We start from the raw sequence: 55403 nt of genomic DNA on the forward strand, positions 1-55403 counted from the left end.
GCGACGGCCTTGCTGCGGCAACGCGCCACCTGCGCCATGGCCGCCCAAAAGACGATGATCCAAAACAGCTTCATTCTGCATTCGTGATCTTCTCGCGCGGCAAGGGGTGGGCGACGTGTCAATCCGATTTCATCAAGGTATCGATTCTAGAAGAGTTGAGGTTTCAAGCAATCACGAAAAAGGGGGGTAAATGACGGCCCGAAGCCGGCTTTTTTCTTTGTTTACCCATGGGCCAGAAAGAAATCCCTGGTTTGGGCGTCGGCGGGAAAAAACTTTCGGGGGACGGCAAACCGGACGGGCATGGGCCTTTCGTCCGGTTCAGCTGGATCTTGCGCTTTCCGGCCACGCGGTCTGGGGGAGTTCAGAATTCCTCCAGAAACCGCATCCGGAACCGCCGCCCCTTGATATTGCCATTGGAAATCCGCGCAAATGCCTGTTTGGCAATTTGCCGGTCCAGCGCTACATAAGAACTGAATTCGGTGATATTGATTTTCCCGACCTGCTCGAAAGCCAGGCCGCCATCGCCGGTCAGTGCGCCCAGCAGGTCCCCGGGCCGCAGTTTGTCCTTTTTTCCCCCCTGGATGCACAAGGTGATCATGCGCGCCCGCAGCGGGCGATCGGCCTTGGCGCGCAGCGATTTGAGATCGCCCCATTTCAACGGCGAGCCCTGGTATTGCTCGATCAGATTGGCCCAGCGCATTTCCTCGGGCGAACACAGGCTCAGCGCCAGCCCTTTCTGGTCGCCGCGCCCGCTGCGGCCGATGCGGTGCACGTGGACCTCGGTGTCCTTGGTTACGTCCACGTTGATCACGGCGCCCAGGTTCTGGATGTCCAGGCCGCGAGCGGCGACGTCGGTGGCTACCAGGACGGCGCAGCTCTGGTTGGCGAACTGGATCAGGATCTCGTCGCGATCGCGCTGTTCCAGGTCGCCGTTCAGCGCCTGGGCGCTGATCCCCTCCGACCGCAGGCGTTCGACCAGCTCGCTGCTGCGGATCTTGGTGTTGCAGAAGGCCAGCGTGGAGACGGGGCGGAAGTGCGCCAGCAGGGCGACGACCGCGTCCAGTCTTTCGCCTTCGTCGATTTCGTAGAAAATTTGTTCGATGCGGCTGGCGTCATGCTGGGCCTCGACCTTGACCTCGGCCGGGTTGCGCAGGAAGCGGGCGCTGAGCTTGCGGATGTTGTCGGGGTAGGTGGCCGAGAACAGCAGCGTCTGGCGCTTGGCGGGGCAGTGCGAGGCGATGGCGACGATGTCGTCGTAGAAACCCATGTCCACCATGCGGTCGGCCTCGTCCAGCACCAGGGTGTTCAGGGCGGACAGGTCCAGGCTGCCGCGTTCCAGGTGGTCCTGGATGCGTCCGGGCGTGCCCACGACCAGGTGGGCGCCGCGCGCCAGCGATTCGGTCTGGGGCCGGGCAGCGGTGCCGCCGCACAGGGTCAGGGCCTTGACGTTGGGGATGAGGCGGGCGAGCCGGCGCAGTTCCTGGGCGACCTGGTCGGCCAATTCGCGGGTGGGGCAGACGACCAGCGCTTGTGGAACCAGGCGGTCGACGTCCAGCTTCTGCAGTACGCCCAGGCCGAAGGCCGCGGTCTTGCCGCTGCCGGTCTTGGCCTGCGCGATCAGGTCGCGGCCTTCCAGGATGAGCGGCAGGCCCTGCGCCTGGATGGGCGTCATCTGTTGGAAGCCCAGGCCTTGCAGGTTGTCCAGCAAGGCGGGCAAAAGAGGCAGGGAGGTAAAGGACGTGTCGGTCACGGTAGGGCGGGCGCGGAAAGCGCTGGTAGCTTGGTCGACCGACAGTGTATGCCGCGCGGCTGCCGTTGCGGCCTGCATTCCCGTCGCCGGCCCCCGCCGCCATCGGGCGAGCGTTCAACGGCGGTAAGGGTGGGGATCATGGCGAGGTTCTCCAGGGATACTCGAGTTGCAGGGCGACGGCGCTCGCGGTAGGCGCGCCGTAGCGTCCGGCTATGGCGTGCAGCGTCTGGTCCAGCGCTTGCGCCGGCCGCCGGTCGGTGAAGGCGGCCATGGGCGCTGCCGAGGGGCGGTCGGCCGGCGATGCGTCAGGAATGACGCGAACCTTGTTGCGGGTTTCGACGGCCTGCGGTGTCCTGGCGAACGATAACGCCCGCGAGCGGTAGGTCCGGGACCACGCGTCGGCGACCAGGGCCAGCGACACCTCGTCCATGCCCGGCTGGAGTTCCACGCCTATCCGCTCCCGGTTCCAGAACGCGAGCACGTTGCCGAGCACCGTCGTCGCGAAGGGCCGGCTCAGCACGAAGGCCTGGCTGGCATGGCGCAGGTCCCACGAGGGCAGGCCCAGGTCGCGGGCCACGGCTTCGGCTTTCTGCCGTCCGGCCATGGCCTCGATCAGGGTCAGCATCATCGGCATGGATGCGGAAATGCCCGTGCTGGTCGCGACCCCCCGGTCCGCCACCACGCGCCGGTTGGCGACATAGGTGATGGAAGGATGCTTGTCCAGCATGTCCTGCAGATAGTACCAATGCGTGGTCGCGCGCTTGCCGTCCAGCAGGCCGGCCGCGGCCACGACCTTGGCGCCGGCGCACACGCCCAGGACGATCGCGCCCTTGCCGGACTGCTCCCGCAGCCACGCCAGCACCGCCGGATCGTCGTCGCGGCTCATGGCGGGCACGATGACGTAGTCGGCTCCCGCCGGATGCCGGGCGTCGAATTGCGCGATGGTGGCATCGGCCTGGACGGTCAGCGCCGGAAAAAGCTTGACCGGGCCTTGCCCGGCCGCCAGCGTCACGACTTCGGCCACGTCGGCGCGCCGCAGGATGCCGGTGGGCATCAGGTAATCGGTGGTTTCGGTGGCATCGTTCAGGCCGACCACGGCGACCAGCGGGCGTTTGTGCCCGGGCGGCTGCAGGGAGGCCAGCATGGCGTCCACGTCGCCTGCCGCGACCGGCTGGGCTTGGGCGGGCGCGGACGCCGGCGGGAGGCTGGACAGCCACGCGCCGAAGCCCGCCAGGCCCAGCAGAACGAGCGCCAGTCCACCCCGGACGATATGGCGGTTGAGCATGATCGGCATTCTCCAAGCGAAGGCATCGGCCGTTGGTCTTAGCTTAGCTGCTCGATGGTCTGGCGGAAATGTCAAAAATATACGTGCGCCGCCCGGGAGATAAACCCCGGTTCAGTCCGATGCTGCAGGCCTTGCGCCTCAAGGTCCGCCGCGTATCTGCAGCATGGCCAGTTTCCTTGCTTGCTCGACATACCATGCGTCCGCGCTGGCCTGGCCGTCCGCTTTTGCGCGCTGCAGGTACTCGGGCGCGAGATTCCTGACCCCGGCGCCCACCGCCTGCCCCATGGCGCGCATCCATGCGATGGTTGCCGCTTGACCGTCGCGCTTGCTGCGGCGGTCGAGCTCCGGCTCGAATACGGCAAAGGTCGCGTCTTCCGCGCGCTGGCGCGTCGCGGCCGGAATCCCGCCCACCAGGGCGTCTTGGGCGTTGCCGCCATGGACATATTGCGTGGCGATCCGGGTTGCGCTGTCGACATACCACTTGTCGGCGCTGGTGCTGCCGTCCGTGTCCACGCGGCGCCGATACTCGGCGTTCAGCGCGGCGACCTGGCGGCCGGTGTCGCCCGCGGCCTTGTTCAGCCATTGATTGGCGTGCGCGGCTCCCTGAGCCTGCGCCCGGCGCCTGTGCTCGGTCTTGAGCACGGCCAGCACGGCATTTTCCGCCTGGCTGGCGGCGTTGGGGGCGATGCCCGTCGGCCTGGCCGTCGTCGCCTTGCCGCGGCATCCTTCAAAGCTGCGGTTGGCGTCGTAGCAGGTGCCGTTCCTGGCGTCGCGGCTGCGGGTCTGGTCGATCTGATCCTGGTTGATGTTGTACCAGATGTTGGTCGTCAGGGTGGCCTGGAACATCTGCTGCGCGCATTCCACGCATTGTGCCGGGGCGGGGCCGGACAGGCCGGCGGCGGACATGGCCAGCAGGAGGGAAACAAGGCGACGCGTTTTCATATCGGACCTTCCTCGGCAAGGGCGGGAGCGCAGTGCCAGGGAATTATGCCGCAACCATATCCTGCATCTGCGCCGCATTCTGGATGGCGAAGCCCTGTGCCGTGTTGTCGAATATCACCCAGGGGGCGTCGCCCTGGCCGCGTTCCCGGACGACGCGCTCGGCCAGGGCCCGCAGCGCGTCGCGATCGTACTCGCTGTAGTAGATCCGGGGCGCGCCATGCCAGCGCCAGTAGCTGTGCGAGCGGTCCGCGCCGGGATGGGCCGCGTCGGGAACGGGCGCGGGATCCACCGCGGCGCGGCCGATGCCGTGGCGCTCGAGCATGCCGGTGGCGTCGTCGGTGAACCAGCTGGCGTGCCGTGGCTCGCATACGATGGCGACGTCGGTCCGGCGGCGGAGCATGCGCAGGAAGGTGGAGGCCGTGCGCGCATCGTAGGCCAGGGAGGGCGGCAGTTGCAGCAGGAGTCTTCCCAGTTTTTCGCCCAGCTCGCGAACTTGGCTGAAAAAGGCGTCGAGCGCGGCGCCCGTGTCCTGCAGCCGGCGTTCATGCGACACGCTGCGCGGCAGCTTGACGCAGAACCGGAAGCCTTCGGGAACGGTTGCGGCCCAGCGCGCGTAGGTCTCGGGCTGGTGCGGCCGATAGAACGAAGAATTGATCTCGACCACGGGGAAGCGCGTCGCATAGCGTGCCAGGGCGCTATCGCCCGGGCCGAACAAATGGGCATGGCGGCTGGGAATGGACCAGCCGGCGCATCCGACCTTGATCCGGGCGTGGCGCCAGGCTGGCGTCATTGTCGGCATGGCTGTCGTTCATGCGTGGAAGTCACGGCCTTACCTTGGCTCAGGCGCCTGGCGAAGTCAAGCCGCTCCGCACATCGGATCGATCGCCGGTTGCTCGTCGATCACACCTTCACGGCAAGCGGGATGCAATGCAGGAGGAGCACGGTGCCGTCCCGCCGCAGCCGATCCAGTTCCGAGGCCTCCTTGAGCAGGTTCGGGTTCACGGCAATAAACGAACGTTCACGCCGCCACAGCTTCCTCTTCTTTTTCCCGCGCCGCCTTCCGGTCCATCAGCAGACTATGCAGCATCTCCGTCGACAACCCGTGCAGCACCAGCCGGTACCCCGCCCGCAGGGTGGACATCGGCACCAGCGGATGCTTGTTGTTGACCAGGATGAGGTGCTCCGGCGCGCCCATCAGCTTGGCCGCGTAGATGCCTATGGTCTCGTCCAGCTGCAGCGAGTTGGCGGCGCGCCAGAAGTCGTTGTCGGTCAGCATGAGCTGGTACAGCGGTGTGAACAGCTCGATGGCGCTTTGCAGGTCCAGGAAGTTCAGCCGCGTGCGGGGCATGTCCTCCAGGCGCAGGCCGGGATCGCGGATCATGGAGAAATCCACGCGGGCCGGCGGGTGCATCTCGATGCCCGCGTCGCGCAAGGCCTGGTTCAGGCGGATGACGAAGTTGAAGAGATTCAGGTCGTGCTTGACGAACAGATCGTCCTTCAGGTCGTCGATGTTGCGCGGCTCCAGCGGCGTGGTCGTGATCGGCACCGGCGAGTTGGCCGCGATGAAGGCCAGGATCTGCGCCCCCAGATGGAAGTGCCGCAGGATCAGCCAATTGGCCTCGGGCGAGACGAAGCGCGTCAGTCCCCACGCCAGCACGCGGTGCAGCAGCCGGGAGTGCGACCAGTTGCGCGGCAGGAAGATCTTCAGCAGCTGGATCAGGATGATGAAGCCGCGCGCGATGGGGCGCAGCAGGGGCAGCAGGTACTGGCGCGAGTTGCTGCTGGAGTCGGTCAGCCAGCTTTTCTTGACCGCGTCGGGCAGGGGCGTGCTGCGGTCCAGGTACAGGGCCAGCCAGGGGTTGGGGTCGGCGGGGTCGTGCTTCTGGGCCAGGAAGTCGGGCGGGGATTTTTTCATGGGGCCTCGTTCTCCATGACGTGGTGGAATTGCATCAGGTACAGGGCCGCGGTGTGGCGGGCGGTGTCGATGATGCGTCGGGTGGCGCGGCCCGTCGGGTCGCAGTCCAGGGCCAGTTCGACGGCGGCCAGCCAGCGGGCCAGGTGGTTCTCGTCGTTGTGGCCGTGGTATTCCAGGAAGCGGTAGGTGTCCGGCGGCAGCGACAGGCTGGCCTTCAGCAGGGGCAGCAGGGCGGGAATGATGCGCTGGCCGGTACCTTCGATGATGTAGATGGCGCCCAGCAGGCCGATCGGGTCGCGGGTGGCGGCCAGGCCATGCAGGTAGGCGTTCAGGGCTTCGCCACCAGGGTTGCGGCGCAGGGCATCGAGATCGGCGATGGGCCCGCCGGCGTTCCGGTAGTCCTGGAACAGGATCCTGAAGTCATTCTGCTCTTCGCCCGCATGGGTCTCGATCAAGGCCGCCAGGGGCTGGTAGTCGGGGCCCAGCGAGGCCACGCCCTCGCGCATCCATTTGCTGCCTTCGCGGACCTGGGGGATCCAGTTTTCCATCCAGTTCAGGTAGTCGCCTGTCTGGAAGCGGCGGGTGCGCAGCTTGTGCACGAGGGGAGTGCGCCAGACGCGCGAGCGGTAGTCGTGCCAGATGGAGGCCAGTTCGGTCAGCAGCGGCCCCAGTTCGGGCGACGCGGTGGCCGGGTCATGGGGCGGGGCGATGAGATCGTTGCCGGCCGTGTCGGCCACGCGCGCCGCGGGCGGGGCGGCGGCCGCGGCGGGCGCGGCATCCAGGCTTTCGACTTCCCACAGCATGTAGGCGGTGGTGAAGCGCCCGGACTCGGGGATGTAGCAAAGGATCTGCTGGCCGGGCTCGACGGCGCGCGTCTCCAGGAATTCGGCCAGCATGATCAGGATGGACGCGGCGCCGGTATTGCCGCGCCAGGCCAGGTTGCTGTACCAGCGTTCCTGCGGGATCTCCAGGCCGGCCTTCTCCAGCAGGTCTTTGACGACGGGGATGAATTTCTCGGACGAGTAGTGGCACAGGAAATGGTCGATCCGGTCGGACCGGACCCAGCCGTCCCGTGCGAGCCCGGCGTATTCGTGGATGCCGATGTCGAACAGGTGGGGCAGCAGGCGGATGTCCTGGCGCAGCGCCAGCGCGCCGTCGGCTTCCGCGTCGGTCCAGGAAGGATAGTCCAGGTGCACGCGCTCGCGGTCCGCGGACAGGCCCAGTTGCATGCACACCGGATAGTCGCCCGAGAACGAGCGCTGGTGCACCCATTTCAGTTTCAGGCGCACGCCTTGCGAGGCGCCGGGCAGCGCCGATCCCGCATTGCCCAGCAGCAACGCGCCGGCGCCGTCGGACAGCATCCACCGCAGGAAGTGGGAATCGAAGTCGGCATCGTAGCCGTGCGCGGTGAAGCGCGACCGCTTGAACAGCCGCGAGGGCAGTTCGCTGGCCACGGCCAGGGCGCGGTCGTGGCCGCCCATTTCCACGGCCTGGGCCGCGGCCTGGATGGCCGAGACGCCGGCGGCGCAGATGCCGTGCACCGACAGGGTCTCCATGGGGTGGGCGGCCAGTTCGCCCTGGATCATGTTGGCGAAACCGGGCATCAGGGCGTCGCCGCCCGAACTGCCGCTGGCCAGCAGCGATACGTCGTCCAGCCGGGCGTCGGCACGCCGCAGGCAGTCCCGGATGGCATGGGCGGCCATCCTGGCGTTGCTGTACACGGTGCCGCCTTCGGCGTCGATGGCGTAGTAGCGCTGCTTGATGCCGTTCTCGGCCAGGATGCGCTGCTTGATGCGTCCGGAGATGCGGTTCAAGGGCGCGATGTAGCGGTCCAGTTCGTCGTTGGACACCGGCTGGCCAGGCATGAAGTAGCCGGCGCTTTGCAGGTAGACGCGGTCGAAGGCGATGGGCATGGGGTTCTCTCGAGGGAGCTCGGCGGCCTAGCGTGGGGCGGTCCGGGTCGTCAGGGAGCGCGTGCGAAAGCGCGCGCTGAAGCTTCCCAGGACGAAGACGCGGAACATGTAGGGCACGAGGCCGGGTTCGTTCAGCGCGGCCGGCACGCGATGCCGGTAGCGCCGGTAGTGCAGGCGGGTCAGTTCGGACCAGTGGGCGCGCGAGTGCTCGTGGTGGGCGGTGTGCAGGCCGATGTTGAACAGCAGCGGGTTGACCAGCCCTTCGAAATTGCGGGCATAGCCCAATGTATGGCTGCGCGTGGGGCCGCCGTCGGCGTGGGCATGTTGCAGATAGTTGGTGGCCAGCAGCCAGTGCAGGCCGTGCAACTGCGGCACGATCACGAACAACAATGCCTTGGCCGGGTTCAGCGCCAGCAGCCCGGCCCACAAGCCCAGCCACGCGGCGTACTGGGCCATGCAGTAGCGCCAGGCGCCGGGCCAGTGCCGGTACAGGCGGCGCAGCCAGCGGACGAAGGCGGGGTAGAGGACCCATGCCGCCTGCACCGGATGGATCAGGTAGCCCCACAGGTGGTTGGTATCGCCCCCGAAGCGGTAGGTGCGAGCGATGTCCCGCGGACCGTGCCGGTGGCGATGATGGTTGGCGACGTGCGCGGGATAGAACACGAACGTGGGGTGCCCCTGCAGCAGGGTGATCCAGAAATCGGTGGCGCGGTTGGCCCAGCGGCCGCGCCACATCCGCACGTGGGTGTGGTTGTGGTGGATGACGCCTATGCCCAGGGTCAGGAACAGCATCAGCGCGTAGAGGGGCAGCGAAAAGCCGTGGTGCCACTGCCACGCGGCAAGTGCCGGCAAGGCGGCCAGATACAGCAGGCTCTGCCAGTCGCGGCGGTTGCGCAGCGTGGGCAGGAAAGTGCGCCCGCTATTCATGGCCCGCCGCGGTCCTGCGGTCGTGGGCCTGCAACAGGAGCGCCGCAGTGTCCGCCTGCAGGCGCGTGCGGAACAGCCGGTCCATGAAGGTGAACTGGAACCCGTAGTTTCCGTTGAAACAGGCATGGTGCAGGTGATGCCGGCGGCTGGCGGCGAACCAGTGGGCGTAGGACACGCGCGGAAAGAAGTCGTAGTTGGCGTGGCCGATGCAGTTGAAGAACAGGCTGAACAGCGGCACCGAGGCCAGCGACCAGAAGCTGAAGTCGTGCACCACCATGGGCAGCAGGATCACGTTGCCCAGCATCAGGGCCTCGACCGGGTGGAAGCTGTAGGTCGAGAACGGCGTGGTGACGATGGAGCGGTGGTGGGGCAGGTGGAAGCGGCGCAGCGGCTTCGTGTGCAGCAGGCGGTGATTGATCCAGAAGTGCACGTCGTTCCAGGCCACCAGGGACAGGATTTCCAGCGCGATCTTCCAGCCGCCTGCGGCCGGATCCAGCCTGGCCCATCCGAGCTGCAGCAGGCCCCACGGAAAGATCATGCCGGTGCCGAACAGCAGGATGGACATGCCCGACTGGAGGAGTTCGCGGCGCAACTGGCCCGGCGCGAGCGGACGGGGGTCCAGCGGGCGCCCCACGCCCAGTGCGGGCAGGACGTGGCGGGTAAGCAGCCAGGTCGCGGCGCCGAACAGCAGGTAGATACCACCGAAAAACAGCAGGCCTGCCAGCATGACCTGCGATGTGGAAAGCTCCTGGAATGCTTGGCCCATGAGTTGTTGTCGTTGTGATGCCGAGAACGGCCTCTATGATAAGCAATGGGCCGGAATGGACGCGGTGCCTGGACGGGATGTCGATTGCACAACGCGGACGAATTCATTACAAAATGTTCGCTCCGGTGGCAGGCGTCGCGGTGCGCCATGCCTAGGTCACGATTCCGAGCAGCTTCTTGCCGATGCCCCGGTCCTCGTAGCCGGGCAGCAAGGCCAGGACGACGATAGGGGCGTCGTCCGGCGTGGCGAGCGCAAGTTCAGGTGAGGCATGGATGTGCGTTCCGGGCGACCGGCGGCGCGGGCAGGGATTTCAACGGGATATATTAAAATCCCAAGACTCGCCGCACGTCTTCGCGCCGTGAATATTCCATTGCGCGGCACCTTCCGGGCAACACAAGGAGCGCCCGGGGCTCTTGTCGTATACGGGTACGTGGAGCATTCCCACCATGTCAGCTGCAATCAGGATCCTGCAAGGCAAGTTCGGGCGTGTCGCGCTGCTCGACATGAACATGCTCCTGGTGTCGCATGCGCATCACCATTGCCACGTGCTGATCAAGGCCTTCGGCGCCGATACGTATTTTTCGGTGCGCGGCCAGCCGCAGCCGCTGACGGACGACAGCGCGGTCCTGGTCAATGCCTGGGAGCCCCATTCCTACAGCCATAACGGCGCGGAAGTGCAGCGCACGGTGATCCTGGCCCTGTACATCGAGCCCGGCTGGCTGGCCGGCATCCAGCAGGCCCTGACGGTCAGCGCGCACCCCCATTTCTTCCAGCAGCCCTGCGTCGCGTTGTCGCCGGCGGCGCGCAAGCTGGCCGATGCGCTGGCGCGGGACATGCTGCTGACGGCGGAACTGCCCGCCGGCCAATTGGAAGAGCGTCTTTTCCAGCTGATGATCGCCACGATCGAGCACCATTCCGAGTGGCGCAGCTACCAGTCGCTGCTGGGCAGTCTGCGGCAGCACCATGGCGACGTGCGCATCCGCAGGGCCATCGGCCGCATGCGCGAGAACATCGGGCAGTCGCTGGACATGGATGTACTGGCGGCCGAATGCGGGCTGTCGCGCGCGCATTTCTTCGAGCTTTTCCGCAAGACCACCAAGCTGACGCCGCGCGTGTACGCCAACGTGCTGCGCATGGAAGCGGCCATCACCGCGTTGACCGCGGGCCAGACGCCGGTCGCCGACCTGGCCTACGACATGGGTTTTTCCGCCCCGGGCCATTTCACCCGTTTCTTCCGCGAGCACCTGGGCACCACGCCCACCGAGTACCGCCGCGTGGTGGACGTGTTCGACGCCGGCCACGGCGGGCGCTGACCTCCGGCCCGTGGACCGATTTCCCGCCGGAAAACAGAAAAATCAGACTCTATGGTAAGTGAGCCGATGCGGCGGTAACGGCCGCGGGCAGGGCGCCGCTTATCTTTCTCCTCGCGCAGACCGCCTGAAGGCGGCATGCAGGGAACAGGAGGAAGAGACATGGGGTGCTTGCATGAGTGACGCGAGCGTTCTGGCCACGGCCGATGCGCCGTTCGTCGGGCGCCGGCAGGAACGGGTCGAGGACGCGGCGCTGCTGTCGGGGCGCGGCGCCTATGGCGACGATCTCCCGGTCAAGCCGGGCACGCTGCACGCGGCCATCCTGAGATCCCCCCACGCCCATGCCCGGGTGCTTGGCATGGACACGGGGGCCGCCGAAGCCCATCCGGGCGTCAGGGCGGTACTGACGGGCGCCGACGTGAAGCGCTGGTCGCAGCCCTTCGTCGTGGGCGTGAAGTCGCCCATGGAGCATTGGTCGCTGGCCCAGGACCGCGTGCGCTATGTTGGCGAGCCGGTCGCCGTCGTGGTGGCCGAGGACCGCTATGTCGCCGAGGATGCGCTGGAACTGATCCGCGTCGACTACGAGGTGCTGCCGGTGGCCGTGGAGATCGAGGCGGCCATCGCCGGGGATGCGCCGGTGCTGCATCCGGCGGTGGGCAGCAACATCGTCAGCGACCGCAGTTTCAGCTATGGCGAGCCGGACGCCGCCTTCGCCTCGGCCGAGCACCGCGTCCAGCTGACCGTCCACTACCCTCGCAATTCGTGTACGCCCATCGAAGGGGCGGTGGTGATCGCCGAGCACCTGGCGGGCGACGATGGCTACGAGGTCAGCTCCAACTTCATGGGGCCGTATTCGCTGCATTCGGTCATGGCGCTGGCGCTGAAGATCCCGGGCACGCGCCTGCGCCACAAGCTGCCTCGTGATTCGGGCGGCAGCTTCGGCGTCAAGCAAAGCGTGTTTCCCTACGTGGTGCTGATGTGCCTGGCGTCGCGCAAGGCGGGCGCGCCGGTGAAGTGGGTGGAGGACCGCCTGGAGCACCTGGTGGCCGCGACGTCCGCGACCTCCCGCCTGTGCACGATCGAGGCCGCCGTGGATGGCGAGGGGCGGATCAGCGCGCTGTCCTACGACCAGTTCGACGACGTGGGCGGTTATCTGCGCGCCCCCGAGCCAGCCACGTTCTATCGCATGCACGGCTGCCTGACGGGTGCCTATGCCATCCCCAACCTGAAGGTGCGCAACCGCGTGGTGCTGACCAACCGCACGCCCGCCGGGCTGGTGCGCGGCTTCGGCGGCCCCCAGGTGTATTTCGCGCTGGAGCGGCTGATGCAGCGCATCGCGCAGCAACTGGGAATCGATCCGCTGACGGTGTACCGGCGCAACTTCGTGCCGCCCGAGGCGTTTCCGTACCGCGCCGCGGCCGGCGCCTTGCTGGATTCCGGCAACTATCCGCTGGCCCTGGAGATGGCCGAACGGCAAGGCGGGCTGGAGGAACTCCTGCGGCGGCGCGACGTGGCCAGGGCCGAGGGGCGGCTGTATGGCATCGGCTATGCCGCGATCGTGGAGCCGTCCATTTCCAACATGGGCTACATCAGCACGGTCATGACGGCGGAGCAGCGCGCCAAGGCCGGACCCAAGAACGGCGCCATCGCCAGCGCCACCGTCGGCATCGATCCGCTGGGCGGGGTGACGGTGGTCGTGGCTTCGTCGCCTGCCGGGCAAGGGCACATGACCGTATGCGCCCAGGTCGTCGCGGACGTGTTCGGCCTCTTGCCGCAGCAGGTGGCCGTGAATGTGGATGTCGATACGCAGAAGGATGCCTGGTCGGTCGCCGCGGGCAATTACTCCAGCCGCTTTGCCGGCGCGGTGGCAGGCACCGTGCACCTGGCGGCCAGCCGGCTGCGCGACAAGGTGGCGCGCATCGTGGCGCATCAGCTCCGATGCGATCCGGCCGACGTGGTGTTCGCGGGAGGCAAGGTGGGGCTGCCGGACGCGCCGGGCAAGATGCTGCCATTCGCACGCGCGGCCAGCACCGCGCATTGGGCGCCGGGACAGTTGCCGGAAGGGGAGTCGCCCAGCCTGCGGGTGACCGAATTCTGGACCCCGCCCGAGTTGACCGCCCCGGACGAGCAGGACCGCGTCAATACGTCGGCGGCCTACGGGTTCGCCTTCGACATCTGCGCGGTCGAGATCGACCGCGATACCGGACGCGTACGCATCGACCGCTACGTCACCACGCACGATGCGGGCAAGCTGCTCAACCCGGCGCTGGCGGACGGCCAGATCCGCGGAGCCTTCGCCCAGGGGCTGGGCGCTGCGCTGATGGAGGAGTTCCGCTATGCGGGCGACGGCAGCTTCCAGTCCGGCACCTTCGCCGACTATCTGGTGCCGACGACCTGCGAGGTGCCCGACCCGGTCATCGTCCACCTGGAGACGCCGTCGCCGTTCACGCCGCTGGGGGCCAAGGGCCTGGGCGAGGGCAACAACATGAGTACGCCGGTATGCGTGGCCAATGCCGTCGCCGATGCCCTGGCGCCCATCCGGGGCGCCTGCGACGTCAGGCTGCCGCTGACACCGCTCAAGATCATGGAACTGATCGGGTTCGACGATCCGCCGCCCAGCGCCGGCGCGCAAGCGGCTTCGGCGCCGCCCGCGAGCGCCGCGGCGCCGGGCGGCGGATCGGGCAAGGCCTTGTCCGCCACGGGCAGCGTGCAGATCGCCGCGGCGCCCGAGGTCGTCTTCAACGTGCTGCTTGATCCGCAGGCATTGGCCAAGGTGGTACCCGGCTGCCATTCGCTGGAAGCGGTGGGCGAGAACCGCTATCGCGCCGACGTGACGGTGGGCGTGGGCATGATCAAGGCCCGCTACGCGGCACACATCGAGCTGTCGGAGCTGGATCCGCCGCATTCACTGCGCCTGGCCGGTTCGGGCAGTTCGTCGCTGGGCGCCGCGCGTGGCAGTGGCAAGGTTCGGCTCGAGCCCAGCGAAGGCGGCACGCGCCTGGTCTACGACTACAGCGCCGAGGTCAGCGGCAAGGTGGCCGCGGTCGGCAGCCGCATGCTGGAAGGGGCGGCCAAGATCGTCCTGGCGCAATTGTTTGAACAACTCGGCCGGCAGGCCAGCGGGCAGCCTACGCCCGCCGCGCCGCGCCGCTGGTGGCGCAAGCTGCTGGCGCTGTTTGGATGGAAGGGGGCGGCATGAAGTCCGCGGCTTTCGATTACGTGCGCCTGGAGGACGAGGCGCAGGCCTGCGAGCTGCTCGCTCGCCATGGCGAGGAGGCCCGCATCCTGGCGGGAGGGCAGTCGCTGATCACGGTGCTGAACATGCGCCTGGCGCAGCCATCGGTGCTATTGGATGTCTCGCGCTGCGAGGCGCTGGACTACGTGAAGGTGGCGGGCGGAATGCTGGAAGTGGGGGCCGCGGCCACCCAGGCCAGCGTGGAGTGGCGGCCGGGCCTGGCCGGCGAAGTGCCTCTGCTGGCCTGTGCGTTTCCCTATATCTCGCATTTCCAGGTGCGCAACCGGGGCACCGTGTGCGGCTCGGTGGCGCACGCCGACCCCAGTGCGGAGCTGCCGCTGTGCCTGGCGCTGCTGGGTGGCGAAGTGGTGCTGTCATCCAGGCGCGGCCGCCGCACCTTGCCGGCGCGGGATTTCTTCCAGGGCATGTTGACGACGGCCCGCGCCAGCGACGAATTGATTGCCTGCGTGCGCTATCCGCTGCGTGCGGCGGGCACGGGCTACGCGTTCGAGGAGTTTTCGCTGCGCCATGGGGATTTCGCCATCGCCGCCTGCGCGGCCGCCGTCGGCAAGGATGCGATACGGCTGGGCGTGGGCGGCGTGGCGGACCGGCCGACCGTCGTGCAATGGCCGCGCCTGCCGCAGCGGGAACTGGAAACCGCCATCAATGACTTTGCCTGGACGCTGGGCGCGCAGGACGACGCGCACGCCAGTGCCGCGTACCGCCGGCGGCTGGTGCGGCAACTGGCGGCCCGGGCCATCGCCACGGCCGCTGCCCGGGCGCAAGGAGACACCGCATGAGCACGGAAAAGACCCATCGCATCCGCTGCACCTTGAACGGCCGGCGGCGCGAGGGCACGGCCGAGAGCCGCATGCTGCTGTCGGACTTCCTGCGGCACGAGCTGGGCGCCACCGGCACCCACGTGGGATGCGAGCACGGGGTGTGCGGCGCCTGCACCGTGCGCATCGACGGGGTGGCCAGCCGCTCCTGCCTGACGCTGGCGGTCCAGGTGGACGGCCGCGGAGTGGAGACGGTCGAAGGCCTGGCGCGGGACGGCGAACTGGGCGATCTGCAACAGGCCTTCCGGCGGCACCACGCGCTGCAATGCGGTTTCTGTACGGCGGGAATCCTGATGTCGTGCGCCGATTTCCTGGAGCGCGTGCCCGATCCGACCGAGCAGCAGGTGCGGGACATGCTTTCGGGGCACCTGTGCCGGTGCACGGGCTACACCCCCATCGTGCAGGCCGTCCTGGACGTGGCCGCCTCGCGCAACAAGAACACATAGAAGGAGGCATCTGATGCTGGATTTGGGACGTACATTCTTGCAGAGCGTGGAGCGCAACCCGGAGGCGATCGCGGCCGTGGAAGGCGAGATCCGCCTGACCTACGCCGAGTGGCTGGGGCAGATCCTGCGCGTGGCGCAAGGGCTGGATGACCTGGGGCTCGGGCATGGCGACCATCTGCTCGTGGTCCTGCAGAACCGCCTGGAAATGGCGACGCTGCACTGGGCCTGCCAGTTCCTCGGGGTGATCGTCACGCCCCTGAACTGGCGCGCCAAGCCCGAGGAAATCGACTACTGCCTGGTCGACGCCTCGGCCAGGGCCATCGTCTACGAAGAGGCCAGCGCGCAAGCCGTGGCGCAGGCCGCCGAGGCCGCCGGCGTGCCGCGCATCGTGGTCGGCGCGGACGCCCACGCGACCCATGCATACGACGGCCTGCTTGCCGCCCGGCCCTGGACGGCTGGCCCGCGCGCCACGGCGGACGACATCTCGCTGATGCTCTACACGTCGGGGACGACCGGCAAGCCCAAGGGCGTGCCGCGCCGGCATCGCCAGGAGCGCGCGGCCGCGCTGGGCCACGTGGCGCAGAACCAGTACGGGATAGGCGAGCGCACGCTGGGCGTGATGCCGCTCTATCACACCATGGGAGTGCGGTCGTTGCTGGCCATGGCGCTGGTGGACGGGTGTTTCGTGTGCCTGCCGCGCTTCTCGCCGGCAACCGCGCTGGCGCTGATCCAGCGTGAGCGGGTCAGCAACCTGTACCTGGTGCCGACGCTCTACCACGACCTGCTGGCGCACGCCGATTTCGCAAGCACCGACATCTCCAGCGTCCGCAAGCTCGGCTTCGCCGGCGCGCCCATGCACGACGCGCTGCTGCTGCGCCTGGACGAGGCGTTCCGGCCCGAGCTGTTCGTCAATCACTACGGCAGCTCCGAGGTCTACACCATGGCGGTCAACCCCGATGCGCGCAGCAAGCCCGGCAGCGCCGGACGCGCGGGCATCAACACGCGCCTGCGCCTGGTGCGGCTGGAGACGACCGATCCCGACGATCTCGCGCCGCGTGGAACGGAGGGGCAGATCATCGCCGACCTGGCCGGGGACGAGGCGTTCGAAGGCTATTGGAACCGGCCCGACGCCAACGCCAAGTCGCTGCACGGCGGCTGGTATTTCACCGGCGACACGGGCTATCTGGACGAGGACGGCGAACTGCACGTGACCGGGCGGGTGGACGACATGATCATCAGCGGCGGCGAGAACATCTCGCCGGTCGACATCGAGTCGGTGTTGTCCCTGCATCCCGGCGTGGACGAGGTCGCCGTCGCGGGTCTGCGCGACGAGCGCTGGGGCCAACGCGTCGTCGCCTTCGTCAAGCGCAAGGAGGCCGTCGACGGCGAGACGCTGGATGCCTATTGCCGCGGCACCGATCTCGCCAATTTCAAGCGTCCGCGGGAATACGTCTTCGTCAGCGAGATTCCCAAGTCCCCCGTGGGGAAGATCCTGCGCCGCAAGCTGACGGCCGGCGAATTCGAGCCGGACCGTTCCTGATTCCGAAATCCCGTGCATGACCCAATGAAGGATATCTCCATGCCCAAGCTCAATCATCCGGCCCACGGCCTGCTCGAACAACTCGATGGCTTCGACGTCATCGTCGACGCGGAGCGCGAGCGCGCCGACATTGTCCTGAAGCGTCCTCCGTTCAACATCATCACCATGCACGAGCGCGAACAACTGCGCCTGGTGTTCGAGGCGCTGGACGAGGACCCGCGCGTGCGCGTGATCGTGCTGCGCGCCGAAGGCGAGCACTTCTCCAGCGGCGGCGACATCCGCGGCTTCCTGGAGGCCAGCCCCGAACACGTTTCCAAGCTGGCCTGGAACATCGCCGCGCCGGCCCGCTGCTCCAAGCCGGTGATCGCCGCCAACCGGGGCTACTGCTTCGGCGTGGGATTCGAGATCTCGCTTGCCTGCGATTTCCGTATCGCCAGCGTCACGGCGCAGTACGCGCTGCCCGAGCAGAAGCTGGGGCAGATTCCCGGATCGGGGGGATCGGCGCGCCTGCAAAGCATGATCGGCATCGCCCGCACCAAGGACGTCGTGATGCGCTCGCGCCGCATTCCGGGCCAGCAGGCCTACGACTGGGGCTTCGTGGTCGAGTGCGTGGCCGATGACCAGCTCGAGGCCGCCACCGACAGACTGGTGGACGAACTGCGTGGTTTCTCGCCGCTGGCCCAGCGCACGGTCAAGAAGCTGCTGAACGATTCGGAGGACTCGCCGGTGTCCATCGCCATCGAGCTCGAGGGGCACTGCTACAGCCGCCTGCGCACATCCGAGGATTTCCGCGAAGGCGTCGAGGCATTCCACGCCAAGCGTAAACCGCAGTGGACGGGCCGCTAAGCCGGAACGCTGCACGATTCCAATAACGGAGACATCATGAATACGACCACGGATACCGTTCCGGGCGCGGGACCGCGCGACTCGGCCGCCGACCCCGCGCAGTCGCGCAAGGCCTTCATGGCGGGCCTGGCGTCCACCTTCGGATGGGCGCTGGACCTGTTCGACCTGTTCATCCTGCTGTATGTGGCGCCCATCATCGGGCGGCTGTTCTTTCCTTCGGACAAGCCCACCCTGTCGCTGGCCGCGGTCTATGCCTCGTTCGCGGTGGCGCTGCTGGTGCGGCCCCTGGGGTCGGCCGTGTTCGGCGCCTATGCCGACAAGCACGGCCGCAAGCGTGCGCTGATGATCTCGATGGTGGGCGTGGGGCTGAGCACGGCGGCATTCGGCCTGCTGCCGACCATCCACCAGGCCGGGGTGATCGCTCCCATCGTCTTCCTGGTATTGCGCATCGTGCAGGGTTTGTTCGTGGGCGGTATCGTGGCCTCGACGCATACGATAGGCACGGAGTCGATCGCGCCGCGCCACCGTGGCCTGATGTCGGGACTGGTCGGCAGCGGCGGCGCAGGCATGGGCGCCCTGATGGCCTCCATCGTGTACTTCGCGCTGTCCTACGTCTTCCCCGGCGACCGTTTCGACCAGATCGGCTGGCGCGTCATGTTCTTCTCGGGCCTGATCAGCACCGTCTTCGGCCTGGTGATGTACAGGCTGCTGGACGAGACGCCTTCCTTCAAGAAGATCCAGGCCGAGCGGGCCAGGCAGAAGGACGGGGCGGCCAGGCAGGCTTCGCCGCTCAAGACGCTGTTCGCGGGCGAGTATCGCAACGTGCTGCTGGTCAACCTGCTGATCACCTTCGGCGGCGGCGCGACCTACTACATCACCGCAGGCTATCTGCCGACGCTGCTGAAGCTGGTGGCGAACGTGCCGCACGAGAGCTCGGCGCTGATCCTGATGATCAGCTCGGTGGGAACGATCGTCGGCGCGCTGGCCTTCGGCGCCCTGAGCGACGTCATCGGCCGCAAGAAGACGTTCTATGCGCTGGGCGTCTTCTGCCTGGTACTGCTGCCGTACCTGTTCCTGCTCATCGCCAAGCCCGCGTCCCTGCTACAGATCACGATGATCGCCTCGGCCATCGCCCTGCTTGGCGGGGCCATCATCGCGCCGGTCATGATCTTCCTGAACGAACGCTTCCCGGCCAAGATGCGCGCCAGCGGCACGGGGTTGTCCTGGAACATCGGCTTCGCCGTCGGCGGCATGATGCCCACGGTGGTCTCGCTGCTGAGCGGCTCGCCGCAGGACATTCCCCACGTCCTGGCCATCACCTCGGCCTTGCTGGCGGTGGTCTACCTGGTGGGCGCCAAGGTCTCGCCCGAGACCCAGGGCCAGTTCGACTAGGCCCGGAGGCGCAGGAAGGGTGACGGGTTGCTGCGGGGCGGTGGTCATGGCGGAGATTCCTTCGGGTTGGAACCGGCATGGCTGTGTCCGGTACTCCCAAGACGAATCGGACAGGGGAAACGGATCGGTGGCGGAAAAAAATTCCGGCCCGGGTTCAGCGGGGTGTTTCCGTCATGAGCCTGGCCGCCGCATCTACCGCCGCCCGCAGGTCCAGCAGGTGACAGGACGCGGAGCCGACCTGTCCAGTCCTGGCCAGGCCCAGCCGGACGAGCGTCTCGCCCAGGGCCGGGAAACGGTCCGCATCGCCGGCGGGCAGGTCGAAGGCCACCCAGCGCCGCTGGCCGTCCACCCATAGCGGGGCGCCTTCGGCGATCCTGGGCGGCGGGGGCGAGGCCAGGGTCTCGGCCATGTGGAAGGCCGTGCATGCACCGAAGCCGGCGCCCAGCAGCAGGATGCCGGCGCGTTCCCGGTACAGGCGCCCCAGCGGCCCGCCGTGGCCGAAAGGATCTTCCAGGGCGTGGGTGGCGGTGATCGATCCGGCCAGCGGGCCCAGCGCGGCGAAGGAGCACAGGGGGTGGGGGCTGCGGCGGGCACCGGGCCAGTTCCGGAACAGTTCCGCCACCGCGCCCATGCCGCGCGTCGGGGTGGTACGCGGGTCGAACGGCGGCAGCGTGGCCCGGATCGTGGCTATCCAGGCGGGCGGGACGGCGGGCGCCCGCCAGTTGGCGGGATCGCTCAACTGCGATGACTGCGCGGGCATCACCAGCGTGCCGGCCGGGCCCACGGCATCGAGCAGGGCACGCACGACGGTCTCGGCTCCCCCCGAGACCCAGCCGAGCCGGCTCATGGCGCAATGTACGAGCAGGGTCATGCCGGGGGCGACACCCAGCCGTGACAGGTCGGCGGCCAGGGTTTCCCGGGTGCGTGGCTGGGGCGTGGCGATGATGGCGGCGTGCTCGGTCATGGGAAGGACAATCGGGAAATATTTGAAATCCGGATAATTGACATATACCTGTACCGCAAATATTATGAATTTATTCGGATTTCAGGTATTTGCCATGTCCATGTCACCTCAAGTCCTGGCGACCGCCACGCAACTGGGCACGGTGCTGCAGGCCGCGCGCAAATCCCAGGGGATGACCCAGTCTGCCCTGGCCGGCCGCATCGGCCTGAGCCAGTCGCGGGTGTCCCACCTGGAACTGCACGCCCATGAGCTGAGCCTGGAGCAACTGTTGGCCTGGTGTGCCGCGCTCGGGCTGGAATTGACCCTGGGGCCGCGCGGCGGCCAGGCGCCACCGTCCACTGTACACGCGGACTGGTGACATGGGTCGTCGATCGCATGGCCGCAGCCTGTTCATCTGGGCCAACGGCATCCGCGTCGGCCGCTGGACGATCCCCGCGAGGGGAGAAATGGAACTGCATTACGACCCGGATTGGACGGGGGCCGACATCGGCCGGCCGCTTTCGCTGTCGCTGCCGTTCAACCTGCACGGCCTGCCCCTGAAGGGCGAGAGGGTCGCCAACTATTTCGACAACCTCCTGCCCGACAGCGACGTGATCCGCAGGCGCGTGGCCGAGCGCTTCCGGACCGGTTCGACGGATCCCTTCGATCTCCTGAAGGCAGTCGGCAGCGACTGCGTGGGAGCGGTGCAGATACTGGACGAGCACGAGACGCCGGACGGCCACGACCGCATTGAAGGCGTGCCCTTGTCCGACGAGGACATCGAGCGGCATCTGATCGAGACGGTGTCGCCGCGCGCCTTCGGCGCCCAGGGGGATCCGGATGCCGACTTCCGCATTTCACTGGCGGGCGCGCAGGAGAAGACCGCTTTCCTGTGGTGGGACGGCCGATGGCACGCGCCGCGCGGCGCCACTCCCACCACCCACATCTTCAAGCTGCCGCTGGGACTGATGGGCGGCCGGCGGGCGGATTTCACCACCTCGGTCGACAACGAATGGCTGTGCCTGCGGCTGCTCAAGGCCTATGGGCTGGATGCCGCCCATGCCGACATCGCGACCTTCGGCAGGCAGCGCGTGCTGGTCGTCGAGCGTTTCGACCGGCGCGTCGCGCCGGACGGCCGGTGGATCATGCGGCTGCCGCAGGAGGATTTCTGCCAGGTGGCCGGATGCCCGCCGCTGCGCAAGTACGAAAACGAGGGCGGGCCGGGGCTCAAGACCCTGTTCGCCACGCTGCGGCAGTCGGTGAGCCCCGATGCCGACATGAAGACATTGATGGCCGCGCAAGTGCTGTTCTGGCTGTTGCGCGCGCCCGACGGCCACGCCAAGAATTTCAGCATTCATCTCCTGCCGCGCGGTCGCTTCCGGCTGACCAGGCTGTACGACGTGATGTCGGCCTACCCGGTGCTGGGCGAGGGGGCCAATCAATGGTCCAGCCGCGAAATCAAGCTGGCGATGGCGTTGCTGGGCAAGAACCGGCACTATGAGATGCACGGCATCCAGCGCCGGCATTTCGACAGTACGGCACGGAAGGTTGGCTATGCGCCGACGGCCGGGCCGATCATCGAAGAAATCCTGTCGCGTACCCCCGCGGCCATCGCCGAGGCCCACGCGGCGCTACCCCGGGATTTTTCGCCGCGTGTCGCGGACACCATCCTGGGCGGGCTGCAACGGGCCGCCGATGCGCTGGCGGCAATGGTGTCCTGATTCCCATAGGAGCTGGCAATGTCTCGAATCTTCATCACGGGCTCGGCCGACGGGCTGGGCAAGGCCGCGGCCGGCACGCTGCTCGCGGACGGCCACGAGGTCGTGCTTCACGTGCGCGGCCGGCAGCGGCTCGATGCGGTGCAGGACCTGGTGAGCCGGGGCGCCCGGGTGGTGGCCGGCGATCTGTCGGACCCGGGGCAGGCCGAGGACGTCGCCGGCCAGGTCAACCGCCTGGGGCGGATGGATGCGGTCATCCACAACGCCGGGGTCTATACCGGGCGGCACATACTGCCGGTCAATGTGGTCGCGCCCTATGTGTTGACGGCGCTCATTGCCCGGCCGGATCGCCTGGTGTACCTGAGCAGCGGCATGCATTTCGACGGCCGTCCCCAACTGGACGGCCTGGATTGGCGCGGGCATGGCGAGTCGGCGTCCTACTCGGACAGCAAGCTGTTCGTGACGGCGCTGGCGATGGCGGTGGCCCGGCTGTGGCCGGGCATCGTCAGCAGCGCGGTCGATCCGGGGTGGGTGCCGACCAAGATGGGAGGCCCCAATGCGCCCGGCGACCTGCGCCTGGGCCACCTGACCCAGGAGTGGCTGGCTGCCGGCACGGACCCGCGCGCCGGCGCGAGCGGCGGATACTGGCACCACCAGCAGCGGCTCGATCCGCATCCCGCCGCGCTCGACGCGGCTTTCCAGGACGAATTGCTGCGCGAGCTGGAACGGGCGACGGGCATCGCGCTGCCCGAGGCCTGACGATGGCGGAAAGCACGATGCGGCAACAATTGATCGATGCCAAGAAGCGCCTGTATCGATGGATGAAGTACCGCCTGACCCGGCCCGCGCCGCCGCCTTTGCCTTTCGACATCACGGGTCCGGTGGTCGTGGTCGGCTCCGCGCCGCAGGCCAACCGGCCGGAGGGCCTGGATGGGCGCTATACCGTCATCACCGTGAACGGATCCCAGTCCGTGGCCGCGCGCTGGGGCATCGAGGTGCCCGACATCACGATGATGATGTTCAACCAGATCGAGGGCACGACGCACAATGCGCGGGAGGTCCGGCGGGTCCTGAGCGGGCGGCGGACGCGCGCGCTCTACGTGCTGCTATGGCGCAAGAACGAACGCGAGCGGCTGGAGCGCGGGCTGGCGTCGTTCGATTACCGCTACGACCACCTCTACATCGTCGACCGCTATGAGCGCATGGCGCTGCTCGACAGGGTCGCGGGCCTGCATTCCCTGGAGATCGACGCCGAGTCGAAGTGCTCGAACGGCATCAACGCCGTGCTGTATGCGCTGCATCACGGCGCTCCTGCCGTCATCATCGCCGGCATCGATCCGGGTTCGGCCGGACACGCCTACAACGATGCGGGCCTGGCGCGGCTGCACGTGCGCATGGACCGGATCATCCTGCAACGCCTGCTCGATGCGGGGCGGCCGGTATTCACCGCCGATCCGCAGGTGTCGCGCGCCACGGGAATTCCCTTGTGGAACGCGGAGCGCGCGGCGTGCGTCACCGGCCGCGCTGCCTGACGTGCAGGAGACGCTCGCGGGTGGAGAACCACTCGTCCGCGTAGTCGTCGTTCCTGTGTTCGTCGAAGTAAGGGCCGCCGGTGGTGAAATGCACCAGTTTGGCGTCGGAACGGTAGTCGTATTCGGCGACCAGCCAGTTCCATGCGGCGGGGAGGTCGCCGATGAGGTCTTCCGACTCGAGCCACTTGAACTGGTGCAGGTCCAGCCCGGTCGCCGTGTTCACATAGTAGGGATCGAGCCTGCGGCATTTCGCATTGTTGAAGAGCAGGACGCTGGACCAGTTCTTCTTCTCGTACCTGGACTGGACCTGTCCCAGGAACTTGGTTTCGCTTCTGGGACGGTAGTCGTGCTTGACGCACATCGCGGCAAAGCGCTCGTCCCGCAAGGCCCAGAGTTCCGCGATGTCCGTGCGCACCAGCGTGTCGCAATCGATGAACAGGGACCAGCCCTGGAAACCGCTCAGGTAAGGCACCAGGAAGCGAGAGAACGAGAACTCGGTCGACTGGAGCGGATTGCGTTCCCGGGCGAAGACGCCTTCCAGGTGATCCAGGGCGACCGGGGTGACGGAAACGGGGATGGAGCTCTTTTCCAGGATGCTCTGACACAGCACGTGATAGGCGGCGACTTCCTTGCTGTCGAAACCTATGTAGATGCGGGCAGTTTCTATCATGGCCGGCCGGGTCGAGTTCTGCGGAACCCATGTTGTACCGGGCCGCGGCTCGGCCGGGCGTATCACAACGTTTCATAAGAAACAGACGCCGGCTCGACATTCGTGCGCGATGGGCAAACAATTGGCCGCATGCCCGTCGCCCGCCGATTCGCCAATACCGCGCTGAAGCTGCTGTACCGCTACACCCACGGTCCCGGCCAGCGCCACAACGAGCGCCTGTGGCCGCACGTGGCGGTGGAACGCGACGCCGACGGCCATGTGGTCGGCTATTCGTACCGGCGCCGGCCACTGCCATTGGCCAATGCGAGCGTGGCCCGGGCAAGCGCGTCCGGAACGGGGCACATCATCGCCAGCGGCCCGTCGATCAATGACATCGACTACGGCCGCCTGTCCTTGTCCGGCGTGATGGGGGTGAACGGCGCCATCGCGCTGCTCGACCGTCATGCCGTACGCTTCGATTACTACTGCTTCAACGACACGGGCTTCGTGCGGGCCCGTCCCGAACTGGTCCGCCGGGTCGTGGAGCAGGAGCTGCTGCTGTTCACCACGCCTTTGTGCCTGTGGCATGTCCTGCAACGGATGCCTCCCGAGGCGTTGCGCTGCCGGCTGTTCCTGGTCGAGAATCCCCAGCGGCGCGCGCTGTTGCCGGCGCGGACCATGGCGCAGGTACGGCGCGAACATCCGGAGCACGAACTGGCTATTTTCGATCTCGACCGCGCGCTGGGATTCAGCCGCGACATCCGCAAGGGCGTGTTCGACGTCGGCACCGTGGCCTACACCGCTCTCCAGATCATGGCCTGGCTGGGGTACGCCGAAATCGTGCTGCATGGCGTGGACCTGCGCAACGCGGCCGCCGCGGGCCGCTTCTACGAATCGCTCGCCGACCGCCTTCCCACCACGCTCGACCAGTACCTGTCCGGCCACATCCTGCCGTCGTTCAACAGGGCGGCGTCGCTGCTGCGCGAATCGGGCGTGCGCATCGTCAACCTGTCTCCGGATGGCGCGCTGTCGGGTGACCCGTTCCAGCAACGGGACTGGCGCGCGCTGGCCGGGAGTTGATGCCGAGGACCATATGGAAGACAGGATCAGGCTTTTCGTCGGATGCGATCCGAACGACTGCGATCTCGAGCAGATGATGGTGCTGGAATACAGCGCGCGCAAGCACTGCTCGCTGCCCATCGACATCGAGTGGATGCGGCTGTCGAGGGATCCGGCCAGTTTCTGGCATGCCGATCCCGGGCAGGGGCGGGGCTGGCGCACGCAGGCGTGGGCCACGCCGTTCTCGGGTTTCCGCTGGGGCGTGCCGGCGTTCTGCGGCTACGAGGGCCGGGCCATCTACCTGGACACCGACATGGTGGTGCTGTGCGACCTGGCCGAACTCTGGCGGATGCCGCTGGACGCCGGCAAGGTGCTTACCGGCAAGGGGCGCAAGACATCGTGGCGTTTTTGCGTGACGGTGTGGGATTGCGCCGCCGCGCGGCCCCACCTGCCATCCATCGAGCGCCTGCGCGCCGAGCCCGATTCGCACCAGCGCATGATGCGCTATTTCTCCGGACATCCCGAGTTGATCGAGTCGATGCACTCGGACTACAACAATATCGATGGCGAGGGAAAGCCGCTTCATGCGATTCGCATCCTGCACTATTCGGACATGGGGACGCAGTTCAGCCACAAATACGCATTCCCCAGGCTGGAGCGGGAAGGCCGCCGGCACTGGTTCGACGGCCGGGTGCTGCCGCACCCCAGGGCCGACCTGGCCGAGCTTTTCGATGCCTGCTATCGCGAAGCGCTGTCCGCGGGCTACGCGCTCGACGACTATCGGTCGCCGTCGCCATTCGGCGACATGATGAAAGCCACCCAACGCGACTATGCCGGCAACCACCGCACCCGCAAACGCTCGCTCTGGTCGCGCCTGGGACTGGGCGGCATGGCGGATTGATCGCTCTCTTGCGAATATCCCGTGACGATTTGGTTACGATAAAAAACAAGTCGTACGGGGCGGCAGAGTAGAGTCGATTGCATCGACCCGTACCACTGCACAAGGGGGCTGCCATCAACCATCCCCGTCATCCCATTCAGCAAGGCTGGTCTGTCGCCTTCGTGATGTCGCCGCGCATCGGCGACACGCTCATCTCGATGGTGGTCGCCAACAATCTCGTCCGCCATGGGATCGATGTCACGGTCTTCAGCCGCCACCTGCACGCCATGCGCAAGTGGTTTCCCGGTTTTCGCATCGAGCCCGAGCTGCATGCGGCGCAGGCGCGGAACCGGCTCGAGCATTTCGACGTCATGCTGCACGCCTACGAATCCGACGTGCTGGACGATGCGCGCGATTGGCATCCGCGAGTGTGGGTCATGGACAGGTGGCCCACGTATCGACAGGTCAAGCCCATGGTGGACATACAGCTGGACCTGTGCCGCCATTGCTTCGGGCTCGATGGCCTGACGCGCGACAACGGCCTGGTCGTGCCGGTCGACGTGGGCGTGACCGCCGTCGGCAATCGGGTGATCATCCATCCCACGGCCAGCGACATCCAGAAGCAATGGCTGCCCGGACGTTTCCTGAAACTGGCCCGCCGGCTGCGGGCCCGGGGCTACGATCCGAGTTTCGTGGTGGCTCCCCGCGAGCACGCGCAATGGGAATGGGTCGAGGCGCAGGGCTTTCGCCTGGTCTCGCACGAATCCCTGGACGATCTGGCTCGCTGGCTTGCAACGGCGCGCATTTTCGTCGGGAATGACTCGGGCCTGGCGCACCTGGCCTCCAACGTGGGCGTGCCCGCCGTGTCGCTCGCGATGCGGCCGCGCATCGCGGTGCGCTGGGCGCCCGGCTGGGCGCTGAGCCTGGCTGTCACCGCGCCGCCGCTGATGCCCGGTCGATGGCTGCGGGAACATTCGTGGAAGTATCTGCTGTCGGTTCGCAAGGTCGACGCAGCGGTCGAGCGGCTGCGCCGGCGGGTGTCGGAAGCCGTACTGGCATTCGATCAGGGGCCTGCGGGCGAGCGGATGACGAACAAGTCGATGATCAATGCCAACCCCATCGCGCAGGCCCCGATGACGAAAAGCCGGGCATAGTCGCCGCCGTCGTGGGCGAACAGGAAGGACAGTCCGTAGGCGGCCAGTGCCTGGAACAGGGCGAAGCCCACCGTGGCGGTCTGCCAGGCCGGGCCCTGCAGAGTAGGGTGGTGGACCAGCAACTCGTGCACACGGCCCAGCACCAGCGGCACGGTGCCGGTCACGAAAGCGCCCACGATCACGCTGGAAGCCGCCAGCCAGGCTGCCCCCAGGCCCAGTGCCGGGATGAGCACGGCCACTGCTTCCAGCGCAAACGAGGCCCGCAGCGCCGGGCCGAAGCCGATCCGGTCGGCCAGCATGCCGGCCAGGACCGGGCCCGCACTCGCGCCGATGCCGAACAGCACCCAGTAGTGCGCTCCCGCCTGCAGGCCGAGACCGAGACCTCGCGCCACGAAATCGACCAGGAAGATCATGTGCGGCACCCATCCCGCGGCGTTGAGCGCATACTCGACGTACAACGCACGTAGCGGGCGGGACGGTGCGGCGGGGCGGCGATGCGAGGGCTCGGCCGCGGCCGGTCTCGTCTGCGCGGGCCAGCCTTTCCACGCCAGGGCGGACAGCAACAGGGACAGGGCGGCCAGGCCCAGCCAGGTCTCGCGTATGCCTTGTCGCAGCCAGAGGGGGACCAGTGTTCCGGACAGCACGATGCCGACGCCGACCCCCATGAAGATGACGCCGCCGGCGAGTCCCCGGCGCGAAGGCGGCACCAGGGGCAGCACCGCGGGCGCGGCAAGCACCATGAGCGCGCCGCCGGCAAGTCCGGACAGAAAGCGCCAGGCGAAGAACCAGACGAAAGAGACCGGCACCGCGCAGGCCAGGCAGGCGATCGTCGCGAGCAACATCATGCCGCGCAGGACCGGGGCGGGCGACCATTTGGCGGCCAGCGGCCGGCCAGCCAGCGCGCCCGCCAGATAGCCGGCCAGGTTGGCCGCGCCCAGGTAGGCGGCCAGGGACGGCGCGAACCAACGGGCGCCGATGATGGCAGGCAGGAGAGGGGTGTAGGCGAAGCGGGCCAGGCCGATGCCGACCAGGCTGGCGCAGAAGCCGGCAAGCACGGCCCATGCCGCGCGATTGCCGCCAGCGACCTTCATCGTCAGGGTGGTGGCTTCCTCGTCCATGTCCTTTCCCGTAATGCAGACCGGAAAAGGCTACGCGCTATCATTTATCTGAAGAAGCGAATTTATAAGATCATGGCTATCTGGAATAAAGATATGTCTCGGCGGCCCCGGCGCGCTGGCATGACGCTGCATGCCGCCCTTCGGAATGGAAGCAAGCATGGACCTGGCTGATCTGAAAACCTTCGAGGCCGTGGCTCGGCATGGCAGCATGAACAAGGCCGCGGCCGAGCTGCATACCGTCCAGTCCAACGTCACGGCCAGGATCCGGGCGCTGGAGGAAGAACTGGGCGTACCCTTGTTCGAACGCCATGCCCGCGGCGTGGTGATCACGCCCGCCGGAGACCGCATCCTGCCCCTGGTCGGCAGGATGTCGCGGTTGACGGCCGAGATACGGGCGGCCGCCGGGGACGACGGCACGCCCGCCGGCAACCTGTCGCTGGGCGGACTGGAGACGACCACGGCGCTGCGCCTGGCGCCGGTGCTCAGTTCCTATGCGCAGGCCCATCCCGCGGTCCGGCTGTCGCTTCGCACGGGCACGACCGCGCGGCTGGTGCAGGACGTCGTCGAATACCGGCTGGAAGGCGCGTTCGTTGCCGGTCCGGTCACGCATCCCGACCTGTACCAGGAAGCCGTCTTCACCGAGGAACTGGCGCTGGTCGGCGGTCCGGCCCTGCGCACGATCAAGTCCTTGGCAAGCGTGCCCGACCTGAAGACCATCGTTTTCCAGCTGGGGTGTTCCTATCGGCAGCGACTCGAGTCGCTGCTGGCCGCAATGGGCATCGTCGTCGCCCGTCCGCTGGAGTTCGGTTCGCTCGACGCCATCGTGAGCTGCGTTGCGGCCGGGGTGGGCGTGACCTTGCTGCCGCGCGGAGTGGCCGCGCCGGCGGCGAAGGCCGGGCGCGTCTCCCTGCACCGCATTCCACGCGAACTCGCGCGGGTGGAGACCTTGTACATCCGGCGCCGGGACGGCTACGTCTCCAGCGCGTCCACGGTGTTCCTGGAGATGGTCCGGGCGTTCCACGGCCGGGGCAGGGGCGGGCGGTAGGACATCGGGCGGCATCGGCCGCGCGTTCTCCAGGCGATGCGATCCCGAAAGCTCCGCAGCTCGTGCTTGACGCCTTCGCCGGATAAAAAATATAATGAAATTAGAGAAAACAAAATGAAATTAGAAGGCGGAGGCAGATATGGGCCGCATCGTGCGGATGGGTGCCGGGTCGGGTTTCTGGGGCGATGCCCTGGATCCCGCCGAAGAATTGCTGGAACGGGCGAACCTGGACTACCTGTGCTTCGACTATCTGGCCGAACTGACCATGGCGCTGTTGCAGCGTCAGAAGCTGAAGCGGCCCGACGCCGGCTACGTGCCGGATGCGGTGCAGGCCATGATCGCGTTGTTGCCCAAGGCCCGGGCGGCCGGCACGCGCCTGGTCTCCAACGGCGGCGGCGTCAATCCGCGTGCCGCGGCCGGCAGGATTGCCGAGGGCGCGCGCCAGGCGGGCATGGCCGGCGCCCGCGTCGCACTGGTCGAGGGCGACGACATGCTGGGCAAGCTCGATGCATTGATCGCGCAAGGCGTGCCGCTGCGCAATCTGGATACCGGCGATGAGGATTTCGCGGCCATACGCGATCGCGTGGTCTGCGCCAACGTCTATACCGACAGTTCGCGGATAAGCGAGGGACTGGCCGGCGGGGCCGACGTCGTCATCGCCGGACGGGTGTCGGACAACGCGCTGTATGTCGGCCCGTTGGCGCACGAATTCGGCTGGCGTCGCGACGCGGCGCACGTGCATCGGTATGCCGCGGCGGTGACGCTGGGGCACATCGTCGAGTGCGCGGCGGGCTGCTCGGGCGGCATGTCGTCCCGGTTCCTGGAAATGCCGCACATGGGGCGGGTCGGATTCCCCATACTGGAAGTGGACGAAACCGGGGATGCCACCGTGACCAAGCTGGCGGGCAGCGGGGGCCGGGTCGATCAGTGGACGGTCAAGGAACACCTGGTCTACGAAATTGGCGATCCGCGGCGCTATCTGATGCCCGACGCGGTGGCCGACTTCACATCCCTCAGGCTGGATGACCAAGGCCAGGACCGCGTGCGCGTCAGCGGCATGCGGGGAGAGCCCGCGCCCGAGTTGTGGAAGATGGTGGTGGGCTACCAGGACGGCTGGATAGGAGAGACGATGGCCTTTTTCCCGTGGCCCAACGCCTACGACCGCGCGATGAAGGCCCGCGAGACCCTGCTCGAGCGTTTCGAGCGGATGGGCCTGGCGGCCGACCAGGTGCATTTCGATCTCGTCGGCCTGAACACCCTGCACGGGCCCGCGGCGGCGTTTCCCGGCCGGGAATGGGCCAACGAACTGCCCGAGGTGGGCCTGCGCTGCGCGGTGCGCACGCAGACCCAGGAGGAAGCCGACAAGGTGCGGCGCGCCGGGACGAATCTGTGGATCATGGGGCCGGGGGGCACTTCGTTCGGCACGCCGATGAAGCCGCGTCCCGTCATCGCGCTGTGGCCGACGCTCATCCCGCGCGACGCCGTCGAACAGAAGACCGAGATCCTGGTGGCTTGAGGAGCATGCCGATGACGCTGCAAGTGAAAGATATCGCCTACGTGCGCTCCGGGGACAAGGGAGATGTCTGCTCCGTGGGCCTGGTCGCGCGCGGCCCGAGGGAATATGCGTGGCTGCGCGCCAGCGTGACGCCGGCCGATGTGAAGCGGCTCTATGGCGACTGGGTGCAGGGCGAGGTGGAGTGCCATCCCATGGACAACATCGGCGCGGTGGTGGTGGTCATGCGCCATGCGCTCGGGGGTGGCGCCACGCGCACCCTGCGGCTGGACCAGACCGGCAAGTCGCTGGGCTATGCCTTGATGCGCCTGCCGGTGCGCGGCGCCGAGAACCTTTCCTGACGATCGTTCGCCATGGCCATCCTGTCTTCCCGTACACGCACAGACGGCAAGGAGTTCGCCGCCAACGCCGCGGCCTACGCCGAACTTCGCGCGCCGCTGGATGCCGCGCGCCGGCGCGCGATCGAGGGCGGCGGCGAACGCGCGCGCCAGACGCATCTTGCGCGCGGCAAGTTGCTGCCGCGCGAACGGATCAATACCCTGCTGGATCCCGGGACGCCGTTCCTGGAAATCGGGCAACTGGCGGCCGAGGGCCTGTACGACGGTCAGTCGCCGGGCGCGGGCATGATCACCGGGGTCGGGATGGTGGCCGGCCGCGCCTGCGTGATCATGGCCAACGATGCCACGGTCAAGGGCGGCACCTACTATCCGCTCACCATCAAGAAGCAGTTGCGGGCGCAGGCCATCGCCCGCGAGAACGGCCTGCCGTGCGTCTATCTGGTCGATTCCGGCGGCGCCTACCTGCCGCTGCAGGGGGACATCTTTCCCGACGAGCACCACTTCGGAAAGATCTTCCGCAACATCGCCGAGATGTCCGCCCTGGGCCTGAAGCAGGTCGCGGCCGTGCTGGGCGCGTGCACGGCGGGGGGCGCCTACATACCGGCGATGTGCGACGAGACCGTCATCGTCGATCAGGCCGGCACCATCTACCTGGGCGGGCCGCAACTGGTGCAGGCGGCCACCGGCGAACTGGTCGATGCGCAGGCGCTGGGTGGTGCCGACATCCATACGCGCCTGTCCGGCGTCGCCGATCATTTCGCCCATGACGAACTGCACGCGCTGACGCTGGTACGGGACATCATGGCGCGCGGCCAGGCCGCCTCCTTGCCGGCGCCGCCGCGTGTCCCGGTCCCACCGCGCCATGATCCGGCCGAGCTGCCCGGGCTGATTCCCGCCAACCCCAAGCAGGCCATCCCTGTCCGCGACGTGCTGGCGCGGCTGCTGGACGGCAGCGAATTCGTCGCCTACCGGGAACGCTACGGCGCCAGCCTGGTGTGCGGCACGGGCGCGATAGGCGGGTATCCGGTCGGCGTCCTGGCCAATGACGGCGTGCTGTTCGGCCAGAGCGCGCAGAAGGCCGCCAACTTCATCGAACTGTGCTGCCAGGACAACATCCCGCTGGTGTTCCTGCACAACATCAGCGGCTTCATGGTTGGCGTGCAGTATGAGCAGGGAGGCATCGCCAAGGACGGCGCCAAGATGGTCAACGCCGTCGCGACCGCCCGCGTGCCCAAGTTCAGCGTGGTCATAGGCGGAAGCTACGGCGCCGGCGCCTATGCGATGTGCGGGCGTGCCTTCGGCCCGCGCCTGATGGCGATGTGGCCGAACGCGAGGACGTCGGTGATGGGGGGCGAGCAGGCCGCCACCGTGCTGGCCCTGGTGCGGGCCGAGCAACTGGCGCGCCAGGGCAAGGCGTTTTCCGCCGAGGAGGCCGAGGCGTTCAAGGCGCCGGTACGGGCCGCCTACGACGCCGAGAGCACGGCCCTGTACGCGGCTTCCCGTCTGTGGGTGGACAGCGTGATCGAACCGGCCGACACCCGCGCGTGGTTGACGCTGGGCCTCGCGCTGGCGGCGGGCAGTCCCCGGGAATCGACACGCTTCGGCGTGTTCAGGATGTAGGCCATGTGGAAAAGAATCCTGATCGCGAACCGGGGCGAGATCGCCCGGCGCATCGCGCGCACGTGCCGGCGCCTGGGCATCGAGTACGTGGCCGTCCATTCCGAAGCCGATGCCGCCGCGGCCCACCTGGACGGCGCGGTGGAAACGGTCTGCCTGGGGCCGGGTCCGGCCGGCGACAGCTATCTGCACGGCGCCAGGCTGGTCGAGGCGGCCGTGCGCACGCAATGCCAGGCCGTGCATCCCGGCTACGGTTTCCTGTCCGAGAACAGCGAGTTCGCGGCCGCCGTCGAGCGCGCGGGACTGGTGTTCATCGGCCCCGCGCCCGAGACCATTGCCATGCTGGGAGACAAGGCGCGGGCCAAGGCGCTGATGCGCGCGGCCGGCGTTCCCGTGGTGCCGGGGACCGACGAGGCCAGCGACGACCCCGGGCAGATCGAGGCGCTGGTGCGCGCCATCGACCTGCCGGTATTGCTCAAGCCGTCGGCGGGGGGCGGCGGCAAGGGCATGCGGGTCATCGCGCGCCATGAAGGCTTGGCGCAGGCGATCGAGTCCGCGATCCGGGTGGCGCGCAGCAGCTTCGGCGATGGCCGCATGATCGTCGAGCGCTACATCGACGAGCCGCGCCACATCGAGGTGCAGATATTCGGCGACGGCCGGGGCGACGTGGTGCATCTTTTCGAGCGCGAGTGTTCGCTCCAGCGCCGCCACCAGAAAGTCGTGGAAGAGGCGCCCGCGCCGGGCCTGCCCGCCGAGGCGCGCCTGCGCCTGCTGGAGGCGGCGCTGCAGGGCGCGCGCAGCTTGAACTATCGCAATGCCGGGACCTTCGAGTTCATCGTCGGCCGCGATCTCCAGTGCTACTTCCTGGAGGTGAACACGCGCCTGCAGGTCGAGCATCCCGTCACGGAGGCCGTCACCGGCCTGGACCTGGTGGAGTGGCAACTGCGGGTGGCGGCGGGCGAGCCCTTGCCGCTGGCGCAATCCGCCATCGCATGCCGGGGCCATGCCATCGAGGCGCGTGTCTACGCCGAGGATCCCGCGCACGACTTCCGCCCGTCGCCGGGCACGGTGGCGCGCGCGCGATGGCCCGCGGGCCTGCGGGTGGACACGGCACTGGATGGCTCGGGAGAAGTGCCGCCTTTCTACGACCCCATGGTGGCCAAGATCATCGCCCACGCCGGCGACCGCCAGGCCGCGCTGCATGCGCTCAGGGCGGGGCTGGGCGACACCGTGCTGCTGGGCATCACCACCAACGTGGGTTACCTGGCGCGGGTCCTGGACGATCCGGCGGTCAGGTCCGGACACGTTCACACGCGCTACCTGGACGAGCGCAAGGACCTGCAGTCGCCGCGCAGCCGCGAGGCCGCGGTGGCGGTGGGCGCCGCGCTGCACTTTCCCGCGGCGGCCAGGCCAGGCTCGCCCTGGCTTCCAGGCGCCGGGCAGGGAACGATGGACCGGCATTGCCTGGATGCCGGAACGCCGCTGGGGAGGATGCATTTCGAGCTGGACCAGGAGCCGGTCGCGGCCGGCTTCGTGGCGGCCGACGGCCCGGGCGTGGACGTGGAGGCGGCCGGCAAGGCGTCGCGCGTCTTGCGCGACGCGTCGGGGTTGGGGGGGCGGGTAGGCCCGCACGGCTGGGAGGCCTGCCCGGCCGAATCCGGCTGGCATGTGCTGGTGGACGGCGACCACTACACCGTGCGCCCCCGCAGTACCCGCGAACAGGACGGCGCCAGGCCGGACCGCCTGGCCATCGCGCCGATGTCCGGCGTCATCGCGGCCCTGCCGCTGCGGCCGGGCGATCGGGTCTTGCCGGGCGACACGCTGGCCATCATCGAGGCGATGAAGATGGAACACGCCATCGCCGCCCACGGGGCCGGCACCGTTCGGGCCCTGCGCCATGCGCCGGGAGAGAGCGTCCGCGAGGGCGATCTCATCGTCGAGGTCGATTACGACGCCGCGCCATGACCTTCCATTCCGAGCCGGCGGGCGCCGGCAGCATCGAGACCACCATGAACAAGCCGTTGAGCCATCTTCGAGTCGTGGACCTTTCCCGCATCCTGGCAGGCCCCTGGGCCACGCAGAACCTGGCGGACCTGGGGGCGGAAGTCATCAAGATAGAAAAACCCGGCGCCGGCGACGATACGCGGCAGATGGGGCCGCCGTTCCTGACCGACGAGCATACGGGGGAAGAGGGCGATGCCGCTTATTTCATGAGTTGCAACCGCGGCAAGAAGTCCGTCGCCATCGATTTCTCCGACCCGCGCGGCCAGCGGATCGTCCGGGAGCTGGCGCGAGGCGCCGACGTGTTCGTGGAGAACTACAAGGTCGGCGCGCTGAAGAAATACGGGCTGGACTACGACTCGCTGCGCGAGATCAATCCGGGGCTGGTCTATTGCTCGGTGACCGGATTCGGCCAAACCGGGCCATACAAGGACCGCGCGGGCTACGACTACCTGATCCAGGGCATGGGCGGCCTCATGAGCGTGACGGGTGAGCGCGATGACCTGCCCGGCGGCGGGCCGCAGCGGGCAGGAGTGGCGGTGGCCGACCTGCTGGCCGGCATGTACGCCACCACCGCCATCCTGGCCGCGGTGCAGCACAGGGACCGGGGCCACGGCGGCCAGCACATCGACATCAGCCTGCTGGACTGCATGGTCGGCTCGCTGGTGAACCAGTCGATGAACTACCTGGTCAGCGGCCGCGTGCCGCAGCGCATGGGCAGCGGCCATCCCAACATCGCGCCGTATGCGGTCTATCCGGCGGCGGACGGCCATCTGGTGCTCGCCGTCGGCAACGACACGCAGTTCCGCCGCCTGTGCGAGGCGGTGGGGCAGGCCGAGGTCGGGACCGATTCCCGCTTCGCGACCATCGCGGACCGGGTGCGCAATCGTGCGGAGCTGGATGCGTGGCTGGTGCCGCTCACGCGTTCGCGCACCCTGTCCGACTGGACGTCGCTGCTCGAACGCGCGCAGGTCCCGGGCGGGCCCATCAACGGCATGGACCAGGTGTTCGCCGACGAGCACGTCGTCGCGCGCGGCATGCGCGCCGAGGTGCGGCATCCGCGCTATGGCAGGGTGCCGACGGTGCGCAATCCCATGCGCTTCTCGGCCACGCCGCTGGAGCCGGGAAGCGCGCCGCCCATGCTGGGCCAGCATACCGACGAGGTACTGCGGTCGGTGGGCGTGACGCCCGAGCAGCTAGCGGCATTGCGGCAGGCCGGCGTGCTTTGACCAGGAAAACATTCAGGGAACGAGGAGGAGAAGGACATGCGCAAAGCCATCACGACCGACGCCAACGGGCTGGAGGTCCTGGGCATGGGTTTCTATTGGGACGACGTCGAGGTCGGTTATCGCTTCCGGACCCTGGGAAGGACCATCACCGAGGCGGACATCACCCTGTTCATCGGAACCGTGGGCATGGTGGAGGAAATGTTCACCAATCTGGACTACATCGCCTCGCAGTCCATCATCGGGTCGCGCCCGGCGCCCGGTTCGCTGGTCTTCTGCATGGCCGAAGGCCTGCTGATGCAGAGCACGATGCAGCGCACGGGCATGGCCTTCATGGAGGCGGACATCAAGGTGCACAAGCCCACCAATGCCGGCGACACCATCCATGTCGAATGCGAAGTGATCGAGGCCAGGGCGACCAGCAAGGCCGATCGCGGCCTGGTGCGCACCGCCAACCGCGTGGTCAACCAACGGGGCGAGACCGTGCTGACCTACTCGCCGCTGCGCATGGTCAAGACCCGGCCCAACGATTCCACCCTTGCGGGAGACAAATGATGAAAACCTTGCCTTCGATCGGCCTGTGCGTCCTGGTCCTTGCCGCGCAAGGGCTGCCGGCGGCCCGCGCCGCCTATCCCGACAAGCCGGTCACCATCGTGGTGCCGTTCGCCGCGGGCAGCCCGACCGACGCCGTGGCGCGTGTCGTGGCCGAGGCCCTGGGCAAGCGCCTGGGGCAGTCCATGGTGGTCCAGAACCGGCCGGGCGCCACCGGCATGATAGGCAGCGAGTACGTCGCGCGCGCGCAACCGGACGGCTATACCTTGCTGTTCGGCACCAACACGACCCAGGTGGCGAACCAGTATTTCTTCAAGAAGGTGTCCTATGACGGCCTGAAGGATTTCGCGCCGGTGGCCATCGTGGGCGGCGTGCCGCATGCGCTGGTGGTCAATCCGTCGGTACCGGTCAACTCGGTCGCCGAGTTGATCGAATATGCCAAGGCGCATCCCGGCAAGCTGTCCTTCCCCTACGCCAACAGCACCACGCGCATCACCGGCAGCACCTTTCGCGTGATGACGAAGACGCAGATCGAGGCCATCCCGTACAAGGCCTACGGCCAGGCCATCGCCGAGCTGCTGGGCGGGCAGACGCAGATGATGTTCATCGATTTCTCGACCGGTCTTTCCTACATGACCTCGGGCAAGCTCAAGGCGCTGGCCATCACGCCGGACCGCTCGGCCAAGCTGCCGGGCGTGCCTGCCATGAAGGAGGTGCTGCCGGGTTTCGAGATCGGGAACTGGAACGGCCTGTTCGCGCCCACGGGGACTTCGCCCGAGATCATCGACCGGCTCAATCGCGAGATCCGCGCCGTGCTCGAACAACCCGAACTGCGCAAGCAGGTGGACGGCGTGGGCTATGAACTGCTGCCGCCGATGGCGCCGGCCGAGTTCGGCAAGTACATCGCCAAGGAAAGCCGGCACTACGCCAGGCTAACCAAGGCCGCCGACATCCAGCCCGAGTGAGCGGCGGGTATGGCAGCACTCTTTCGAGCCGTCTTTTCGTGTCCAGGAGGCCTGACATGACGACATCCACCGAAGCCCCCGTGCAGTACACGCTGGCCTCAGGCATCGCCACGATCCGCATCAATCGGCCCGGCCAGCGCAATGCGCTGTCGATCGAGGTGTGCGAGCGGCTGCTGGATCTCTGGGACGAGGTCGACCGCGACGAGTCCGTCCGCGCGGTCGTGCTGACCTCGGCCGACTGCGGGACGTTCTCGGCCGGCATGGACCTGAAAGAAGCGGCGAGGGTGCGCGCGGAATCGGGCAAGGACATGCTGGAGCTGCTGCGCGATCCCTTCCACCAGCGCATGCGGCGGGTGTCCAAGCCCATCATCGCCGCCATGACCGGCCACTTCACCGCGGGCGGCATGGTGCTGGCGGCCAACAGCGACATCCGGGTCGGCTTGCAGGGAACGCGGGGAGGCATCTCCGAGGCCAAGGTGGGGCGGGGTTCGCCGTGGGGCGTGCCCATGCTGTGGATGCTGCCTCAGCCCTTCCTGCTGGAGATGATGATGACGGGCGACATGCATCCCATCGAACGTTTCCACCAATTGGGGTTCGTCAACTATGTAGAGGCGACGCCCGCCGCGGTGCGCGAGCGGGCACAGGCGGTGGCCCGCACCATCGCCGACAACGCGCCGCTGACCGTCTGGGCCGCCAAGAAAAGCGTGGGAGCGGCGATGGACCTGGGGTGCGACCGGGGCTTCGAGGCGGCCTGCAAATTCCACGAACGGGTCTATGCCAGCGCGGATGCCATCGAAGGCCCGCGCGCTTTCGCCGAGAAACGCCCGCCGCGCTGGATCGGAGCCTAGCCATGGCCGCGGGCGAGAGCTTCGTCCAGCGCGAGGAACGGGACGGTATCGTCACGCTGACGCTCAATCATCCCGAGACGCTGAACCGTTTTTCCAGCACGGACCAGTTCCTGGAGCTGGCCGGACAGATTCGTCGTGCCCAGGCCGATCCGGCCGCGCGCGTGCTCGTCATCACGGGGCAGGGCAGGGCATTCTGCGCGGGCGGGGACCTCAGGCAGATGGCGCGGCGCGAAATGTTCTCGGCCGGCTCCGTGGCCCAGATACAGGCGCGCTACCGGGACACGGTGCATCAGGTGCCGCTGGCCCTGAGCGAGACCGAGATCCCGGTCATCGCCGCGGTCAACGGGCCGGCCTATGGCGCGGGCTGCGATCTGGCCTGCTTCTGCGACGTGCGCATCGCGGCGCGAAGCGCGCGCTTCTCGGTCAGCTTCGCGCGGCTGGGCATCGTCGCGGGGGATGGCGGGGCGTGGATGCTGCCGCGCCTGGTCGGCCGGTCCAAGGCCATGGAGCTGGCATTCACGGCCGATCCCATCGATGCCGATGAAGCCTTGCGCATCGGCCTGGTGTCCGACGTCGTGCCCGACGACGAATTGCGCGCGCGGGCCGACGGCCTGGCTCGCCGCATCGCCCGGCATCCGCCGCAGGCCATGCGCATGAACAAGCGCCTGCTGCGCGACGCGGAGCGGCATACGCTGGCGACCCACCTGGACGTCGTGGCCGCGTTCCAGGCCATTGCCCACGTCTCCGAGGAACACCTCCAGGCGGTACGCGACGCGCTGGGTTCGCTGGACGAGGGGCGCCGGACGGGGCCCTAGCGGCCAGCGTCCTTGGTGAGCGCGATGCGCTGGGCGACGGCGAAGAGTTCGGGCGCCACCTGCTGGCGCAGGTCTTTTTCCGTCAGGCTGGCGCCCACCGCCATGGCCGCCAGGGCGAACTCCACGGCGGTACCGGCGTGCACCGGCGTGGCGATGGAAGCGGTCTGGTTGGCGACCGGCGAGGCCAGGTAGCACCAGCCGTTCCTGTCCAATTCCTGGAAGGCCGTGCGAGTGTCGGCGATCTGCCGCTGCGCGGCCGGGCCGGCCTCGTCCTCGATCTGGGCCAGCAGCATGCGGCGTTGCTCCTCGGGCTGGCCCCAGAGGTAGGCGCGTCCGGACGCGGACGAGATCATGGAGAAACGGGATCCGGTCGTCAGCCCCAGGCGGACCTTGCCCGAGGGGACGCAGTGCTCGACCACCAGCATGTGCAGCCGGTCGCGCGTGGTCAGGGTCACGTGGACCCCGTACCGCTGGGACAACTCGAGCATGAGCGGTCGCGCCGCCTGGGCGGTGGGCAGGCGGCGCTTGACCGCGCGTCCCAGCGACAGGCAGGCGATATGCGGCTGGTAGACGTCGTTGCCCAGCGATTGCAGGAAATGATGGTTCAGCAGGGTCTGGACGAGCTTGTCCGTGGTCGTTCGCGTCAGCCCGAGCCTGCTCGAGATATCGTCCAGCGACAGCCGGCGGTGGCGGACGTCGAACAGCCGGAGGATCTCCAGCCCCCGACGGAGCGAATCGACCTGGGTGTCGGCGGTCTGCGGCGATTCGAGGGCCGGCTGGCGGGTCCTGACCATGCCTACTCCGACTGGCCGGCGCTGAGCTCGGCCTCGAGCCTGGCCTTGAGCGCCAGCAGTCCTGGGGCGACTTCCTGCTTCAGCCGCGGCAGGGCCAGCGCGTTCGAGGGCGCGGCGCAGCCCAGCGCATAGGTGTGCGGTCCCTCGGGGGTGTCGATCACGAGCGCCACGCCGTTGGTTCCCGCCTCCAGCGTCCCCGCCGCCACGCAATATCCCTGGCTGGCCATCTGGGCGACGGCATGAGGCACTTCCCGGCTCAGGGATTCCCAGGCCGGGGGATCGGCAAGCCTCAACTTCTCGAGAAAGGCCAGACGCTCGGCGTCGCCCATGGCGCCTACCAGCGCCCTGCCCAGCGCCGAACGGTCGATGCGCAGGCGCGAGCCCGCGCGGACTCTCAAGGTGAACAGCATTTCCCGGCCATGGGTGACCTCGTTGCACACCATGCTGCTGGCATTGGCCGAGGCCAGGACCACCGAGACGCGGTGCTCGTCGGCGAACTGCTGCATCAGCGGCCTTGCCAGCACGACGAAATCGCTGTGAGTGGCCGCGGCGAAGCCCAGCGCGAGCACCGGCATTCCCAGGCGGTAGGCGGCCCGCTGCGCCGAATACTCCAGGTAGCCTGCGTCCAGCAGGTTGGAGGTCAGCCGCGAGACGGTGGGCTTGGGCAGGCCGGTAAGCGCGGCCAGTTCGGAATTGGTCAACCAGCCGTTCTCCGGCTCGAAGGCGGAGAGTATCGTGAGTCCGCGGGCCAGGACGCGGACGTCCCGGGTGCCCGGTTGTCGAGATGACGGGGTGGCGACGTTCTGCATGAGGCTGGGAAAGAAAATGGCCTCAATTGTATATGTGAACGTTCGCGCAATCGCGCCGGCAAGCCCCCCGCATGCGGGCCTTGCGGTCAGTCCCACTCGGGCGCGAGGCCCTGCGGATCGACCTCGCGGCCATTGCGCTCCAACGCGGCGATCTGCGCCATGTCGCCGGCATCGAGCTTCAGGTCGCGGGCAAGCAGATTGCTGGCCAGGTTCTCGCGCTTGGTGGAAGAGGGGATCACCGCATAGCCGAGTTGCAGCGCCCAGGCCAGCGCGACCTGCGCCACGGTGGCCTGGTGCCTGGCGGCGATCGCGGCCAGCACCGGATCCTTCAGCACCTTGCCGTAGGCCAGCGTCATGTACGAGGTCACGGTGATGCCTTGCTCCTTCAGGAACGCGGCCAGCTTGCGGTTCTGCAGGTAGGGGCTGAGCTCGATCTGGTTGGTGGCGATCTCGCCCTTGCCGAGCAGCTCGATGGCTTGCCTGGTCAGCGCGATGTTGAAGTTGGAGATGCCGATCTGGCGGGTCAGGCCCAGTGCCTTGGCCTCGGCCAGCGCCGCCAGCGTCTCGCTCAACGCGATGCCGTTGCCCGGCGCCGGCCAGTGGATCAGGGTCAGGTCGACGTAGTCCGTGCGCAGCTTGTCCAGGCTGGCGCGCAGGCTGGGCACCAGCTTGTCCTTGGCGTAGTTGTCCGTCCAGATCTTGGTGGTCAGGAAGAGATCGCCGCGCTGGATGCCGCTCTGGGCCACGGCCTGGCCGACCTCGGCTTCGTTGCCGTAGATCTGCGCGGTGTCGATGGCGCGGTAACCCACGTCCAGGGCGTTGCGGACCGAGTCGATGACGGTCTGGCCGGTCAGGCGGAAGGTGCCGGCGCCGAAAGAAGGAATGCTCATGGAAGGTCTCCTGGATAGCGAGGGTATGGCTGGCATTCTGCCGGCTTTACCTTTGCGGATGAAGCGCGGTATAAGCCAAATACATTTGAATTAAAGTCAATAATGAGCGCGCGTTTCCTCGGGTGCTAGAATTCTCCCCGCAGTGTTCTCCCGGACGCGGCCGTAAGCGTTTACGTCAACCAACGCATCACCAGCGGCACCCGTGGCCGGCTGGCGGTGTGCGTTGGCGCCGCGTGGTCCATCGTTCTCCTCCATCCCTCCGCACCGTGCCGCCCTGACTCCCAAGGAGCGGCGGTCGATGTCGAACGTCCTGCAGTATTCCCCCTTGCGCCGCCTGGTCTGGATGACCGTGGCGCTGTTCCTGAGCTATCTCGCGGTGGCCATGGCGATGCCGGCCGTGGCCGTGCATGTCTCGCGCACGCTGGGCATGGGCAATGTCGCCTCCGGCCTGGCCGTGGGCATCGCGTTTCTTTCCACCATCCTGAGCCGCGGCTGGGCCGGCCGGCTGGCCGACGAACGAGGCGGCAAGTCCGGCATGTTCCGTGGCCTGGCCCTGTACGGGCTGGCCTCGCTGCTGTGCCTGGCCTCGTCGCTGCCGGTGCTGGGACATGGCATCGTGTCCTATGCGGTCCTGCTGGCGGGCCGGCTGATGCTGGGGTTGGGCGAGAGCCTGGCCCTGGTCGGCATGCTGGCGTGGAGCATGGCAATGATGGGGCCGGCGCGCTCCGGCCTGGTCATGGCCGTGTTCGGCATGGGCATGTACGGCGCGTTCGCGGCGGGCGGTCCACTGGGCCTGTGGCTGTTGCAGGACCTGGGGTTCGCCGGCCTGATGGCGATCTGCGTCGCGCTGCCGCTGCTGGGCGCGCTGATGCTGTGGCCGCTCGCGCCCGCCGTGCCGGCGCAGGCGGGCCGGCGTCCACCGTTCGCGCAGGTGCTGGGGCGCATCTGGGGGCCCGGGGTCGTGGTCGGCCTGCAAGGCATAGGCTTCGCCGCGCTGGGCGCGTTCTTCCCGCTGTATTTCCTGGCCAGGGGCTGGGACGGCGCAGGTTATGGGCTGACGTGCTTCGGCCTGGGTTTCGTCGCGGTGCGGGTGCTGTTCGGCTCCTTGCCCGATCGCGTCGGCGGCGTGCCGGTGGCGCTGGTGTCGCTGCTGGTGGAGGCCGTGGGGCAGGCGCTGCTGTGGCTGGCCCCCGGACCGGAGGTGGCCATGGCAGGCGCGCTGCTGACGGGCATGGGATGCTCGATGGTGTTCCCGGCGATGGGGCTCGAGGCGGTCCGGCGCGTGCCGGCGCACCTGCGCGGGACCGCGATAGGCGGTTTCGCCGCCTTCCAGGATCTTGCCTATGGCGTGACCGGCCCGTTGGCTGGTTGGATCGCCGACCATTTCGGCCATGCCCAGGTCTTCCTGGTCGGCGGCTTGGCGGCGGCCCTGGGGGCGGCGATCACCGCCAGGCTGCGCGATGCCGGATCGTCTGCCAGCCATTGCCGGGGTTGACGCACCCGGGCGGCTTTCCTAGAATGCTAGCAATCTAGCAATCAGGGTCGCCATGGCCGAGGAAGAGATCAAGCAGTTCAACGTCTATCTGCCGGTCGGCCTGATCCGGCAGGTCAAGCATCACGCCATCGAATCGGAGTCCTCGCTCTCGGCCCTGGTGGCCGAGGCGCTGCGCGCCTATCTCGACGCACAGCGGCCCGGGCGCCGATCTACCAAGAAGGAGAAGTGACATGAAGTCCGAGCGGATCGAAGCCGTGTTCCTGACTACCCACAACTGGGGCAAGGCGGCCAGGTTCTTCCAGGCACTGGGTTTCACGCTGGAGTTCGAGACCGACCACAACTCTGGCCAGTTGCGCAATGGCGACGGCCCTTACCTGTTCATCGCCGAGGTCCCTGAAAGCGAGAAACCCGAGTCGCAGATCGTGCTGAAGCTGCCCGATGCGGACGCGTTCCAGCCCGAGCCCATCGTCGAGGTGGTCACGCCGTTCGAGGACACGCACTGGGGCACGCGGGACATGACGGTCCGCGATCCCGATGGCCGCATCTGGCGGTTGCAGGCGCCGGCCCAGGCTGGAAAGTGAGCGACGGTCATGGTTGATGAACAGGATGTGGCACCCGACAGCACGGCGGCGCGGGTGGCCTTGTGGCGCGCCTTGCATGTCGAGGTCGATGCGCCGCCGCACGTGCTGGAGGACGAGATCGGCCTGCGCCTGCTGGCGCCGGAGCCGGGCTGGCAGCGCCGCGGGGACATGGACCAGGGGTTCACCCGGCCGTTTCGCGCGTCCATCGTGGGCCGGGCCCGTTTCATCGAGGACCTGGTCGTGGAGCAGGCCGGCCGTGGCCTGGAGCAGTACGTCATCCTGGGCGCCGGGCTGGACAGCTTCGCGCAGCGTCGGCCCGATGTGGCGTCGCGGCTGAGGGTGTTCGAAATCGATCGGCCGGGGCCGCAGGAGTGGAAGCGGCGGCGGCTGCTCGAACTGGGCTTGGGGATGCCCGATTGGCTGCGTTTCGTGCCGGTCGACTTCGAGGCCGGGGAGTCCTGGTGGGACCGCCTGCTGGCAGCGGGGTTCGATGGCCGCAAGCCGGCGGTCGTGGTGTCCACCGGCGTCAGCATGTACCTGACCAAGGAGGCGAACGCCGCCACGCTGCGCCAGATGGCGACGCTGGCGCCAGGATCCACGTTCGCGATGTCGTTCCTGCTGCCGCTGGAGATGGCGGATCCCGAGGTGCGTCCCGGCATGGAGATGGCCGAGAAGGGCGCGCGCGCCAGCGGGACGCCGTTCGTGAGCTTCTTCCTGCCATCGCAGATCCTTCAGCTGGCGCGCGAGCAGGGATTCAAGCAAGCGCGGCATGTCTCGGCCGACGAGCTCGCGCGGCGGTATTTCGCGGACCGCGCGGACGGCCTGCGGCCGCCGGCCAATGCGGAGGAACTGCTGGTGGCGGCTACCTAGGGCCTGTTCCCGCTAGCCGGCCGCCTTGCAAGATCCGTTCACCATTGTTGTGAAAACCTGTTTCACGGCGGCGCGGAAATCGCCGTGCATTGGGTTATCCTCGCGGCAACGCGAAGAACGGATCCCGCATGATCAGGTTGAGGACGGCGGGCGCGGCGGCCCTGGTTTGCTCCATCCTGGCCGGCTGCGCCCAGTACACCGCGCTGCCGCGCCCAGGCTACGAGTCGCGGGGGACCGAGGACATGTCCTCGGACCAGATGATGCAGACCGATTTCAATCGGACCCTGACCATCGCCATGCGCGACAACCTGTCGAGCCTGATGTCGCTGATGACCAAGCTCTACAAGCGCAATCCGCGCGAGTGGCGCAAGTCCGGCAAGCCCTCCATGGAGGCCGCCGCCGAGACGGTCAGGCTGTCCATCGACGCCCGTACGCCGCCCGCCGGGCTCCAGGGCCTGCACGACGTCGAGATCCTGGCCGTGTCGCTCGATCCCGCCTACCAGGGCGACCGCGTCGCAGCCTTCATCTACGGCATGGCCGATACCATCGTCGCGGCGCACGACGGCAAGACGCGTTTCTATGCCTTCGATCTGCTGGACGGCGACCGGGTCTACAACGCGGCCCGCAACGTCGAGGCCGCCGCCTGGCTGCTGGGCAGCCGGCGCGATGCCCGCGGCGAGCCGCTGCTGCTGGCCAACGAATGGACGGACAAGCAGGTGAACCTGAGTTTCGAGCGCGAGTTCGGCGCCATCATCGGGCGCCTGGACCTGATCGCCAATCTGCTGGGCGAGAACTCCCGCCGGCTGGGGATCAACTACGCGCAGAACCTGATGCTGTTTTCCTTCCTCCCGGTGCGCTAGAGCCGTCATTTGCGGTCGCGAGAGCCGCCTGCCTCGCGCCCGAGCAGCGCGCGCTTGCGCTCGACGCCCCAGCGATAGCCCGACAGATCGCCGTCGCGCCGGATGACCCGATGGCAGGGGATGGCCACGGCGATGTGATTGGCGCCGCAGGCCTGGGCCACGGCGCGCACGGCCCGGGGCGCGCCTATGCGCTGCGCGATTTCGGCGTAGCTGGCGGTCCGGCCGGGCGGGATCTCGCGCAGGGCCTGCCAGACGCGCTCCTGGAAGGCCGTGCCGCGCACGTCCAGCGGCAGGTTCAGCCCGACCGAGGGGGCCTCGACGAAGCCCACCACCTGGGCCACCAGCCGTTCGAAGCCGGTGTCGCCGCCGATCAGCCTGGCCCTGGGAAACTGGTCCTGCAGGTCGCGCACCAGCGCGTCCGGATCGTCGCCCAGCAGGATGGCGCAGATGCCGCGCTGGCTTTGCGCGACCAGGATGGCGCCCAGCGAGCACTGGCCCACGGCGAAGCGGATGACCGCGCCGGCGCCCCCTGCGCGGTAGTCGCGCGCACGCATGCCCAGCAACTGGTCGGAGGCTTCGTAGAACCGGCTGTTGGAGTTGAATCCGGCCTCGTAGATGGCATCGGTGACCGAGGCGTCGGGTGTTCCCAATTCCTCGCGCAGCCGGCGGGCGCGCCGGGCCGAGGCATAGGCCTTGGGCGTCAGGCCGGTCTCGGCCTTGAATACCCTATGGAAGTGGAAGGGGCTCATGCCTGCCTGCATGGCCAGGTCCGCAAGACTGGGCGGTGTCTCGGCGCTTTCGATCAAGCGGCAGGCGCGGGCGATCAGCGCGGTGCGTTCCCGGGCGGCATCGGGCCCGTCCTGCTGCCGCCGGCTGGCGCGATAGCCAGCCGCCTCGGCCTCGCGCGGCGAGTCGAAGAATTCGACGTTGGCGCGCCGGGGCAGCCGTGTCGGCGAACTGGGGCGGCAATACACGCCGGTGGTGCGCACGGCGTAGACGAAATGGCCATCGGCATCGGCGTCGCGCGCCTGCACCGCCCGCCAGCGGGCGTCATCGGTGGCGTAGTCGGACGGTGGGCGGGTACCCATGGCGGATGTCCGGGAGTTCGTGGTCATGGCATCAGGATAGCGAATGGTCCGGCCGCAAGCGCTCCGTTTCTTGCGCTCGAATCCGTGCCGCGCGCCGCCCCTTGGCCGTGGAACCCGCCACCAGGACGCATCCTTCTCTTGCGAAGCCAGGCCAGGATCATCCCGCCTTCCTGAACGTGAAGTTGATGCGCTGGCTGCCCAGGACCGGATGCGGGACGTCGGACAGCGGCATCACGCCGTGGTAGCGCAGGCGATCCGGGCCGCCCCAGACGGCGATGTCGCCGTGGTGGAGTCCGATCCGCGCCGGCTTGTCCGAACGACGGTGGCCGCCGAACAGGAAGATCGCCGGCATGCCCAGGGATACCGACACGATGGGGGCGTCGAGGTCGCGTTCGTTCTTGTCCTGGTGCAGCGACATCCGCGCGCCGGGCAGGTAACGGTTGATCAGGCAGGCATCGGGTTCGAAGCGGGGAAAGCCGGCCGCCTCGGCCGCCTCCCGCGCCAGCGCGGCGAAGGCCTCCGGCATGGCGGGCCAGGGCAGGCCGGTGGCGGGGTCGGTGCGCGAGTACCGGTAGCCGTGGCGGTCGGTCGTCCAGCCCAGCGTGCCGCAGTTGGTCAGCGCGACCGACATGGTGAAGCCGCCGGGCGTCACCATGTGGCGAAACGGCGCGGCGTCCGTGACGCGGGCGATGGCGGGCAGCAGCTCGTCCACGCGGGGCAGCGCGAAGCCGCGCAGCAGGAAGGCGCGCGGTCCCATGGGTTCGGGCTGGCCCGAGGTGGCGTCGGAGAAAAGATCGAATGTCTGCATGGTCCTGCGCTAGCGCGCGTCGTGGAAGATCAGGCCCACGGTGTACCGCCTGCCGCTGTGGACGCGGCTGACGCCGTGGCGCATCGCCACCTTGCGCACGCCGCCGCGCCGGCCCGGTGCGGGGCGCTGGTTGACGGCGAACACCACCGCGTCACCCCGTTCGCCGTAGAGATCCTGGTGCAGGCAATTGTAGTCGCCGGCACCGTACGCCACGATTTGTCTGCGGCACGCGTGTGTTTTACCCTGTGGCGTCATGAGCGGGCGCAGGCCCCGCCTTTCACCTTCCTTTTCCTCCAGGAGACCCCCTAGTGGTTCGACTCGCGACGACAGCATGCACACTTCCCCTGCAATCCCTCCGCGACGTCTCGTTGAGTCGCCGCAGGCTGTCCAAGCCCTGGTTGGCCCACTTCGCGTTCCTGATCCTGCTGCTGTTGGCGACACTGGGGTCCGCCCGTATCGCGATGGCTGCGCAAGCCGCCGTGGCGCCCACGCCAGCCGCGCTGGCGGACCTGCTCGAGAACCCCGACAGCCGCCAGGCGCTGATCGACCAGTTGCGGGCGCATGAACCCGGGACCGGCGCGAAGCAAGCCGGGGCGGCTGCCTCGGCTGCTGCGCCCGACCAGGCGTCCCCCACGCTGCGTGAGCGGCTGGCAGACGGCACGCAGCGTTTCCTGTCCGGCCTGGTGGCCGACCTGGGGCAGGGCGCCGCGGACCTGCGGGCGATGGCCGAAGGCGACGGTCCTTCCATGGACAGCGACGAGGCGCGGGCATTGCAACCGCTGGCCATCTCGGTCGCGACGGCCCTCGTCGCCTTCGTGCTGTTGCGGCTGGTGGCGCTGTGGATCTACCGGCGGATCGATGATTGGGTGGCGGGGCTGGGTTGGGACGCCACGGCGTCGTGGCCGGCCGATGCGCCCATCGGCATGCCGGTCCTGTACCGGCGCGCGGGCGCGATCGTCGGCGCGGTCATCATCGATGCGCTGGTGGTGGTGCTGGCCGCCGCCGCGGCATACGCGGCCGGGGTCCGCGGCGGACCGGACGGTGTGGCGGTCGACCCGCTGGTGGCGGTGTTCCTGAAGGCCTTCCTGGCGGTCGAGATCACCAAGGTGCTCGTTCGCACCGTGTTCTCGACGCGCTATCCGCACCTGCGCCTGCTGCCGATGTCGAATGAGATGGCCCGCTACTGGAACCGGTGGCTGATCGTGCTGGTCATGGCGGCGGGCTACGGCACGATGCTGGTCGATCCGGTTCTGGCGGCCGCGCTGTCGCCCGCGCTGGGCCGGCTGGCCACCCTGGTGATCATGCTGGGTGTCTACGTGTACGCGGTGGGCGTGATCTGGCGCAACCGCCTGCGTGTGCGCGAACGGCTGGAGCACAGCGGTTCGCGCCGGACGACTTTCCTGGGCACCTCGCCGCGTCTGCTGGCGCGCGTCTGGCACTGGCTGGGCATCGGGTACTTCACCGTGCTGCTGGTGGTCAGCCAGATCGATCCGGCCAATGCGCTGCCTTTCATGGTGGGCGCCACGCTCCAGACCCTGCTGGCGACCGGCGTGGGCAGCCTGGCCGTCGTGTTGCTGAACGCGTTGCTGGCCAAGCCCATACGCGTCTCCGACGAATTGCGCGCGCGCCTGCCCATGCTGGAGAGCCGACTGAACTCCTATGTGCCCGCGACCATCCGTTTCGTGGGATGGGCGGTCCGCATCGTCGTGGTGCTGCTGGTGCTGGATGCGTGGCGCGCTTTCAACCTGTCGCGCTGGATCGCCTCGGACGCCGGCGCGGCGGCCATAGGCGTGGCGGTGAACGTGGCCATCGTACTGCTGGCGGCGGCGTTGGCGTGGACGGTGGTGGCCAGCGTCATCGAACACCGGCTGAACCTGCGCGAGGGCGGACGCATGCCCACCGCGCGCGAGAAGACCCTGTTGTCGCTGTTCCGCAATGCGGCGCTGATCGTGATCGTGACCATGACGGTCATGGTGGTGCTGTCGCAGATAGGCATAGACGTGGCGCCCCTGATCGCGGGCGCGGGCGTGGTCGGCCTGGCCGTGGGCTTCGGCGCGCAGAAGCTGGTGCAGGACATCATCACCGGCGTCTTTATCCAGCTCGAGAACGGCATGAACGAGAACGACGTCGTGCAGGTGGCCGGCGTTTTCGGCACGGTCGAGAAGATGACCATCCGCTCGGTGGGCATACGGACCCTGGACGGCGGCTACCACCTGGTGCCGTTCTCGTCGGTGGACGTGGTGTCCAACCACATGCGGGACTTTTCCTACCATCTGGGCGAGTACACGGTCGCCCACCGGGAAAGCGTCGACGATGCCATGCAACACCTGCGCAATGCCTTTGCGGAACTGATGACCGACGAGGCGCTGGCGCCGGAGATCCTGGAGGACATCAGCATCCCGGGCGTCACCGCCGTCAACGAGAAGGGCGTGACCATACGCGTGCTGATCAAGACCCGGCCGGGCATGCAGTGGGCGGTGCAGCGCGCCTACAACCGCTTGGTGAAGCAGCACTTCAACGCCGCCGGCATCGAGTTGCCTTACCCGCACATGGTGGTCTATTTCGGGCAGGACAAGCAGGGCGAGGCGCCGCCGGTGCGAGTGGCCATGGAAGAGGGGCGGGCCGTGGCCGGCTGATCCCGGCCTTCAACCCGCCAGCAGCCAGCCCCCCAGCGCCGCCAGCGCCACGACCATGACGGGCGGCACGCGGCCCAGGACCAGCAACCCGAAGGCGGCCAGCGCCAGCGCGAAGTCGGCGCGGCCGTGGATGGCGCTGGTCCATACCGGGTCGTACAGCGCCGCCAGCAGGATGCCGACCACGCCGGCGTTGACGCCGGCCAGCGCGGTCTGGATGCCGCGACGCTGGCGCAATTGTTCCCAGAAGGGCAAGGCGCCCGCCAATACCAGCAGCGCGGGCAGGAAGATCATGGCCAGCGCGGCCAGGCCGCCGGCCCAGCCGTGCAGCGGACCGCGGGCCACCGCGCCCAGGTAGGCGGCGAAAGTGAACAGCGGCCCGGGCACGGCCTGCGCCGCGCCGTAGCCCGCCAGGAAGTCCGCGTTGTCGACGAGGCCCGTGGGCACGACCGTGGCCTGCAGGAGTGGCAGCACCACGTGTCCGCCGCCGAAGACCAGCGCGCCGGCGCGATAGATACCCTCGAAGAACGCAACGAGCGAGGAGCCGCTGGCCGCGGCCCAGGCCGGCAGCGCCGCCAGCGGCAGGGCGAACAGCGCCAGGGCCGTGATGCCGGCCCGGCGGGAGATGGGGTAGGGATGGGGGCGTGCCGGAGCGGGGGCGGGCAGGTCCAACAGCCATCGGCCAAGCAGTCCGCAGGCCACGATCGCGGCGACCTGTCCCGAGGCCGAGGGGACGGCCAGTGTCGCCAGCGCGGCCAGCATGGCCAGTCCCGCGCGTGTCCGATCGGGACACAGCGACCTGGCCATGCCCCAGACCGCCTGCGCGACCACCGCCACGGCCACGACCTTCAGGCCGTGTACCCAGCCGGAGGCGGCCATGTCGCGGTATCCGGCCATGCCATAGGCGAACAGGATCAGGACCAGGGCCGACGGCAACGTGAAGCCCAGCCACGCGGCCAGCAGGCCGGGCCAGCCGGCGCGCCGCAATCCCACCGCCATGCCGACCTGGCTGCTGGCGGGCCCGGGCAGGAATTGGCACAGGGCCACGAGGTCCGAGTAGCTGCGGTCGTCCAGCCAGCGGCGGCGCTCCACGAACTCGGCACGGAAGTAGCCCAGGTGCGCGATCGGCCCGCCGAAGGACGTCAGTCCCAGCCGCAGGAAGACCAGGAATACCCGCCATGCGCCCTCGCGCGTATCGTCGTGTCCTGCCGGAGGCGCGTCGGTGGGCATGGTGGTCAACGTGAGAAGGGTTTCCGGGAGGGCTTGGCGGCGCCTTCGTGCGCGCGAACGAAGTCGATGAAGGCCCGCAGGGGCGAGGGCAGGTGCCGGCGGCCGGAATAATAAAGGAACGGGCCGGAGAATGGGCGCCACCAGGACTTGAGCACGGGTTCCAGCGCGCCGCTGTCCAGGTCGGGCTGCAGCCAGTCCTCGAACAGGTGGATGATGCCCAGTCCGTCACGGGCGGCCTGGACCGCGAGTTCGATGCCGCTGCCCAGGCTGACCAGCAGCGGCCCGGCGGGGTCCACGCGCAGGACTTCCCCCTTGCGCTCGTATTCCCAGGCGGGCATGGCGCCGCTGGCGAACTGGCCACGCAGGCAGACGTGGCCGAGCAGGTCACGCGGATGCGCGGGGCGGCCGCGCGCGGCAAGATAGGCAGGCGAGGCGGCGGTGGCGAAGCGCTGCCAGCGCGGGCCGATGGGAATCGCGATCATGTCCTGTTCGAGCCGTTCGTCGTAGCGGATGCCGGCGTCGCAGCCGGCGGCCAGGAGATCGACGAAGCCGTCCTCGACCACGATTTCGAGCTTGATGTCGGGATAGGCTTGCAGGAAGGGCGTGACAAGGGGCGCGAGCACCAGCCGGGCGGCGCTGAGCGGAACGTTCAGCCGCAGGGTGCCGGCGGGCCGATCGCGGAATCCGTTGACGACGTCGAGTGCGGTTTCCACTTCGCCCAGCGCGGGCACCAGCCGTTCGACCAGGCGCGCGCCGGCCTCGGTCGGTGTCACGCTGCGAGTGGTGCGATGGAGCAGCCGGACGCCCAGCCGGCCCTCCAGTCTGCGTACCGCCTCGCTCAGGCTGGAAGCCGACGTGCCGCTGGCGCGCGCGCCTTCGCGAAAACCGCCGGCGCGAACCACGGCCAGAAAGGCGAACAGGTCTTGGAGCGGTGCTTGCATTGTGCAGAATTTCGTACAACCTGTGCCGATTACACCAGATTATCGATCGCAGTGGCCATGTCTATAGTGTGATCCATCCATGTTTTTCCGGAGAAATACCGTGATCGATCTACAGCCAGCGGGCACTTTCGCCCTGGGAGACCGTACCGTGCGCCGCATGGGCTACGGCGCGATGCAACTGGCGGGGCCGGGCGTGTTCGGGCCGCCCAAGGATCGCGCCGCGGCGATTGCCGTGCTGCGCGCCGCGGTCGAGGCGGGCGTCGACCATCTCGATACCAGCGATTTCTACGGCCCCCACGTCACCAACCAGTTGATCCGCGAGGCCCTGCATCCCTATCGGGGCCTGACCATCGTGACCAAGGTCGGAGCCGTGCGCGGGCCGGACGCCTCATGGAATCCGGCGCAGAGTCCCGGACAACTGACGCAGGCCGTGCACGACAATCTGCGCAATCTGGGGCTGGACGTGCTGGACGTGGTGAACCTGCGCATCATGGGTGACGTGCATGCGCCGTCCGAGGGATCGATCGAGGCGCCGTTCACCGCGCTGGCGCAATTGCAGCGGCAGGGGCTCATCCGCCACCTCGGCCTGAGCAACGCCACGCCCGCGCAGGTGGTCCAGGCCCAGCGCATCGCCCCCATCGTGTGCGTGCAGAACCACTACAACCTGGCGCACCGTGCCGATGACGCGCTGATCGAGCAACTGGGCGCCCAGGGCATCGCCTACGTGCCGTTCTTTCCGCTGGGCGGCTTCTCGCCGCTGCAGTCGGAGATCCTGACCCGCGTGGCGACGCGGCTGGCGGCGACCCCCATGCAGGTGGCGCTGGCCTGGCTGCTGGCACGCGCACCCAACCTGTTGCTGATTCCGGGAACGTCGTCGCTGGCGCATCTGCGCGAGAACCTGGCGGCGGCCGCGCTGGCGCTGCCCGCCGACGCGATCGCCGAACTGGACCGCATCGCCGCGGAGGGCCAGGCCAAGCCCTAGCCGCGCGGGCGCGGCGGCGAAGATGCGTTATCGTCGGGGTGGATCCATTGATGCCCCGACAAGCCCCCGCGTGAGAACCGATAGCCGCCTTTCCCGAATGCTGCACGTGCTGCTGCACATGGCCAGGGACGACCAGCCCGTGACGTCCGCCCAGATCGCCCGGATGCTGGGCACCAATGCCGCCGTGGTCCGCCGGACCATGGCGGGCCTGCGCAAGGCGGGCTATGTGCAGTCCGAGAAGGGCCACCATGGCGGTTGGCGGCTGGATTGCGACCTGGCCGAGGTCACGCTGCTGGACATCCATCGCGCGGTGGGCGGGCCCAGGATTTTTGCGATCGGCGCCGACCATGCCCATCCCGACTGCGCGGTCGAGCGCGTGGTCAACGCCGCGCTGGGCGACGCACTGGACGAGGCGCAAGCCTTGCTCGTCCGGCGCCTGGGAGCGGTGACGCTGGCGGACCTGGCCAGGGAGTTCGAGCAGATCTGCCGCACGGCGTCGTGGGGCCTGGCGGACCACCTCCAGCCTTGAACATGCAGCGGTAGGGAATGGCCTCGAGTGCCAAAGGGGTATCGGGGCCTTGCGGCGAATTGTTATGTATCATTTAAAGGTACATGAATTGGACGAAGCAAGGAGAGCGGTATGGACTACGACGTGATCATCATCGGCGGAAGCTACGCCGGGCTTTCGGCGGGCCTGCAACTGGCCCGCGCCCGGCGCCGCGTGCTCGTGATCGATGCCGGCGAGCGCCGCAACCGGTATGCGCCGCTGTCCCATGGTTTCCTGACGCGCGACGGCGAGGCGGGCGCCGACATCGCCGCCATCGCCAGGGACCAGTTGCTCAGGTACGAGACCGTGGAGTGGCTGGATGCCCGCGTGGACGCGGTGGCGCAGGCGGGCGCGGGGTTCGAGGTGTCGGTGGGGAAGCGGGTACGCACGGCGCAGCGCCTCGTGCTGGCGACGGGCGTGAAGGACGAACTGCCGGACCTGCCGGGCCTCGCGCAGCGTTGGGGTAACCATGTTTTCCATTGTCCGTACTGCCATGGCTACGAACTGCAGCAGGGCCGCGTCGGCGTGCTGGCCTTGTCCGAGATGTCGATGCACCAGGCGATGATGCTGCCGGATTGGGGCGCGACCACGCTGTTCCTGAACGAGGCCTTCGAGCCCGATGCGCAGCAGCTGGCGCTGCTGGCCGGGCGCGGCGTGGCCATCGTGCGGGGACGGGTGGCGCGGCTGGAAGGCGAAGGCGTGGCGGTGGCCATGGAGGACGGCGTGGTCCATGCGCTGGACGGCCTGTTCATCGCGGCCCGGGTCCGGTCGTCGGAGCTGGCCGAGCAACTGGGCTGCGTGATGGAAGAGGGGCCGTGGGGCAGCACGATCAAGACCGACGGCACCAAGGCCACCAGCGTGCCCGGCGTGTTCGCGTGCGGCGACACGGGCCGGCCCGCCGGCTCGGTGGCGGCGGCGGTGGGCGATGGCGCGATGGCGGGCGCCGCGGCCCACCGCTCGCTGATGTTCGGGTTGTAGAAGAACGATCGGGCGGTCGGGCCTTGTTGTCAAGCTTTCGAGCTATGCCAGGACACGCGCAGCCGGCGCCAGCCGATGACGAGGCCCGTGGCGCTCAACGCGAGACCGCCCAGGCTGAACAGGATCATCACCGCGTCCCATAGCGGGCGGCGCTCGAGCAGGGGCAGCCAGTCCCAGCTGTGCAGCATGGCGAACAGCCAGCGCGAGGCGCGGCGCGAGCGGTCGGTGCTGTTCAGGACGGAGCCCGTGTACGGGTCCAGGTGCACCCAGGTCGCCTCGGGATCGTCGAACTCGATGCGCCAGACCGGCAGCGGCTTGTCACCGCCGCCCGTCATGGTGTGCGGGGCGCGGTCGTAGTAGTGGAGGTCGTAGCGGTCGAGCACCTGGATGCGGGCCAGGGGAGCTGCCATGAGTCCCGCCGCCGCATGGCGCAGTTCCGCGGCGTCCAGGCGCACGGCCTGCGCGGTCCGGGGGTCGAGCAGCGCGGGGCGGCCGGCCGGGCCATAGGCCAGGACGACTTCGCGCCCCAGGCGGTGGACCCAGCGCAACTCGCGGATGTCGCCGCCGGCCAGCAGCGCCTGCACGGAGGCCGTGCCGGCGGGCATCGTACCCGTGTCGCCGTATACCGCGGCCACGGAGGGGCCGCCGCGGCCGCTGCTGAACAGGCCCCATGGATTCATGGACATCAAGCCGCTGAAGATCCAGGTAAGCGTGGTCAGCGCGAACGCCAGTCCCGCCAGGTGGTGCCAGCGCATCATGGCGGCCCGGTAAGGGGAACGCGAACCGCTGCGGTAGGGGCGCGAGAAGCGCCAGCGCAG

The 55403-nt window shown here is 68.2% G+C and carries 54 protein-coding genes and 1 pseudogene (1 of these 55 running past the window's edge); 34 read left to right on the forward strand and 21 right to left on the reverse strand.

From position 1 onward, the window contains the following. Positions 1–194, forward strand: a 194-nt coding sequence (locus N5K27_RS23240) for a hypothetical protein (RefSeq protein WP_279819329.1), incomplete at its 5' end; no start/stop codon positions are given. Positions 195–361: 167 nt separating this feature from the next. Here the strand turns inward: N5K27_RS23240 and dbpA are convergent. The 9 genes from dbpA to N5K27_RS23285 all read right to left on the reverse strand — a co-directional run bounded on the left by dbpA (position 362) and on the right by N5K27_RS23285 (position 9498). Continuing rightward, positions 362–1750: an ATP-dependent RNA helicase DbpA gene (dbpA, locus tag N5K27_RS23245; RefSeq protein ID WP_279819332.1), complete on the reverse strand. Its 1389-nt coding sequence runs from the start codon at positions 1748–1750 to the stop codon at positions 362–364. A 136-nt stretch (positions 1751–1886) separates the two neighbouring features. Then, entirely contained in the window at positions 1887–3035 is a 1149-nt protein-coding gene (locus N5K27_RS23250) for a DJ-1/PfpI family protein (RefSeq protein WP_087840262.1), read from the reverse strand. A gap of 138 nt (positions 3036–3173) precedes the next feature. Then, complete coding sequence (locus tag N5K27_RS23255) at positions 3174–3977, reverse strand: hypothetical protein (protein WP_132978795.1); 804 nt, start codon at positions 3975–3977, stop codon at positions 3174–3176. A gap of 43 nt (positions 3978–4020) precedes the next feature. Then, the gene (locus N5K27_RS23260; RefSeq protein ID WP_132978796.1) at positions 4021–4776 is read right to left on the reverse strand and encodes a DUF72 domain-containing protein; all 756 of its coding nucleotides are present in this window, start codon (positions 4774–4776) and stop codon (positions 4021–4023) included. Positions 4777–4877: 101 nt separating this feature from the next. Beyond that, on the reverse strand, positions 4878–4979 hold the full coding sequence (locus N5K27_RS23265) for an amidase (protein ID WP_217896323.1): 102 nt from the start codon (positions 4977–4979) through the stop codon (positions 4878–4880). A 16-nt stretch (positions 4980–4995) separates the two neighbouring features. Then, positions 4996–5892: a hypothetical protein gene (locus tag N5K27_RS23270; RefSeq protein WP_279819338.1), complete on the reverse strand. Its 897-nt coding sequence runs from the start codon at positions 5890–5892 to the stop codon at positions 4996–4998. Beyond that, on the reverse strand, positions 5889–7805 hold the full coding sequence (locus N5K27_RS23275) for an iron-containing redox enzyme family protein (RefSeq protein ID WP_279819341.1): 1917 nt from the start codon (positions 7803–7805) through the stop codon (positions 5889–5891). Before N5K27_RS23275 ends, N5K27_RS23270 begins: the two co-directional genes overlap by 4 nt. A gap of 27 nt (positions 7806–7832) precedes the next feature. After that, a complete protein-coding gene (locus N5K27_RS23280; protein ID WP_279819344.1) occupies positions 7833–8732 on the reverse strand; it encodes a fatty acid desaturase in 900 nt (299 codons plus the stop codon). Beyond that, complete coding sequence (locus tag N5K27_RS23285) at positions 8725–9498, reverse strand: sterol desaturase family protein (protein WP_279819346.1); 774 nt, start codon at positions 9496–9498, stop codon at positions 8725–8727. The genes N5K27_RS23280 and N5K27_RS23285 overlap by 8 nt, the downstream gene beginning before the upstream one ends. A 446-nt stretch (positions 9499–9944) precedes the next feature. Between N5K27_RS23285 and N5K27_RS23290 the strand changes: the two genes are divergently transcribed. The 7 genes from N5K27_RS23290 to N5K27_RS23320 all read left to right on the forward strand — a co-directional run bounded on the left by N5K27_RS23290 (position 9945) and on the right by N5K27_RS23320 (position 19106). Beyond that, positions 9945–10811: an AraC family transcriptional regulator gene (locus N5K27_RS23290; protein ID WP_132978801.1), complete on the forward strand. Its 867-nt coding sequence runs from the start codon at positions 9945–9947 to the stop codon at positions 10809–10811. Positions 10812–10983: 172 nt separating this feature from the next. After that, on the forward strand, positions 10984–14007 hold the full coding sequence (locus tag N5K27_RS23295) for a molybdopterin cofactor-binding domain-containing protein (protein ID WP_279819350.1): 3024 nt from the start codon (positions 10984–10986) through the stop codon (positions 14005–14007). Beyond that, the gene (locus N5K27_RS23300; RefSeq protein WP_279819353.1) at positions 14004–14843 is read left to right on the forward strand and encodes an FAD binding domain-containing protein; all 840 of its coding nucleotides are present in this window, start codon (positions 14004–14006) and stop codon (positions 14841–14843) included. Before N5K27_RS23295 ends, N5K27_RS23300 begins: the two co-directional genes overlap by 4 nt. Then, positions 14840–15328 (forward strand): (2Fe-2S)-binding protein, encoded by a 489-nt coding sequence (locus tag N5K27_RS23305; RefSeq protein ID WP_279819355.1) that lies wholly within the window; start codon positions 14840–14842, stop codon positions 15326–15328. Before N5K27_RS23300 ends, N5K27_RS23305 begins: the two co-directional genes overlap by 4 nt. A 13-nt stretch (positions 15329–15341) precedes the next feature. Then, the gene (locus N5K27_RS23310; protein WP_132978805.1) at positions 15342–16868 is read left to right on the forward strand and encodes an AMP-binding protein; all 1527 of its coding nucleotides are present in this window, start codon (positions 15342–15344) and stop codon (positions 16866–16868) included. Positions 16869–16907: 39 nt separating this feature from the next. Then, positions 16908–17714, forward strand: coding sequence for an enoyl-CoA hydratase-related protein (locus N5K27_RS23315; RefSeq protein ID WP_087840019.1), 807 nt, complete (start codon positions 16908–16910; stop codon positions 17712–17714). Positions 17715–17750: 36 nt separating this feature from the next. Then, positions 17751–19106 carry an MFS transporter gene (locus N5K27_RS23320; protein ID WP_087840020.1) on the forward strand — a complete coding sequence of 452 codons (1356 nt, stop codon included), beginning with the start codon at positions 17751–17753 and terminating at the stop codon, positions 19104–19106. A gap of 154 nt (positions 19107–19260) precedes the next feature. Here N5K27_RS23320 and N5K27_RS23325 read toward each other — a convergent pair whose 3' ends face one another. After that, positions 19261–20070, reverse strand: a complete 810-nt coding sequence (locus N5K27_RS23325) for an AAC(3) family N-acetyltransferase (RefSeq protein ID WP_279819362.1) — start codon at positions 20068–20070, stop codon at positions 19261–19263. 94 nt (positions 20071–20164) lie between these two features. Between N5K27_RS23325 and N5K27_RS23330 the strand changes: the two genes are divergently transcribed. The 4 genes from N5K27_RS23330 to N5K27_RS23345 are packed head-to-tail and all read left to right on the forward strand — an operon-like array spanning position 20165 to position 23299. Continuing rightward, on the forward strand, positions 20165–20428 hold the full coding sequence (locus N5K27_RS23330; RefSeq protein WP_279819365.1) for a helix-turn-helix transcriptional regulator: 264 nt from the start codon (positions 20165–20167) through the stop codon (positions 20426–20428). Position 20429: 1 nt separating this feature from the next. Then, on the forward strand, positions 20430–21770 hold the full coding sequence (locus N5K27_RS23335) for a type II toxin-antitoxin system HipA family toxin (protein WP_279819367.1): 1341 nt from the start codon (positions 20430–20432) through the stop codon (positions 21768–21770). 18 nt (positions 21771–21788) lie between these two features. Continuing rightward, positions 21789–22526 (forward strand): SDR family NAD(P)-dependent oxidoreductase, encoded by a 738-nt coding sequence (locus tag N5K27_RS23340; protein WP_087840024.1) that lies wholly within the window; start codon positions 21789–21791, stop codon positions 22524–22526. 17 nt (positions 22527–22543) lie between these two features. Next, a complete protein-coding gene (locus N5K27_RS23345; protein WP_087840264.1) occupies positions 22544–23299 on the forward strand; it encodes a membrane-anchored protein in 756 nt (251 codons plus the stop codon). Here N5K27_RS23345 and N5K27_RS23350 read toward each other — a convergent pair. Next, positions 23280–23969, reverse strand: a complete 690-nt coding sequence (locus tag N5K27_RS23350) for a glycosyltransferase (protein WP_087840025.1) — start codon at positions 23967–23969, stop codon at positions 23280–23282. The two genes, N5K27_RS23345 and N5K27_RS23350, sit on opposite strands and share 20 nt — an antisense overlap. Positions 23970–24098: 129 nt before the next feature. On the opposite strand from N5K27_RS23350, the gene N5K27_RS23355 reads away from it, so the two are divergent. From N5K27_RS23355 to N5K27_RS23365, 3 genes are all read left to right on the forward strand, one after another. Further along, positions 24099–25028, forward strand: coding sequence for a hypothetical protein (locus N5K27_RS23355; RefSeq protein ID WP_087840026.1), 930 nt, complete (start codon positions 24099–24101; stop codon positions 25026–25028). A 13-nt stretch (positions 25029–25041) separates the two neighbouring features. Beyond that, complete coding sequence (locus tag N5K27_RS23360) at positions 25042–25908, forward strand: glycosyl transferase (RefSeq protein ID WP_087840027.1); 867 nt, start codon at positions 25042–25044, stop codon at positions 25906–25908. Between the two features lie 77 nt (positions 25909–25985). Then, complete coding sequence (locus tag N5K27_RS23365; RefSeq protein WP_132978811.1) at positions 25986–27041, forward strand: glycosyltransferase family 9 protein; 1056 nt, start codon at positions 25986–25988, stop codon at positions 27039–27041. Here the strand turns inward: N5K27_RS23365 and N5K27_RS23370 are convergent. After that, entirely contained in the window at positions 26951–28132 is a 1182-nt protein-coding gene (locus N5K27_RS23370; protein ID WP_279819411.1) for a YbfB/YjiJ family MFS transporter, read from the reverse strand. The two genes, N5K27_RS23365 and N5K27_RS23370, sit on opposite strands and share 91 nt — an antisense overlap. 184 nt (positions 28133–28316) lie before the next feature. Here N5K27_RS23370 and N5K27_RS23375 point away from each other — a divergent pair, with 184 nt between their 5' ends. The 10 genes from N5K27_RS23375 (at position 28317) to N5K27_RS23420 (ending at position 39079) form a co-directional block, all read left to right on the forward strand. After that, complete coding sequence (locus N5K27_RS23375; protein WP_279819374.1) at positions 28317–29204, forward strand: LysR family transcriptional regulator; 888 nt, start codon at positions 28317–28319, stop codon at positions 29202–29204. A gap of 139 nt (positions 29205–29343) precedes the next feature. Beyond that, entirely contained in the window at positions 29344–30720 is a 1377-nt protein-coding gene (locus N5K27_RS23380) for an acyclic terpene utilization AtuA family protein (protein ID WP_279819376.1), read from the forward strand. Between the two features lie 11 nt (positions 30721–30731). Further along, positions 30732–31058: a hypothetical protein gene (locus N5K27_RS23385; RefSeq protein WP_087840031.1), complete on the forward strand. Its 327-nt coding sequence runs from the start codon at positions 30732–30734 to the stop codon at positions 31056–31058. A 12-nt stretch (positions 31059–31070) separates the two neighbouring features. After that, the gene (locus N5K27_RS23390; RefSeq protein WP_087840032.1) at positions 31071–32675 is read left to right on the forward strand and encodes a carboxyl transferase domain-containing protein; all 1605 of its coding nucleotides are present in this window, start codon (positions 31071–31073) and stop codon (positions 32673–32675) included. A 3-nt stretch (positions 32676–32678) separates the two neighbouring features. Continuing rightward, positions 32679–34637: a biotin carboxylase N-terminal domain-containing protein gene (locus tag N5K27_RS23395; RefSeq protein WP_087840033.1), complete on the forward strand. Its 1959-nt coding sequence runs from the start codon at positions 32679–32681 to the stop codon at positions 34635–34637. After that, the gene (locus N5K27_RS23400) at positions 34634–35902 is read left to right on the forward strand and encodes a CaiB/BaiF CoA-transferase family protein (RefSeq protein WP_243724338.1); all 1269 of its coding nucleotides are present in this window, start codon (positions 34634–34636) and stop codon (positions 35900–35902) included. Before N5K27_RS23395 ends, N5K27_RS23400 begins: the two co-directional genes overlap by 4 nt. A 36-nt stretch (positions 35903–35938) precedes the next feature. Continuing rightward, complete coding sequence (locus N5K27_RS23405) at positions 35939–36454, forward strand: MaoC family dehydratase N-terminal domain-containing protein (RefSeq protein ID WP_087840034.1); 516 nt, start codon at positions 35939–35941, stop codon at positions 36452–36454. Next, positions 36451–37416: a tripartite tricarboxylate transporter substrate binding protein gene (locus tag N5K27_RS23410; RefSeq protein ID WP_279819383.1), complete on the forward strand. Its 966-nt coding sequence runs from the start codon at positions 36451–36453 to the stop codon at positions 37414–37416. Before N5K27_RS23405 ends, N5K27_RS23410 begins: the two co-directional genes overlap by 4 nt. Positions 37417–37472: 56 nt before the next feature. Beyond that, a complete protein-coding gene (locus tag N5K27_RS23415; RefSeq protein WP_132978818.1) occupies positions 37473–38264 on the forward strand; it encodes an enoyl-CoA hydratase/isomerase family protein in 792 nt (263 codons plus the stop codon). A gap of 2 nt (positions 38265–38266) precedes the next feature. Then, positions 38267–39079 carry an enoyl-CoA hydratase-related protein gene (locus N5K27_RS23420; protein ID WP_087840037.1) on the forward strand — a complete coding sequence of 271 codons (813 nt, stop codon included), beginning with the start codon at positions 38267–38269 and terminating at the stop codon, positions 39077–39079. Here N5K27_RS23420 and N5K27_RS23425 read toward each other — a convergent pair. From N5K27_RS23425 to dkgB, 3 genes are all read right to left on the reverse strand, one after another. Beyond that, positions 39076–39873, reverse strand: coding sequence for a helix-turn-helix domain-containing protein (locus N5K27_RS23425; protein WP_087840038.1), 798 nt, complete (start codon positions 39871–39873; stop codon positions 39076–39078). The genes N5K27_RS23420 and N5K27_RS23425 overlap by 4 nt on opposite strands. A 2-nt stretch (positions 39874–39875) precedes the next feature. Beyond that, positions 39876–40682: an IclR family transcriptional regulator gene (locus tag N5K27_RS23430; RefSeq protein ID WP_087840039.1), complete on the reverse strand. Its 807-nt coding sequence runs from the start codon at positions 40680–40682 to the stop codon at positions 39876–39878. A gap of 86 nt (positions 40683–40768) precedes the next feature. Further along, positions 40769–41572: a 2,5-didehydrogluconate reductase DkgB gene (gene dkgB / locus N5K27_RS23435; protein ID WP_087840040.1), complete on the reverse strand. Its 804-nt coding sequence runs from the start codon at positions 41570–41572 to the stop codon at positions 40769–40771. Positions 41573–41870: 298 nt separating this feature from the next. Here dkgB and N5K27_RS23440 point away from each other — a divergent pair, with 298 nt between their 5' ends. The 5 genes from N5K27_RS23440 to N5K27_RS23460 all read left to right on the forward strand — a co-directional run bounded on the left by N5K27_RS23440 (position 41871) and on the right by N5K27_RS23460 (position 45378). Beyond that, positions 41871–43067 carry an MFS transporter gene (locus N5K27_RS23440; protein ID WP_132978819.1) on the forward strand — a complete coding sequence of 399 codons (1197 nt, stop codon included), beginning with the start codon at positions 41871–41873 and terminating at the stop codon, positions 43065–43067. A gap of 52 nt (positions 43068–43119) precedes the next feature. Then, the gene (locus N5K27_RS23445) at positions 43120–43296 is read left to right on the forward strand and encodes a ribbon-helix-helix protein, CopG family (protein WP_279819389.1); all 177 of its coding nucleotides are present in this window, start codon (positions 43120–43122) and stop codon (positions 43294–43296) included. Position 43297: 1 nt separating this feature from the next. Further along, on the forward strand, positions 43298–43648 hold the full coding sequence (locus N5K27_RS23450; RefSeq protein WP_087840042.1) for a glyoxalase: 351 nt from the start codon (positions 43298–43300) through the stop codon (positions 43646–43648). 9 nt (positions 43649–43657) lie between these two features. Then, positions 43658–44518: a class I SAM-dependent methyltransferase gene (locus N5K27_RS23455; RefSeq protein WP_087840043.1), complete on the forward strand. Its 861-nt coding sequence runs from the start codon at positions 43658–43660 to the stop codon at positions 44516–44518. Positions 44519–44646: 128 nt separating this feature from the next. Further along, entirely contained in the window at positions 44647–45378 is a 732-nt protein-coding gene (locus N5K27_RS23460; protein WP_087840267.1) for a hypothetical protein, read from the forward strand. 5 nt (positions 45379–45383) lie between these two features. Here N5K27_RS23460 and ada read toward each other — a convergent pair whose 3' ends face one another. The 3 genes and pseudogenes from ada to N5K27_RS23475 form a co-directional block, all read right to left on the reverse strand. Further along, positions 45384–46466: a bifunctional DNA-binding transcriptional regulator/O6-methylguanine-DNA methyltransferase Ada gene (ada, locus tag N5K27_RS23465; RefSeq protein ID WP_087840044.1), complete on the reverse strand. Its 1083-nt coding sequence runs from the start codon at positions 46464–46466 to the stop codon at positions 45384–45386. 157 nt (positions 46467–46623) lie between these two features. Beyond that, positions 46624–47274 (reverse strand): DNA oxidative demethylase AlkB, encoded by a 651-nt coding sequence (gene alkB / locus N5K27_RS23470; protein ID WP_087840045.1) that lies wholly within the window; start codon positions 47272–47274, stop codon positions 46624–46626. A 9-nt stretch (positions 47275–47283) separates the two neighbouring features. Further along, a pseudogene (locus N5K27_RS23475) lies at positions 47284–47490 on the reverse strand (2OG-Fe(II) oxygenase); the annotation flags it as partial. 152 nt (positions 47491–47642) lie between these two features. Between N5K27_RS23475 and N5K27_RS23480 the strand changes: the two are divergent. Then, positions 47643–49910, forward strand: coding sequence for a mechanosensitive ion channel domain-containing protein (locus N5K27_RS23480; RefSeq protein ID WP_347945443.1), 2268 nt, complete (start codon positions 47643–47645; stop codon positions 49908–49910). A gap of 9 nt (positions 49911–49919) precedes the next feature. On the opposite strand, the gene chrA is transcribed toward N5K27_RS23480, so the two are convergent. Beyond that, the gene (gene chrA / locus N5K27_RS23485) at positions 49920–51137 is read right to left on the reverse strand and encodes a chromate efflux transporter (RefSeq protein WP_087840269.1); all 1218 of its coding nucleotides are present in this window, start codon (positions 51135–51137) and stop codon (positions 49920–49922) included. Positions 51138–51142: 5 nt separating this feature from the next. Further along, positions 51143–52078 carry a LysR family transcriptional regulator gene (locus N5K27_RS23490; protein WP_279819397.1) on the reverse strand — a complete coding sequence of 312 codons (936 nt, stop codon included), beginning with the start codon at positions 52076–52078 and terminating at the stop codon, positions 51143–51145. 100 nt (positions 52079–52178) lie between these two features. Here N5K27_RS23490 and N5K27_RS23495 point away from each other — a divergent pair, with 100 nt between their 5' ends. The 3 genes from N5K27_RS23495 to N5K27_RS23505 all read left to right on the forward strand — a co-directional run bounded on the left by N5K27_RS23495 (position 52179) and on the right by N5K27_RS23505 (position 54585). Further along, positions 52179–53060: an aldo/keto reductase family oxidoreductase gene (locus N5K27_RS23495; RefSeq protein WP_087840047.1), complete on the forward strand. Its 882-nt coding sequence runs from the start codon at positions 52179–52181 to the stop codon at positions 53058–53060. A gap of 70 nt (positions 53061–53130) precedes the next feature. After that, complete coding sequence (locus N5K27_RS23500; RefSeq protein ID WP_087840048.1) at positions 53131–53589, forward strand: Rrf2 family transcriptional regulator; 459 nt, start codon at positions 53131–53133, stop codon at positions 53587–53589. Between the two features lie 111 nt (positions 53590–53700). Then, positions 53701–54585, forward strand: coding sequence for an NAD(P)/FAD-dependent oxidoreductase (locus N5K27_RS23505; protein ID WP_279819404.1), 885 nt, complete (start codon positions 53701–53703; stop codon positions 54583–54585). Positions 54586–54614: 29 nt separating this feature from the next. Here the strand turns inward: N5K27_RS23505 and N5K27_RS23510 are convergent, their stop codons facing one another. After that, positions 54615–55403 carry the 3' portion of a PepSY domain-containing protein gene (locus N5K27_RS23510; protein WP_132978821.1) on the reverse strand. The gene runs 714 nt beyond the window's last position, so the window shows 789 of its 1503 coding nt (coding positions 715–1503); its start codon lies beyond the right edge, outside the window; its stop codon occupies positions 54615–54617.

It is taken from the genome of Pigmentiphaga sp. GD03639, from assembly GCF_029845405.1.
Lineage (GTDB): Bacteria > Pseudomonadota > Gammaproteobacteria > Burkholderiales > Burkholderiaceae_B > Pigmentiphaga > Pigmentiphaga daeguensis.

What these genes read in the sequence shown, in the direction of transcription:
- N5K27_RS23440 (WP_132978819.1), top strand. Translation starts at nt 41,871, where the DNA reads ATGTCGAACGTCCTGCAGTATTCCCCCTTGCGCCGCCTGGTCTGGATG.
- N5K27_RS23385 (WP_087840031.1), top strand. Translation starts at nt 30,732, where the DNA reads ATGACGCTGCAAGTGAAAGATATCGCCTACGTGCGCTCCGGGGACAAG.
- N5K27_RS23460 (WP_087840267.1), top strand. Translation starts at nt 44,647, where the DNA reads ATGATCAGGTTGAGGACGGCGGGCGCGGCGGCCCTGGTTTGCTCCATC.
- N5K27_RS23455 (WP_087840043.1), top strand. Translation starts at nt 43,658, where the DNA reads ATGGTTGATGAACAGGATGTGGCACCCGACAGCACGGCGGCGCGGGTG.
- N5K27_RS23335 (WP_279819367.1), top strand. Translation starts at nt 20,430, where the DNA reads ATGGGTCGTCGATCGCATGGCCGCAGCCTGTTCATCTGGGCCAACGGC.
- ada (WP_087840044.1), bottom strand. Translation starts at nt 46,466, where the DNA reads ATGGGTACCCGCCCACCGTCCGACTACGCCACCGATGACGCCCGCTGG.
- N5K27_RS23330 (WP_279819365.1), top strand. Translation starts at nt 20,165, where the DNA reads ATGTCCATGTCACCTCAAGTCCTGGCGACCGCCACGCAACTGGGCACG.
- N5K27_RS23410 (WP_279819383.1), top strand. Translation starts at nt 36,451, where the DNA reads ATGATGAAAACCTTGCCTTCGATCGGCCTGTGCGTCCTGGTCCTTGCC.
- N5K27_RS23315 (WP_087840019.1), top strand. Translation starts at nt 16,908, where the DNA reads ATGCCCAAGCTCAATCATCCGGCCCACGGCCTGCTCGAACAACTCGAT.
- dkgB (WP_087840040.1), bottom strand. Translation starts at nt 41,572, where the DNA reads ATGAGCATTCCTTCTTTCGGCGCCGGCACCTTCCGCCTGACCGGCCAG.
- chrA (WP_087840269.1), bottom strand. Translation starts at nt 51,137, where the DNA reads ATGCCCACCGACGCGCCTCCGGCAGGACACGACGATACGCGCGAGGGC.
- N5K27_RS23375 (WP_279819374.1), top strand. Translation starts at nt 28,317, where the DNA reads ATGGACCTGGCTGATCTGAAAACCTTCGAGGCCGTGGCTCGGCATGGC.
- N5K27_RS23345 (WP_087840264.1), top strand. Translation starts at nt 22,544, where the DNA reads ATGCGGCAACAATTGATCGATGCCAAGAAGCGCCTGTATCGATGGATG.
- N5K27_RS23280 (WP_279819344.1), bottom strand. Translation starts at nt 8,732, where the DNA reads ATGAATAGCGGGCGCACTTTCCTGCCCACGCTGCGCAACCGCCGCGAC.
- N5K27_RS23370 (WP_279819411.1), bottom strand. Translation starts at nt 28,132, where the DNA reads ATGAAGGTCGCTGGCGGCAATCGCGCGGCATGGGCCGTGCTTGCCGGC.
- N5K27_RS23390 (WP_087840032.1), top strand. Translation starts at nt 31,071, where the DNA reads ATGGCCATCCTGTCTTCCCGTACACGCACAGACGGCAAGGAGTTCGCC.
- N5K27_RS23420 (WP_087840037.1), top strand. Translation starts at nt 38,267, where the DNA reads ATGGCCGCGGGCGAGAGCTTCGTCCAGCGCGAGGAACGGGACGGTATC.
- N5K27_RS23430 (WP_087840039.1), bottom strand. Translation starts at nt 40,682, where the DNA reads ATGCAGAACGTCGCCACCCCGTCATCTCGACAACCGGGCACCCGGGAC.
- N5K27_RS23405 (WP_087840034.1), top strand. Translation starts at nt 35,939, where the DNA reads ATGCGCAAAGCCATCACGACCGACGCCAACGGGCTGGAGGTCCTGGGC.
- N5K27_RS23395 (WP_087840033.1), top strand. Translation starts at nt 32,679, where the DNA reads ATGTGGAAAAGAATCCTGATCGCGAACCGGGGCGAGATCGCCCGGCGC.
- N5K27_RS23380 (WP_279819376.1), top strand. Translation starts at nt 29,344, where the DNA reads ATGGGCCGCATCGTGCGGATGGGTGCCGGGTCGGGTTTCTGGGGCGAT.
- N5K27_RS23295 (WP_279819350.1), top strand. Translation starts at nt 10,984, where the DNA reads ATGAGTGACGCGAGCGTTCTGGCCACGGCCGATGCGCCGTTCGTCGGG.
- N5K27_RS23355 (WP_087840026.1), top strand. Translation starts at nt 24,099, where the DNA reads ATGCCCGTCGCCCGCCGATTCGCCAATACCGCGCTGAAGCTGCTGTAC.
- N5K27_RS23260 (WP_132978796.1), bottom strand. Translation starts at nt 4,776, where the DNA reads ATGCCGACAATGACGCCAGCCTGGCGCCACGCCCGGATCAAGGTCGGA.
- N5K27_RS23445 (WP_279819389.1), top strand. Translation starts at nt 43,120, where the DNA reads ATGGCCGAGGAAGAGATCAAGCAGTTCAACGTCTATCTGCCGGTCGGC.
- N5K27_RS23340 (WP_087840024.1), top strand. Translation starts at nt 21,789, where the DNA reads ATGTCTCGAATCTTCATCACGGGCTCGGCCGACGGGCTGGGCAAGGCC.
- alkB (WP_087840045.1), bottom strand. Translation starts at nt 47,274, where the DNA reads ATGCAGACATTCGATCTTTTCTCCGACGCCACCTCGGGCCAGCCCGAA.
- N5K27_RS23285 (WP_279819346.1), bottom strand. Translation starts at nt 9,498, where the DNA reads ATGGGCCAAGCATTCCAGGAGCTTTCCACATCGCAGGTCATGCTGGCA.
- N5K27_RS23505 (WP_279819404.1), top strand. Translation starts at nt 53,701, where the DNA reads ATGGACTACGACGTGATCATCATCGGCGGAAGCTACGCCGGGCTTTCG.
- N5K27_RS23310 (WP_132978805.1), top strand. Translation starts at nt 15,342, where the DNA reads ATGCTGGATTTGGGACGTACATTCTTGCAGAGCGTGGAGCGCAACCCG.
- N5K27_RS23250 (WP_087840262.1), bottom strand. Translation starts at nt 3,035, where the DNA reads ATGCTCAACCGCCATATCGTCCGGGGTGGACTGGCGCTCGTTCTGCTG.
- N5K27_RS23270 (WP_279819338.1), bottom strand. Translation starts at nt 5,892, where the DNA reads ATGAAAAAATCCCCGCCCGACTTCCTGGCCCAGAAGCACGACCCCGCC.
- N5K27_RS23305 (WP_279819355.1), top strand. Translation starts at nt 14,840, where the DNA reads ATGAGCACGGAAAAGACCCATCGCATCCGCTGCACCTTGAACGGCCGG.
- N5K27_RS23400 (WP_243724338.1), top strand. Translation starts at nt 34,634, where the DNA reads ATGACCTTCCATTCCGAGCCGGCGGGCGCCGGCAGCATCGAGACCACC.
- N5K27_RS23450 (WP_087840042.1), top strand. Translation starts at nt 43,298, where the DNA reads ATGAAGTCCGAGCGGATCGAAGCCGTGTTCCTGACTACCCACAACTGG.
- N5K27_RS23320 (WP_087840020.1), top strand. Translation starts at nt 17,751, where the DNA reads ATGAATACGACCACGGATACCGTTCCGGGCGCGGGACCGCGCGACTCG.
- N5K27_RS23425 (WP_087840038.1), bottom strand. Translation starts at nt 39,873, where the DNA reads ATGGTCAGGACCCGCCAGCCGGCCCTCGAATCGCCGCAGACCGCCGAC.
- N5K27_RS23275 (WP_279819341.1), bottom strand. Translation starts at nt 7,805, where the DNA reads ATGCCCATCGCCTTCGACCGCGTCTACCTGCAAAGCGCCGGCTACTTC.
- N5K27_RS23255 (WP_132978795.1), bottom strand. Translation starts at nt 3,977, where the DNA reads ATGAAAACGCGTCGCCTTGTTTCCCTCCTGCTGGCCATGTCCGCCGCC.
- N5K27_RS23300 (WP_279819353.1), top strand. Translation starts at nt 14,004, where the DNA reads ATGAAGTCCGCGGCTTTCGATTACGTGCGCCTGGAGGACGAGGCGCAG.
- N5K27_RS23325 (WP_279819362.1), bottom strand. Translation starts at nt 20,070, where the DNA reads ATGACCGAGCACGCCGCCATCATCGCCACGCCCCAGCCACGCACCCGG.
- N5K27_RS23490 (WP_279819397.1), bottom strand. Translation starts at nt 52,078, where the DNA reads ATGCAAGCACCGCTCCAAGACCTGTTCGCCTTTCTGGCCGTGGTTCGC.
- N5K27_RS23360 (WP_087840027.1), top strand. Translation starts at nt 25,042, where the DNA reads ATGGAAGACAGGATCAGGCTTTTCGTCGGATGCGATCCGAACGACTGC.
- N5K27_RS23415 (WP_132978818.1), top strand. Translation starts at nt 37,473, where the DNA reads ATGACGACATCCACCGAAGCCCCCGTGCAGTACACGCTGGCCTCAGGC.
- N5K27_RS23290 (WP_132978801.1), top strand. Translation starts at nt 9,945, where the DNA reads ATGTCAGCTGCAATCAGGATCCTGCAAGGCAAGTTCGGGCGTGTCGCG.
- N5K27_RS23350 (WP_087840025.1), bottom strand. Translation starts at nt 23,969, where the DNA reads ATGATAGAAACTGCCCGCATCTACATAGGTTTCGACAGCAAGGAAGTC.